Genomic DNA, 56467 nt, shown 5'->3' with positions numbered 1-56467 from the left:
ACCGACCGGGAAATCATGACTTCAGTCATCGCCGAGGAAACCCAAGGCAACGACGCTTCCTCAATCACTCTGTGGGACTTCAACGATTTCCACCCCTACAATTGCGAGGCCCTGCCACCCATCGACCAACCCCGCAAACCCACCTACTACTGGGCAGATGGCACGCACGCTCTTCCCACGCTTGGCTCGATCATGCTTTCGCGCATGATGGACTTGCCACCCGCCCATCCCGAAGACGCCACCTACGGCACCCCTCTCACAACAGAGAACCTCGACGACCGGGAACAGACGTTGCGCGATGGCTACCTGCGCTACCAAAAGGACCATCCGGAGGATTTTGCTTGGGTCGAAAATCACATGAATCTTTGGAAACCCAACTGAGGTGCTCACCATGAGTTTTTTCCGCGCCCGCCCTCCGAGCTGGAAGTTCATCGCGAGCTTCCTCCTGATCATTGGCATCGTCCTCACCCTCGCGCTGGGCACCAATTTGGTGGTCGATCCCTGGCGACTTTTGGCCACCCCCTTCCATTCGAAATCGCTCGATCCTTATCGCGACATTTCCTCACAGACTCGAACCGGAAAATGTGGATTTGTTCGTTCCGCTCCGCACATCGGAATCGCCCTCTTAGGTTCCTCTCGGGTCATGCTTGCCCTGGATCCTGAACTCCCGGATTGGGGACGCGACGACGTCTACAACCTCGGTGCGAGTGCGAGCTTCTTCTACGAAAATGAGGCCATGTTTCGGTACCTCGTTGCCCACCAGAATCCGGAAACGATCGTCCTCGGCATTGATCCCGGCGACCTCAGCAGCGATCTCGATAGCCGCCCAATGGGTGACTACTATGCCTCCCCTCTCGGCGATGCCAAAACCCGCATCGATCGCGAACTTCGATACCACATTGGTGTCTCCAGCCTGGAAGAATCCATCCAAACCCTGATTCGCGCCGCGCGCGATACCCCTCCGAAGTTCAGCCCCCGCGGCTTTCGTCTCAAAGACAAAAGCAAAGCCAAAGCGAAGACCCGATCGAGTCAGCGCGCCTTCCTCGCAGAAGCCTTTCGCACTCAGGCCGCATTCGGCTTTGTCACCAAAGATCGCATCGCCAATCCGATTCGCGAAGACAAAGGAAGACTGCTCCGGGGAATCATCGATACCTGCCACGAAAAGGATATTCGCCTCATTCTGCTTCTCCATCCCCAGCACGTTCTCCCCTACGCCGATCTTACCCCTCCGACCCAACCACCACTCAGTCTCGAGCGTGAAGGGATCGTTGAGATCGTCGCCTCGTCCGATGCCGCCCACCCCGACAAGCCGCCCACCGTGGTTTGGGACTTCCGTGATGCTCACCCGCTCAATTGCGACCCCATTCCTCCCGATGCGGAGTCCCGCATGCCCCATTGGGCAGACTTCGAACACTACTCCAGCTCCATGGGTCATCTGATGTTGGCCCGAATCTTCGACTGGAATCTCCCCATCCCCGAGGGCGAAAACTACGGCATTCGCCTAACATCCGAAAACCTTGCCTCTTGGACCCAGCACTGCGTCGATGGCTATACCCGCTACATCGAAGGCGCCGGGCATGATGACATCCTATGGAAAATCTCGGTGATCGAGAAAGCACGCAAACCGGACTGACCTCCCAGCGAGCGACCTCCTTCACCCTCCGTCCTTTCGGATCCTCATGAGTCACCCCATTCGCCGAGCCCCCGCCACCCGCTATGCGGTGGCATTGCTCACCTGCCTTTTGGGGATCTTGCTGCTCAGCTTGGCCATCAATCTGGTGGTCGATCCATTCCGCATCCTCGCCAGCCCCCTCCAATCTTCGAAGCTCGATGCCTATCGGGAAATCGAATCCCAGCTTCGCACGGGAAAATGTGGTTTGATTCGATCCGCGGAGCACATTGGCATCGCGCTCATCGGCTCCTCTCGGGTCATGACTGCGTGGGACCCCGACCTCCCGGATTGGCAACGCAATGATGTCTACAACCTCGCGGCCAGCGGTAGCTTCTTCTACGAGAACGTAGCCGTTTTCGACGAACTGCTCCGTCACCACCAACCTGAAGCCGTCTTCTTCGGAATCGACCCCGGAGATCTCACGAGCGATTTTGATACCCGTCGTCTGGCCGACTTTGCCAGTTCGCCGCTTGCTGATGGCGGCTTCGACCTTGAGCGCGAACTCCGATATGCCGTCGGCATTTCGACCCTCACCGAGTCCCTCCGAACTCTTCGACGCGCCTCACGCCACGAATCCCCTAAGTTCACGCCACGAGGCCTTCACCGCCTCGGCCCCGAATGGTTTTCGACGGACCAACGGCAACTTCTTGCGGCTCTCCTCAACCGCCGTCGACCTCAAGCTTTCCCGGAATCCCTCGAGTCGGGAGCCCGCCTGCTTCCTGACAAAGCGCGGCTCCTCCACCACCTCGTCGAAACCTCTCATCAACGTGGAATTCGCCTAATTCTTGTTCTTCACCCCAGCCATTTCCTCACCCGCCTGCCCCCATCCGGAGCCACCCCGATCACAGTCCCACGTGAAAACGAGGCCATTCTCCAACTCGTGCGGCATGCCGACGGCAAGTTTCCCCAACAACTCCCCACTCCGGTCTGGGACTTCCAAGGCCCCCTCGCTTGGAACTGCGATCCCATGCCCCTAGGCGCAGGGGAGCGTATGGAACATTGGCTCGACTTCGGCCACTACACCCCGGAAGTCGGTCGCACCATTCTCGCGCGCATCTCTGGATGGCCCATTCTCTCAGCCGAGGGCCAAAACTACGGCACCCCCTTGACCCTCGCATCCCTGCCTGTGTGGCGAGAAAACTACCTTCGCGATGCCCAGTCCTACCTCGACGGTCCTGGCGGAAGGGACCTCGCTTGGCGTCAGTCACTCCTTCACGCCGCTGCCCGGCACTGATTCTCCATGCTCTTCAACTCTTACACCTACCTGCTTTTTTTCCTGCCGCTGGTGCTTCTGGGTTTTCACCTGCTGCGCCGGGCGCCGTTCAGGGTCAGTGTCGCATTCCTCGTCGTCTCTAGCCTCATCTACTATGGTTGGTGGGACTGGAACAATCTCTGGATCATCGGGGGTTCATGCATCGCCAATTTCTTCGCTGGCCGAGCCATTTCCAGACGCCGTCCGAGCAAATCCGGTTTCGCCATCCTCACCGCGGGAGTCATCGCCAACTTGGGCATCCTTTCTTACTACAAGTACGCTGGGTTTTTCGCCAAAATGGCGACCTCATGGGCCCATGCTGACTTTGATATTCCCGCCATCATTTTGCCTCTCGGGATTTCGTTTTTCACCTTCCAGCAGGTCGCCTATCTCGTCGATGCGTGGCGCGGGGAAACCAAAGAATACCACTTTTGGGACTACCTCCTCTTTGTGACTTTCTTCCCCCAACTGATTGCCGGGCCCATCGTCCACCACAAGGAGATGCTCCCACAGTTCGTGCGCCACAAGGGAAAGGGCCTGAGCGCGAATGATCTTTCCATTGGTGCCGTCATCCTCGTCGTCGGACTCTTCAAAAAGGTCGTCATCGCCGACTACCTTGCCCGGACTTCAACTCCCTTATTTGATCTCGCAGCCTCGGGGGATCGCAGCCTCACCTGCGGGGAAGCTTGGGCCGCTACTTTGGCCTATGCCCTCCAGATCTACTTCGATTTCTCAGGCTACAGCGACATGGCCATCGGGTCGGCTCGACTCTTCGGAATCAAGCTTCCGGTCAACTTCCACTCCCCTTACAAGGCCGTTTCCGTCATCGATTTCTGGAGGCGCTGGCACATCACCCTTTCCCGCTTCTTGCGCGACTACCTCTACATTCCGCTAGGAGGGAATCGCCGCGGCCCCCTCCGGCGCTATGGCAATCTTCTCATGACCATGCTCTTGGGTGGACTGTGGCACGGAGCGGGATGGACCTTTCTTATCTGGGGTGGCCTGCACGGCCTCTACCTCTGCATCAACCATGGCTGGGTTGCCTTGAGGAAAAAATTCTCCCTCCCCGCCATCCCCAAGGTGCTGTCCATCCCCATCACCTTCCTCGCCGTGATCCTTGCCTGGATTCCCTTCCGCGCGGGCAACTACGAGCTCGTGGCAACAGGATCCATGCACGATGCGCTTGAGGCCACTCGCTCGATCCTGTCGTCAATGGCCGGGCTGCATGGCTTGGAGTTCTGGCCATCGGAATCGGGCATCGTCGCCAGTTCGACCCGTGCTTGGCGCCCGATTTGCCTAGGTCTCATCCTCGTTTGGTTTCTCCCCAACACCCAGCAGTTCATGCGTCGCTACTTCCCGGCTCTCGGACTCGCCCAACTTCCAGGAGGTGCCCTGGGCCCACGCAAACGCTGGCAATGGAGACCCACCACCGGCTGGCTTTTGTTCACTCTCGCCCTGCTCTATGCCGTGAGCCGCGAATTCGACAAACTGAGCGAGTTCATCTATTTCCAATTCTGATGGCATTCGCTCCCTTGGATCTTTGACATCCCGAACTCTCTTTGCCGTGGATTGCTCAATTGTCGCGCTCATCAAAGGCGGGCTGGGAAACCAGCTCTTTTCCTACGCTGCAGCGCGAGCCCTCGCTCTGCGCACCCAGCGGACACTATGGGTCGACCCGGAGTCCGGATTTCTGCGCGACGGATACAGTCGGCAGTTTCGCTTGGGGGAATTTCCGATCGAGTCGTCCCTCGCCCCAGCGTCACTTCGACTCGGGTCCAGTCGCTCTTTCCGCCACCGCAGCCGACGTCTCTTCGATCGCTTTTTCCCGGCCGACTCCCGCTCGTACTGGGTGGAAAGAAAATCGACGAGACCTTCCGACCTCCTGAACTTTTCCTCCTCTCGGAAAACGATTTTTCTCAACGGCTACTGGCAGGATGGAGATTACTTTCGCGACTTTGCCACCCCACTGCGCCGCGAACTCACTCCACCGCCCCTTGAGGTCGCCTCCGATCTCGCACTCGAACAAGAGTTCCTCGATCAACCCTCCGTATTCGTTCATATCCGACGGGTTCGATATTCGCCCCGTCTCGACTCCGACTACTACCAGAGGGCTCTTGTCGATGCCTCCCAACGTGTGTCCGGAGTTCGATTTGAAGTGTTTGGAGACGACTTAGCTTGGGCTCGAACTCATCTCGATTTCGGGGCCCTTCCGGTGCGATTTCACGATGGCGACGTGTCCAATGAACTTCGTGACTTCCGCCTCATGCAGGCCTGCCGCCACGCCATCGTGGCGAACAGCTCATTCAGTTGGTGGGCCGCATGGCTTCGAGACTCAGAAACCAAATGGGTTTGGACGCCTGAAAATCCCGGCTGGCCCGTCGTTCCAGAACCTCACTGGCTCAGGATTGCGAATCGACTCGACGCTTCATTGAGCGATTAGGCGGCTTTGCGGATCAAACCGACGAGCACCCCCTGAATGACCAATTCTCGCGCCGGGATCAGGTCCGGATAGTCAGGATTCTCTGCCTGAAGATAAGGTCGGCGGTCCTTCAAAACGTATCGCTTCAAGGTTGTTTCTCCATCGATCAACGCGGCCACAATGTCACCCTTTCTTGGTTCTCGGAACTCCAAGATCACCGTGTCGCCATCGCAGATGTGGGCGTTGATCATCGAATCTCCACGCACTTTTAGGGCAAAGGTCCGCGCCGATGGCCGAATCCCCAGCGAACTGATATCGATCGAAATGCACCCCTCGCTCTCCGCGGTGGTGTCCTGCGCCATGCCCGCCGCAATTTGCCCGTAAATGGGGATGTCCACGATCGGTTCACGATCGAGTTGCTGAGGCAATACCACCGCTCGCGCCTTATTGGGTAGGCGTTGGATCACCCCTTTGCGTTCGAGAGCCCGCAAATGACTCATCGCCGCTGTCTGACTGGCAAAGCCAAAGAAATGCTGGATCTCACGCGTCGACGGCATCAACCCGCACATGCGCTGATACTCCTGCAGATACTCGAAAATCTCTCGCTGGCGTGGGGTAAGTGGCTCCGACATGACATTGAGAACAGTGTTCGAAGGAACAAAACCCCCAATCACGGATTCCGGCAAGCAAGAAATCGAAGCCCCTCAACGCCGCACCGAAGGCTGCCTCCATAAAGCAGACGGGGGCACATCCGCGGGACGACACACCGCAATGCCGGCATGCTTCGAGGCCCCCATCAAGTAATCGGTGATCGGACGATCAATGATCGTCATCCGGCCTTTGTCACGATCGGAGGTGGCGTGGCAAAAGTAGGCTCTCCCCTTGATCTTCAAAATCAGACCCACATGCGAGGTGTACCCATACTTCCAATGGGTGGTGATCGCGCACACGTCGCCATCCGCAAGGTCCTTCTCGATGTTTCGCACCTTGTCTTTCGGCACATGCCACACTGGAAGTGTCGAAACCCGGGCTTCAACCTTCCCCATTTCGGGAACTAGCCGGGGATTGCTGCGCAAATATCGGTAACTTTTCCACTGCACGGTCATCTCCCGAATTTCCCGCTGCAAGCGCACCGCTCCCGGTAGATGAGGCGTGATGTTTTGGGCAAGCTTCCGGCTCTCGTTGTTGAAAAACACCTCCTCCAGGTGATGCATCCGACTCAAGTAACTCCCTGTGCACACTCCATTGCGATATCGCTCGACCTCAATCATGTGCAACATATCCTCGGGTCGATAAGGCCCGGGCTTGAAGCGCAGCATTCGGGCAAATGCCAACGCGTTCTCGTAGAACGTCCAGCAATCCATCCCTTCGAGATTCACGATGGGATTCTCAATGCGATCATCAGCCTCCAAAGTGAAGTTCACGTAGGGCGTGCCCACCATCTCGCGCGCCGCGAGCATCGTTCGCACACCGATCGGTCGGACCCGCCAATTCTCCGCCTCCGCCTTGGCCACCATCGCTCGAAACTTCTGCTGGCCCGTGAAGGTGGTGCGCAAGGGCAAGCGTTGCGGACAGGCCGCAGGCACCGCCGGGGCTCCAGCAAGCTCTTGAGCTGTCCCTTGCGGCGTCGCCCATCCAAGCAGCATGGCCATCATGATCCACCACCATCCACGATTCATGATGGCAGCTTATCCGAGAAGGCGGATTCTTGGAAAGCCACCAACCCGAGCGTTCCGCAGAATTTCGCCCGATTCGCGTATTGCGGCACCTCACGACCGGTCGGCAGACTGTCGCCGTGACCGATACCATTCCTTGCAGTCCCTTCCTGGAAACCGACGGAGTCATCTACTTCCCCCGCCTCTGCGACAAGATCCGCCGCATGGCTGCCGGCACCCTTGCCACCGACTACCATGCGAATCTCGGCTCCGGGATGGACCTCTGGACCTGCCAGTTTCTCGGGGTCGAATACGAGGACCTGAAAGCCTTCGTCCTCAACGGCAAAACCGATGAAGAAACGCTCTCATGGGCCCGTGAAAATGGCATCGAACGCCCACCCTACGAAGCCGCATGGTGGAGGAGCTACATGCTTCACCGCGGAAGCCGCGACGACCTTGCTGAGCGCTTGGCGACCCGCAAACAGGAATCCGGCTTCGCCCATCGGGACGACATTCGTAGCTTCATGGACTACATCGATGCAGACGAAGGTCGCCTTTGAGAACTTGGCCGCCCGACAAGGGCTTGAAATTCAGGCTTGTCAGCCCCGAGAGATCTCTGCTATCCCCCCGTGTGTCCGGCGTTCATCCTACGGGATGACGTCATCCCCCGTTTCTATCACCCTCTACCCCACCCACCCCCATGTTTGCCAAGTGTCCCGTCTTGGCTGCGATGCTCGGGCTTGCCGCCTCAGCTGGTGCGCAGTCGATCAATCTCAGTTACGACGATACCTTTCCGTTTGACCCGGAGACTTATCATCACACCAACAGCTGGGTCGTCGATCAGGTGGGTTTCAATACCACCTCCGGAACCATGACGGTGGTCCCCGTGGGCGGATACCGTACCACGGTGATCACTCCAGATGGCTCGAGCGTCTCGGTTTACGATTTTTGCTCTGAGCTTTATGTCGGCCTGAGCACGCCACCGGTTTACGACGTCTCGGTTGGCCTCGGGAGCCTTTCCACGGCCAAGCAGGATGCCCTTCAGGTGTTTCTCTCCAACGCCCTGCCCCTCTTCCTTTCCACTTCCACCGGCACGTATGCCGCGGCCATCCAGCTTGGCATTTGGGAAATCATTGAGGACGGCAATCCTTACCTCGGCCTCGACCCTACCTACACTCTCGATTCCTCTATCGCGGGCCAGAACCTGTCCGCCAACATTGCCGACACCGGCGTGGGCGATGCGACAGATGCCGTCAATCTCGCCAACAGCTGGTTGGCCAACGTCACCGATGGGACCTGGTCCGATGAAGGAGGCATGACCTACTTCTATGCCGATTCCGTCGACGGTCAGCAGGACCGGATCTGGGTCGCCTTGGGCACCGTGACCATTCCAGAGCCCTCGGTCGCCCTGCTTGGATTGGTCGGAACCTTCGGACTGGTTTTGCGCCGCCGCCGCTGATCGCCTTTGCGAACCTTTTTCGACGCCGCCGTCCTCACTGAGGTCGGCGGCGTTGTCATTTTGACGTCCGGGGATTGACCGGATTCCAACAAGCTTCATGCGTTTCTTTTCATGCGCTGGACGCCGCAAGCTGTCGTCCTATTCTGCTCGCATGTCCGAAAAGCCTTTCGTTTATCAGGATCCCTTTCCGCTGGGACCCGATACCACCGAATATCGACTCCTGACGAGCGAGCATGTTTCCGTTGCCGACTTCGACGGCAAATCGATCCTCAAAGTCACTCCCGAAGGCCTCACCCTCCTGGCCAACGAGGCATTCAAGGCCATCAATTTCACCCTCCGGCCGAGCCACCTGAAGCAAGTGGCCGCGATTCTCGAGGACCCCGAAGCTACCGATAACGACCGCATGGTCGCCCTGATGCTCCTGAAAAATGCCGAAATCGCCGCGAACGGCATCTTGCCCAATTGCCAGGATACGGGCACCGCCACGGTGATCGGCAAGAAAGGCCAACAGGTATGGACCGGTTGCGACGATGCGGAATGGATCTCCAAAGGCATTCATCAAACTTACACCGAAGAAAACCTCCGCTACTCCCAGACGGCGCCTCTCACCATGTATGAAGAGGTCAACACCCGCACCAACCTGCCTGCTCAAATCGACCTCTATGCCACCGAGGGTGAGGCTTATCGATTTCTCTTTGTCAGCAAGGGCGGCGGGTCCGCCAACAAAACCTTCCTCTACCAAGAGACCAAGGCCCTACTGAATCCCCAGCGCCTCAAAGAGTTTGCCATCGAAAAAATGCGCTCGCTAGGCACTGCCGCCTGCCCACCCTATCACCTCGCTTTGGTCATCGGTGGCACCTCGGCGGAGACCTGCCTTAAAACGGTCAAAATGGCATCCACTCGCTACTACGATAGCCTGCCGACAAGCGGAAACGAGCACGGGCGCGCCTTTCGAGATCTGGAACTGGAAAAGGAACTCCTCGCTGCCGCACGTGAAGTGGGAATCGGGGCTCAATTCGGAGGGAAGTACTTTGCTCTCGATGTGCGGGTTGTTCGCCTCCCTCGCCACGGCGCTTCTTGCCCAGTCGGCATCGGGGTCTCCTGCTCCGCCGATCGCCAGGCCAAAGCCAAAATCACCCGCGACGGGATTTTCCTCGAACAGCTCGAAACCAACCCCGGACAGTACATCCCGGAAAAATACCGCGACTGGAAGTTCAAGGGCGTCGAAATCGATCTCGATCAGGGCATGGAGAACACGCTTGCCACCCTCTCCAAATACCCGGTGACGACCGCAGTTTCCCTAACCGGTACGATCATCGTCGCGCGAGACATCGCCCACGCCAAAATCAAAGAGATCCTCGAGACCACGGGCGACCTTCCCGAATATCTCAAAAAATACCCTGTCTACTACGCTGGCCCCGCGAAAACCCCTGCCGGTTACGCTTCGGGTTCGTTTGGCCCGACCACAGCAGGGCGCATGGACGGATACGTCGACCTGTTTCAAAGCCACGGAGGATCCATGGTGATGCTTGCCAAAGGCAATCGATCCCAGCAAGTCACCGATGCCTGCCATCAACATGGCGGCTTCTATCTCGGCTCGGCCGGGGGGCCCGCCGCGTTGCTCGCCAAAGAACATATCAAATCCCAGGAAGTCGTCGAATTCCCCGAACTGGGCATGGAAGCCGTTTGGAAGATCACCGTGGAGAACTTCCCCGCCTTCATTCTGGTGGATGACAAGGGCAATGATTTCTTCAAGCAGATCAGCCAGTGCCCCGTCTGCTAGATGGCAGATCTCCCATGGATCTTCAGCGATCCATCCGCCCAACCCGATCAAGTTTCTCGTTTGGGGCTCGCCTCCGGCCCCCATCACCCCTCAGCTTAACCACGAAACGAAGATCCTATCCTCCTTTCGAATGAAAACCAAAATCCTCCTCTCCGCCTGTTTGCTTCTCGCGGCCACCTCAGCTCCCGGCGCGCTGGTGATCACCGAAGTCATGGCCAATTCCGGCTCCGAAACCGGTGCCACCAACGGTGACTGGTTCGAACTCACCAACACCGGATCCGTCGCCATCGATCTTACCGGCTACTATTGGGACGACGGTGGGTCCTCCGCCAATGACGGATCCTTGTTCCCCGGAATCGTGATCGGTGCTGGCGATTCCATTGTGATCGTCGATGAAAATGCCACCAATCTCTCCGCCTGGGTGACCGCCTGGGGCGGCAGCGTCGTGGCCTATTCTAGTGAAACCTTCGGAGGCCCGAATACCTTTTCGGGGCTCTCGGCGAACGGCGACCAGATTGAGATCTGGGATGCAGACCCGAATGCCGGCACCGCCAACCTTGTTGCCTCTGCCTATTTCGGCACTTCCACCACCGGATATTCCTTCATTTGGGATACCGAGGGGAACTCACTCGGCATCTCCGTCGCAGGAGAAAATGGTGCCTACACCGCCGCCAATGGTGATGTGGGCTCCGCCGGAACCGTGGTCCCGGAGCCTTCGATCGCCCTATTCGGCGGACTGGGCCTCCTTGGACTTTTCCTGCGCCGTCGCTGAAGCTCGGCAATCTTCCGGTCTCAGGGAAAGCCCCGGCCCATGCCGGGGCTTTTTCATTCTCCCCCACGCCTCTTCCCCACGGAGCCTCAACAGCTCAGACCACTGCCAAAAGTGGCCGATCTTTCCATTGAGGAGAGTACCCTAAGCGGGCCAGCACACGCCCTTCTTCTGGCCAGATCCACACCCGCTGCCCTGACGAGCCGATCAAAGCCACCAGCGATCCCGGCTGATGACGCGATAGGCATGCCCCATTCCAGAACGCTGCGGACTGAGGCTGGTCCAACTGATCTTCGACCTCGATTTCCCGACTCCCACGATTTCTCCAAAGCCCCCCTCCAAACATCGAATTCGCCGATGAAGGGCGAGTCCAAGCGCGGAAATGAGAGGCACTCAGCCCCGCCGCATCGCGGCCATTGAGCAACTCCACCAAGGTCCTCCCCAAACGCCCCAAACCAGTGACCGTCAACTCGGCTCCTGTCGATAGATAGATCTGCCCACTGCCATCCTTCTTCCAATCACCACCCGTGAGACCGATAGGGCGCATCACCGCCGACTGAAGAAACCTCTCCACCGTCGTCCCTCGTGCGGCGCATTTCCTTTTCAGCACCTCACCCAGGAGCTCCCAGCACGCGGGGCCATATCGAAACCCTTCCCCCGGAGCCTCACGCAAGGGCAATGCCATCGCCACGCTTCCCTTGTCTTGCGGATGCGCGCGGTAGAGCGCTGCCACCCCCTCATCCAAACCCGCTGTCATCTGCAAAAGCATCTGAATCCGGATCTCTTGCTTGCCTTCAACTCCCTGCCACTCCGTCAACGTTTCCGCCACTCGTTCATCAAGGGAAAGCCAACCCTGCTCCGCAGCTTTGACTCCGCCAAGCATCGCCAGCGTCTTGGTGATGCTCATCACCGGCCCCTGCTCGTGAGTGCGCCAGGCTTTCTTCAGAGTGCCCTCTTCCCAGGCTCCCCAGCCCCTGCAACCCGTCGCAGAAAGGATCTTCTCCGCCTCATCAAGCGTCCCGCGATCCCAGCTCCGCACGCCGCCACCGGAAAAGGGCAAACAACCGCCGACCCATCCACCTCCCGCCAATAACAACCAATGTCTCCGATTCACCTTCTCGTTCTCCGCCATCCCGGCTTTCCCTTCAAGTCCCTTGATCTCGGGAAAATCGCCCGTTGAAGATTGAAAATCCCGGCAATCCCCCCTACCCCCCTCACGTGCTCACGATTCACAACCTCTCCAAAACCCTCGGCGGCCGCACGCTTTTCCGCGAGGCCGATCTGACGATCAACTGGGGCGAACGTGTCGCCCTCGTCGGACCGAACGGCGCCGGAAAGTCCACCCTCTTCAAAATGATCCTCGGATCCGAGGAAATCGACAGCGGCACCGTGGAGCGCGACGAATACGCCATCACCGGCAGTCTCGCCCAGGAAGCGGGGGACCCCGGCGACGAAACGGTGCTGGAGATCGCCATGGGCGTCACTCCCGAGATGGTGGACGACCTCCGCACCATGCGCGAACACGAAAAGGCCGGCACCATCGACACCCCCGAATACGCCCACGCCCAGGATCAGTTCAATCTCCACAACGGCTACCAACTCGAACCCAAGGCGAAGAAAATTCTTTCGGGACTCGGCTACAAAGAAGCCGACTTCAACAAGCCTGCCCGCGAATACTCCGGCGGCTGGGTGATGCGTGCTTACCTCGCCCGATTGCTGGTCATGGAGCCCGACCTCCTGATGTTGGACGAGCCCACCAACCACCTCGACCTGCTTTCCCTCCTTTGGTTCCAGCGGTACCTTCAGAATTACCCCGGAGCCATCTTCATGATTTCCCACGACCGAGATTTCATGGATGCCATCGTCGAAACCGTCGTCGAGATCGACCCCGATGCCGCCGAACTCATCCACTACACCGGAAACTACTCCAGCTACCTCGAACAACGAGAAGCACGCTACGAACAAAAAGTTCAAGCCTACCGAAACCAGCAGAAGGAAATCGCTGGCCATCAGGAATTCATCGACCGCTTCCGCCAAGTCGGATCCAAGGCCTCTCAAGTCCAATCGCGAATCAAGTTTCTCGAGAAATTGGACAAAGTGGAAAAGCCCCGTGCACCACGGAAACCCTTCAAATTTCAGTTTCCTCAGCCTGCTCGCTCAAACCAAAAGGTCGTCGAACTCGACAAGATCGACTTCTCCTATGGCAACGACAAGACCATCTATCAGGGCCTCGATTTGACCATCGAACGTGGCGACAAGATCGTTCTCGTCGGTCCCAACGGCGCGGGCAAATCCACCCTTCTCAAACTCCTCGCCGGGCAACTCGAAATCACCGGTGGCAAACGCGAAGTCGGCTACCTGACAAAGATGGGATACTACTCTCAGCACCGTTCGGAAACGCTCAACGAGGACAATACCGTCCTCGAGGAGGTCCTCGGCTCCTGCCCCACCCTGCGTGAAGAAGATGCCCGCGCCATTCTGGGATCCTTCCTCTTCCGCAGAGCCGATGTCGAGAAACGCTGCGGCGTGCTCTCAGGAGGGGAAAAATCCCGTCTCAACCTGGTGAAATTCCTCGTCGATCCGCCCAACCTCCTGCTGATGGACGAACCGACCACCCACCTCGACATTCTTTCCATCGACTCGCTGGTCAATGCCTTGAAGACCTATGAGGGCACTCTCGTCTTCATCTCCCACGACGTGCACTTCATCCGCCACCTCGCGGAGACCACTCTGCACATCGCCCGCAGCGAGGACGACACCCACAGCGTCATGACCCGCTACACCGGAGGCTACGACTACTTCCTCGAGAAGTCCGGCCTCAATGATGATCGCGGCGCCGTGACAGCCTAACCGAGGACCCTTCATGGGAGGAACCCGCCTCCCAACTTTTTTCGGAGGCTAGAGTTCTCCCAAGAAACTAACAGGAATCGTTTCACACCTGAGAAAATGGAGGGCGAATGCAAGACGCCCATGAGCCGTGCGAATGCAGGAAGCAGCAGGTGCTCGACATTCAGGCATGAGGGGTGCTTTAAGTAAGGGAGACGCCGACCCACGGCGATCAACCCAACCTATCAACCCAAATGAAGCACCTGATCCCAAGCGTACTCGCGTTGGCCCTCCCCTCGGTTCACGCCGCCGTCAGTACGATCGCGGTCACGGGATGGAGTGAGGACATTGTCCTCAACGATCCATCCCCGTATAGCACCGCTGTCACCTCCACCATGGACAATGGTCTCGGCTCGTTCGAGAACTGGACGTGGATTGAAGAAGGCAACTACCTCGGCACCTCCGGCTCGAGCGAGTTCTTCGAAGGTCTCACCTCCGGCACCATCGCCAGCATGACGGGCAATGGAACCTTCGAGTTCCAAAGTTTCTCTGGCTCCAATGCTCTGCTTCTGACGAGCGCCGGTCCGTCCGGCCCGCTGCTCACTGGCACGCTGACGCTGTCCACACCTGCCAGCTACTCCTCGATCGCCCTGTTCGGGTCCACTTCGGGTGGCGCGACTTCCGCCACCGTGACTTTGACCTTCTCCGATTCTTCCACCTCGGAATACACGATCGCTTCAGGAACCGGCATCGGAACCGATTGGTTCAACACCAATGCGGACCGCGCGGTGGTGGTCGGAGGCCGTGCGGCGAACAAAAGCGAGGAAGGCTACACCGTGCTGTTCCGCGGCACCAGCGACTCGATTGCCATCAACGAGTCACTGCTGACTCTTACCGCCACGGACCAGGCAAAAGTCCTTGAGTCTGTCACCATCACCAACACGGGGGGCGGAAAGCTCGCCGTCATGGCCATCAGTGGTGAAGCCGTGCCTGAACCTTCGGCCGCTATCCTGTTCGGCGCCTTGGGTGCCTTCGGTTTGGTTCGCCGTCGTCGAATCTAATCAAATCGGATTCGCTCATGCTTTGGAGCCGACCGGGACACCGGTCGGCTCTATTTTCTTCAGGGAGAAGTCTCCACAGGCGCCCCTGCAGCGCCCATCTTCCGGCGAGCGGCCAAATCGTAAGACGCTGCCAAGGACTTCTGCAGCACCGGCACCATTTCTTTCTCGCGATCACGCACGGTGATCAGAATTTGCCCGTCCACCACTTTGACGGTGGTGGCCTCCCGAAGCTTGGCCCTTGCAGCATCTCGATCGAGATCCCATTTGGCAGGCAACGATAGCTCCTCCATCACAGGATCGACCACCTCCGCCAAATCGAGGTTTTCATCCATCTTTTTCGCCAGTTCGGCGAGCTTGTCGTCGCTCAGAGGCTCCGGCGCCTGCCAGACCATCCGTCCCTCCCATTGCATCCATTTTCGGGCCTGCCACTTTTGATAAACCTTATAGCCTCCAAAGGCGGCGCAGAGCGTCAAAACGCCCAAAACTCCCAACCAAATCCACACGCCCGCATTGCGATTCATAGCATCGGAACTACGCCGATCCGGCTACGAATCCAAGTGAGAAACCCGTTCACTCTCGTGACCTAACGACGCTGCCGCGAATTTTCCCTTTCCGCTGAAGCTCTGCGATGGACAGTTTTGATCCACATGGATTTCCCAGCGACTGCAGCCACTTCCGAAACCCTCCCTAACGGGCTCACTCTTATCCTCGATCCTTCCCCGGTTGCACCCGTCGTTTCTGCCCAAGTTTGGGTGGAAACCGGTTCCATCCATGAAGGCCCCCTCCTTGGCTCCGGCCTCTCGCACTTCCTCGAACACATGGTCTTCAAGGGAGGGGGACGCTTCGGACCTTCCGAGTTGGCCGAAACCGTTCAGGCAGGAGGCGGTCACTGGAATGCCTACACCACCTTCGATCGCACCGTTTACTACATCGATGGCCCCGCCTTGGGACTTCGATCGTTCCTCGAGGTCCTCGCCGCCATGGTTTTTCACCCCCATCTCCCCGAATCGGAGTTCGAGAAGGAAAAAGACGTGATCCGCCGCGAAATCGACATGGGGCTCGACGATCCTGATGATCGCGGCCATCGCCTGCTCTTTGACACCGCATTCATCCGCGATGCTCGCCGCCAACCCGTGATTGGCCACCGCGAACTCTTCGACCAAATCACCTACGACGATCTCCGCCGCTACCACGCCACCCGCTACACCCCCAACCGGGCCTGTCTGTGCTTATCGGGCGATTTCGATCCCGCAGAAGTGAGGGAAACCATCCTTTCCCTATTTGGCGACCTTCCCCGCGGAATGGAACATGAGCCCACTCTCCCCAGTGAGCCCCACCTACTCTCCCCCCGTGTCGGTCGCGCCACCTTCGCCGTGCCTGCGAGTCGACTCACCTTGGCCTGGCAAACCCCTCCTGCGGGCCATCCCGATCAACCTGCCTTGGATCTTGCCGCGGCGATCCTTGGCCGCGGCCGCTCCGCCCGTCTCTATCGCGCCCTCCGCGAAGAGCGCCCTCTGGCCCTGGAGATCAGTGCCTGGTGCTGGACGCCCGTGGGTTCACCCGGACTGTTCGCCGTCTCCGCGGAGGTCCTCCCTGAACATCGCGATGAATTGCTCGCTGCCCTGCGACAGTTGATCGCCGCCTTTCCGTCGACAGCTCTCGATCACGATCTCGAAAAGGCTCGTCGCCAAATCGCCAGCACCCAGATCAAGACCCTTACCACCGTATCGGGACGCGCCACCGACCTCGCCTCCAATTGGCACGAAGCTCGTGATCTCGACCACACGCGTCACTACCTTCAACAGCTCGATCGGGTCACCGCTGCCGATATTCGCCGTGCTCTTGGCAACTTGCTGACCACACCAGAGATCCTGACGTTTCTCGATCCTATCGACGCTCCGGAATCCACCGCCACCGCACGAATGGCAGTCGAAGCCCCATCGCCGGAGTCCTTCTCTCTCCCCAATGGAACCCAAGTCTCCCTCCTCGCCGATGCTCGCATTCCCCTGATTTCCCTTCAGGCCGTCATTCGCGCCGGAGCGCCCGCCGAATCGTCAGCAACGGCTGGCATCAATCGGCTTCTCGCAGCCGCGCTGCCTCACGGAACCCTCAGGCACGATGCCGCCGAGCTGGCGCTCACTCTGGAATCCCTGGGAGCTTCGTTCGGAGCCTCCGCCGGGAACAACTCCATCATCGCGCAGCTCTCAGGATTGTCCGGAGATCTTGAAACCCTGCTGCCCTTGTTTGGTGAAATTCTCTGCTCCCCCGCTCTGCCATCAGATGCCATCGAGCGAGAACGAGCATCCCAGCTCGCCACCCTCCAAGAGACCCAAGAAGACCCCCTTTCCCTCGCATTCCGCAACCTGCGCCCATTGCTCTTTGGAGAAAGTGGATACGGGCTCGCCTCTCTCGGCACCGAGACCTCTCTCGCGCACCTCGATCGCCTCGCCCTGGCTGCCCACCATTCTCTGCACTTCCGAGGTCCAAACCTTACTTTGGCACTTGCTGGAGACTTCGACCTGTCACGAGCCCGCGAACTGATCACGGCCGCCTTTGCAGGCTTGGAAGGCGGGGATCCTTGGCTCCCTGCCGCTTCCAAGCTTCCCGAATCAGGAGAGCGACTCCAACACCTCGCCAAAAAACAAGCTGTCCTCACCCTCGGCTATCGAGGTTGCGCAGCGCTCGACGAGGATCGTCATGCCCTGCGTTTCCTCCAAGAGTGGTGCAGCGACATGGCGGGCCCCCTCTTCATGCGCATTCGCGAAGATCTCGGCCTGGCCTACCAGGTTGGCGCGACCCAATTCCACGGTTTCGATACCGGCCTCTTTGCTTTCTACCTCGCCACCGACCCCAGCCAACTCGAACTCGCCCGCACCGAGTTGCTCAAAGAAATCTCCCAACTCGCCACCCAGGGCATTCCCGAGGAAGCCTTCGAACGGGTGCGGGCCACAGTCCTATCGGCCACGGCACTCGACCAACAATCTCCGGCCTCGATCGCCCGCCACGCAGCGATCGACACGCTCTTTGGGCTCCCTGCCACTCACCACCGTGAGTTGACCGGGATCTATCAGGCCCTCACGCCGGATGAGGTACGCTCGGCAGCCTCCCGACTGCTGGCCCTCCCACCCTGCGTCAGTATCGTGATGCCCGAATAATGCTTGGTATCGACCTCGGCCCACTCCCCATCTCGTGCTAGATTGGAGGTGCCATGATCCGTCGACTTGCATTGCTTCCGCTGCTCCTGGCATCCCTCACCGCCGCGCCGAGGGAAAAGCCCGCACAGTTGGAATGGGACGCATTGAAGCTTCCTTCGGACCTCCCCGAGGCCCCCAGGAAGCTCGTCGCAGATGCCCTGACCACCGCTCGAGATCTCCAGCTCTCCGCTTATATTTTCGGCAGCGCCGATCCCGACCAGGGGGGCTTCGATTGTTCCGGCTCCATGGTCTATCTTCTCCACCGCGCTGGACTCGAACCGCCTCGCAGTTCGTCCGCCCAGTTCGATTGGATCGAAGCATCCGGCAATCTTGTGCATGTCCCCCCTGGCGCGCGCGATCTCACCCACCCCGCCTTCAACCTTCTTCAACCCGGCGATCTGATTTTCTGGTCGGGCACCTATCAACCCACCGATGGCCGCACCAATGGCGTCACGCACGTTCAGATGTTTCTCGGTTGGGAAAAAGATGGACGTCCTGTGATGATCGGATCGACCGATGGTCGCAGCTACCGAGGCGTCCCTCGTTGCGGATTCGGAGTTTATGATCTGAGAGTCCCGCGCGCCGACTCGAAGTCTCGCCTCGTTGGATACGGCACCCCTCCGGGCCTGCTGCCTTGAATCCTCCCTTCTTCTCGAATAGACCGAAGTCCTGAACTCTTTTCATCGACTCCTTCCCCTCGGCCTTCTGGCGGCTTCCTGCGTGGCTCCGATTGCCCGTCGCGAAGTTCCGCCGCCCGTTCCACCCTCCATCGTCACCTCCGCCGACCATCTCGAAGCGGCTCGCGCCACTCATGGAGAGGACGATCTCACCGACCTCCTTCAGAATCTTCAAATCGCATGGCGAGCGGTCGCCGCCGGCCAATCCGAGGCCATTCCAGAATACAATTACCTCACCGCGCGTTTGGTGGGCCACCTCAACGAAGCCCAGCTCCATCCGTGGCAGGCCACCTGGCACTCCAAGGGCACCGCTTTTTCTCTCGCCGGAGCCTCCGATTGCGCGTTTCACACCGATGGTTACGACCTGCTCCCTACGGATGCGGTCGAATTCACCGGCAAATACTCCACCCGCCCCGATCTCCAACCCGGCATCGGAGCCCCCTTCATCAGTTCGATCAAAAACCCGCCTCCCTCCACCGGGCCACTCCCTCCGGATATTCGCGCCAAGACGCTCACGGCCGTGGTCCGTTTCGACAAAGATCACGCCGAACTCACCTTCCTCGATCCCTACGACCACCCCACCGTCACCATCGGCAATCACACCTACCCCCTGGCAGCCGACTACCTTTCCAATACTTGCTTCACGCTCAGCCAAACCCGAATCGACAAATTCGGGCTGATTCGCCTTATCCGCCCGGATCGATTCTCCGACACCGCTCAGATTCACCCCATCCAACCCTACGATCCAGAACGGGTCCCCATACTCTTCGTTCATGGTCTTCAGGATACTCCGGCCACCTTTGCGCCGATGTACTACAACCTGATGGCCGACCCAGAGATCCGGAAACACTACCAATTCTGGACCTTCAGTTACCCCAGCGGCTATCCGTATCCTTGGTCGGCCGCCCTGCTGCGGCGGGAGCTCGATCGCATGCAACGGGAATGCCCCGGCCATCAAGAGATCGTGATCATCGGGCATAGCATGGGGGGACTGATTTCGCGCCTCATGGTCACCGATGCCGGCGATCAAATCTGGCGCAACTATTTCGGCGCCCCGCCTGCCCAGTCTCGAGTTCGGGGAGAAAGCCGACGTATTCTGGAAGAATCCCTGATCTTCCAGGCCCGCAGCGACATTTCCCGCGCCATCTTCATCAATGCACCCCACCGCGGCTCCGATCTCGCCACCAACTGGATCGGCCGCATCGGCTCTCGGCTCGTCAAGTTGCCCACCTTCCTCGCCGACGTCCGCGATGCCACCCTGAGTGTTGTCACCGCCGATTCTTCGGGCCTGGTTCTCGATCGCGTCCCCAACAGCATCGACACCCTTTCTCCTCGCAGCCCCTTCATTCGCGCTGTCGATCCCCTCCCCATCGCCACCGGAATCCCCTACCATTCGATCATCGGTGACCGAGGCTTCGGCAACACGCCTCGTTCCAGCGACGGAGTCGTCGCTTACTGGAGTTCTCACCTGGATGGCGCCACCAGCGAAAGAATCGTTCCCTCTTGGCACAGCGGGCATCAATCCCCAGAAGGCATCGACGAAGTGCGCCAAATTCTCCGCCGGCACATCGGCCTGGCCCCTGCGCCCTTCAGTTACATCCCTCCCAATCCCACTCCCTCCTCGATCGAGTTCCACCAGGGCCCTCCGGGGCGGCGTTGATGCGGGACGAAGACACTCAACACTTGGCACGAGTCGTCCCGCCCACTAGACCACCCGTCCCGTGTCTGAAATCTCCACTCACTTCGTCACCTTCCGGGAGGACGGACCGCTGAGCCTGCGCGAAGGCGGCGAGGTGCCCGAAATCACCCTCGCCTACGAATCCTGGGGCGAGTTGAACGCCGATGGCTCCAATGCCATCCTCCTTTTCCACGCCCTCTCCGGCAGCCATCACGCCGCAGGCCACAACCCTGCGATCCCCGGAATCGGTCATCGCTGGCAGCCAGAAATGCACGACGGTTGGTGGGAAGGCATCATCGGCCCCGGCAAAGCGCTCGACACCGACAAATTCTTCATCATCTGCGCCAATTACCTGGGCGGCTGCTATGGTTCCACAGGCCCCGCGAGCATCGATCCCCGCACGGGCAAGCCCTACGGATCGACTTTTCCTCACCTCACGGCAGCCGATCAGGTCGAATATCAGGCAAAGCTGCTCGACCACCTTGGCATCGGCCAACTCCATGCCGTCGTCGGCCCCTCCGTCGGCGGACTTTTGGCTCTGACTTTTGCCACTCGGTTCCCTGAACGCTGCCCACGCGTGGTCTCCATTGCCGCCGGCTACAAGACCACCGTTCTCAATCGGCTGATCCTCTTCGAGCAGATCCTCGCCATCGAGAACGACCCGTTTTTCAACGGCGGTGACTACTATGACAACGGCGAGCCCTCCTACGGCCTCGCCCTGGCCCGGATGATCTCCCATAAGACCTTCGTCCACCTCGATACCTTCGAGCGCCGTGCACGCCGCGATGTGGTCCATGACACCGCATCGCTCTCCTGGTACCGTGTCCGCGATCAATTCCAGAGCTACATGCTCCACCAAGGAAAGAAGTTCGTGAAACGTTTCGACGCCAATACCTACCTGCGCATCATCGATCTCTGGTCGAAATTCGATGGCGCACGCGAAGGCGACGCCGAAACTCCCGAAGACCTGTTTTCTCGCTGCCAGGAACATGGCCAAAAATGGTTGGTCTTCTCCATCGACTCGGACTTCTGCTTTTACCCGGAAGAACAGGCGGAACTCGTCCACCACCTTCAGGACTCCGGCACGGAAGCGATGTACATCACCGTCCATTCCGACAAAGGCCACGACTCTTTCCTGCTCGAGCCGGACCTCTACACTCCGCACATTTCCTGGCTCCTCAGCCAGTAGATGCCCGTCCGCCAATCGCGGGCCCATTTTCTTCCAAAAATCGGCCCAAAAAAAAGGCCCCGCTCGCTCCTAGGGGAGCCCGGGGCCATGAGAATCATTGGGTGGGATCCAGGAGGCGCCGGCAGGAACACCACGCCTCCCCGGGGGACCTCCTTACATTTCCAGCAGCAAGCGCGTCGGATTCTCGATGCACTCCTTGATCCGAATCAGGAAAGTCACGGCTTCCTTGCCATCCACCAGACGGTGATCGTAGCTCATCGCCAGATACATCATCGGACGGATTTCCACTTTCCCCGCAACCGCAACCGGCCGCTGTTGAATGGTATGCATTCCGAGAATGCCGCTCTGGGGAGGATTCAGAATCGGAGTGCTCAACAGCGATCCATAGGTGCCACCGTTGGAAATCGTGAACACCCCGCCTTGGAGGTCTTCAATCTGGATTTTGCCGTCACGAGCCTTCATCGCATAATCGATGATCTCCGACTCGATTTCCGCGAAGCTTTTCTTGTCGCAGTCACGCAACACCGGCACCACCAGCCCCTTTTCGGTCCCGATGGCCACGCCAATGTCGTAGAAGTGGTTTTCGATGATATCGGTACCATCGATCATCCCATTCACGGCAGGAACATCCTTGAGCGCCTGAACCACCGCTTTCACGAAAAAGGACATGAAGCCCAGCTTCACGCCATATTTCGACACGAAGGTATCCTGCACATCCTTGCGGAGCTTCATGACAGCGGACATATCCGCCTCATTGAAGGTCGTTAGGATCGCCGCAGTTTGCTGGGCGTTGACCAGGTGCGTCGCAATCTTGCGCCGCAACATGCTCATCTTCTTGCGGGTCGTGCGACCGTCCGAGGTGGCCTTCGTATCCGGCTTCTCGGCAGCACTCACCGGCAACGAGATCTTGGGAGCCGCAGCAGGCTTAGCCGCTGTCGCTGAAGAAGTCGGCTTCGCCACTGGCTCCTCCACCTTTTTCTCAGCAGCGGGCGCAGGAGCAGGCGTCGCGCCCGTCGTGATTTGGGCAATCTCAGTGCCAATCGAAACCTCCTCACCCTGGGCGACCAAAATCGTCAGCGTGCCAGCCACATCAGCTTCCAACTCACTCGAAACCTTGTCGGTTTCCAAAGTCACCAGCACCTCTCCTTTCGCAACCACATCGCCATTGCGCTTATGCCAAGTCGCCACATTGGCCGAAGCGATCGATTCTCCCGCAGCAGGCACCTTCACCGAAACCACGCGTCCTGCGTCGTTGGATTCTGTGCTGTCGCTCGTGCCTGTAGGAGGGGACTCCGCGACCTCTTGCGCACTGGCCGCGGTTTCTTCGATCTTGGCAATTACCGTGCCGATCGCCACTTCCTCCCCTTCACCGACCAGGATTTGAATCGTCCCGGAAGCCTCTGCCGTGAGCTCGTTGGAAACCTTGTCGGTCTCCAGAGTCACCAGCACATCTCCCGCACGAACCGGGTCTCCATCCTTAAAACGCCAGTTGGCGACATTCGCCGAGGTGATCGACTCACCTGCGGCTGGAACTTTCACTTCGATAGCCATGGAATCAGAGGAAGTTAGGAAAAATCAAACCGTGAAGGCCTTTTCAATGAGCGCTTTCTGTTCGCGGTAGTGCATTGCCTTCGAACCCGCCGCCGGGCTCGATGCGCGACCCCGGCCCGCATACCGGACTCGGTGCCCAAGGGCCTTTTCCAATCGTGGGAAAATGTAGGACCAAGCGCCCATGTTGAGAGGCTCTTCCTGAGCCCACACAAATTGGGAAGCTTTCGGATACTGGCTCACCAAAGCCGCCACCATTTCCTCGTGGAAGGGATACAGCTGCTCAATCCGTAGGATTGCCGCATCGCCCACTTCCTGCTCCTCGCGGTAAGCAGCAAGGTCGTAGTAAAGCTTGCCGGTGCAGAACACGATCCGCGTCACAGCCGATGGATCCGTGAAATTCTTCGGATCAGGAAGCACCTCTTGGAAACAAGAACCTTCCAGGAAATCCTCGACCTTTGAAACCGCTTCCGGACGCGTCAACAAGCTCTTTGGAGTCATCAGCACCATCGGCTTGCGGAACTCCCGCTTCTTCTGTCGACGCAGCGCGTGGAAGTATTGAGCAGGCGTGGTGAAGTTGCCGACGATCATGTTCTTCGCTGCGCAAAGTTGCAGGAAGCGTTCCAAACGAGCACTCGAGTGCTCCGGCCCCATCCCTTCATAGCCGTGCGGCAGCAGCAAAACGATGTCACTCGGAGTCTGCCACTTCGATTCCGCCGACGCGATGAACTGATCGATGATCACCTGGGCACCATTCGAGAAGTCACCGAACTGCGCTTCCCACATCGTCAACATGTTAGGAGCCCCCAGCGAGTAGCCGTAGTCGAAGCCCAAAACGGCGAACTCCGAAAGCAGGGAATTGTAGACGCAGAATTTCGCCTGATCGCCCGCCAGATGCTGGAGCGGAATGTAGCGCTCCCGAGTCTCCGAATCGTAAAACACCGCATGCCGCTGGGAGAACGTGCCGCGGCGGCAATCTTGACCTGAAAGCCGAACCGGATTGCCCTCCATCAAGAGCGATCCGAATGCCAGAGATTCAGCGAAGGCCCAGTCCACAGGACCGCCATTTTCGAGGGCTTCTATGCGACGAGGAATGAAGCGCTTGGCCAAGGTCGGATGAAGATGAAAACCGTCAGGCACCGTGGTCAGCACGCGCCCGACATGGTCGATCATCTCCTTCACCACTCCGGTCGGTACCGGCGCGTGATGATAGCTCACCTGCTCCACCGCAGTGGACCCGGAGAAGACGGTTTTGTCGCCCTTCGCCTCGTGCTCGCGCATCTTCTCATAGCCCTCATCGAGACGCTGCTGGATGGCCGATTCGATCGCGTCGGTCTGCGCAGTCGTCAGAACCCCGCCCTCAATCAGGCGCTTTTTGTAGATCTGACCTACCGTCTCGCGGGACTGGATCTGGCGGTAAATATGCGGCTGGGTGAACGCGGCTTGGTCCGTCTCGTTGTGCCCCTGGCGCCGGTAGCAATACATGTCGATCACCACGTCGCGACCGAACTTCTGGCGGAACTCAAGTGCAAATCGCGCCGCCCAATAGAGCTCCATCGGCTCCTCACCGTTCACGTGAAGAATGGGCGCCTCGATCATTTTCGCCACATCAGTCGCATACGACGACGAACGGGCATCTGCCGGCATCGTGGTGAAGCCGATCTGGTTGTTGACGATCAGGTGGATCGTCCCGCCAGTTCGGTACCCTGGCAGCTGGGAAAGGTTCAGCACCTCCGCCACCGAGCCTTGCCCTGCAAAAGCAGCATCTCCGTGCAAAAGAATCGGCAACACTCGCTTGCGATCGGTCTTCACGCCGTCATCACCAATCAAGCGCTGGCGGGCGCGGGCCTTGCCCTCCACCACCGGGTTCACCGCTTCCAAGTGACTCGGATTCGCGGCCAAGCTCACACGCACCTCCCCATCAGGAAGTTTGCGAACGCTTTCGTAGCCGAGGTGATACTTCACGTCGCCATCTCCAGCCACCAAGTCGGGCACGTAATTCGGTGTGAACTCGTAAAGAATCGTCGGTAGCGACTTCGCCACGAAATTCGCCAACACATTGAGACGGCCGCGGTGAGCCATTCCCATCTCGATCTCCAGCACACCGGAAGTCGGGCAAGCTTGGAGGATCGTGTTCAAGACCACCATGGACCCTTCTCCACCCTCCAGCGAGAAACGCTTCTCCCCGAGGAACTTCTTGCCGAGGAAATTTTCGAATGCCTCCGACTCCAACAAAGACTTGAGGGCCTCCGCTTGGCGATCGGCTGGATCGGCTTCGCGCATCACCCGCGCTTCGATCTTCTCCCGCACCCAGTGGCGAACCACCGTGTTGTGGATGTGCATGAACTCGAAGCCGATGGTGCCCGAGTAAGTCGCTTCCAGAGCCTCCACCATATCGCGCAGCTTCATCGCCGAGCCATTGCGGAAGAAGGGATTCGAAGCTTCACGCTCCATATCTGCTGCAGAAAACCCGAATTGCTCCGGTGTCAGCCGCGGATTTCTCTCCGCAGCGCCTAGCGGATTGATGTCTGCCTGCGTGTGTCCCAGGGTCCGGTAATTGTAGACGAGGCTGACGACCTTGCCGTAAAATCCGAGATCCCCGGACCCTCCAGCTGCAGGTGTCGCCGCGGCAGGCGCGGACTCCCCGCGGCCTTTCGGCTGGGCGACACCCAGTTCGAAACCTTCGAAGAAGGCCGCCCAGTTCGGTTCAACCGACTGGGGGTCTTCGCTCCACTGGGAATACATCTCTTCGAGAAGGGCCAGATTCTGGCGGGCGGAAACCGACGAATTCATGAGCAACGGATGCGACATGCGCGGCCAAAGGGGTTCCGGCATTTCCAGCTTGGCCCCCGCCGCGCAGCGCTTAGGTAAGGGGCTGTCCGGGCACCGTCAATCGAACACCACCCTCATGCCACGGATTTTGCAGCATTTGCAGTCATTGCCGCGTTTCTTATCATGATCGAAGTCCGAGACCTCACCAAGCGCTTCGCCCGGCACACCGCCGTGAACGAACTCAGCTTTTCCGTCGGAAAGGGCGAAATCGTCGGTTTCCTCGGCCCCAATGGTGCCGGAAAGACGACCACCATGCGGATGCTCACCGGCTACCTCCCTCCCACCTCCGGCAGCATCCAGATCGGCGGCTGCGATGTGTTCCGTGATTCCATCCATGCCCGCAGAAAAATCGGCTACATGCCCGAAAACGTCCCGCTCTACGACGACATGCGGGTTCGCGAGTATCTCAAATTCCGAGCCCGCCTGAAAGGCCTCAGCCCGCGCGAAACACGCCAGCGGGTCAATGAAGTGATCGAAACCTGCGGGCTTGAATCCGTCCGCCGCAAAATGATCCGCGTGCTGTCCAAAGGCTATCGCCAACGCGTTGGCCTCGCCGATGCCTTGGTCCACGACCCCGACCTGTTGATCCTCGACGAGCCCACCAATGGACTCGACCCGAACCAAATCCGGCAGATCCGCGAACTCATCAAACGCCTCGGCGAAAACCACACCATCCTTCTTTCCACCCACATCCTCAGCGAGGTGGAAATGACCTGCAGCCGCGTAATCATCATCGATGGGGGGAAAATCCGTGCCCAGGACACCCCCAAGGCACTCGTCGAAAACATGCGGGCAGCCGGCAAAGTCCAAGCAGAAATCCTCGGCGATGCCGCCGTGATCGCCGACGCCATCGCCCAACTTGATCACGTCAAACGTGTCCAACCCACCGCCCTCGAAGATGGATGGGCGGCGCTTGAAGTCCTGGTCGATTCCGGCACCGACGCCCGCGAACGCATCCACGAACTCGCCGTGCGGAAATCTTGGCCTGTTCGAAGCCTGTTCCGCAGAGAATCCACCTTGGAGGACGTATTCGTTGAACTCACGCGCCGCGACTGACTCCCCTCAAGCTCGCGCCGTATAGATGCTGGCAACGCCGCAGGTCAGAGGCACCGCCTCGGCCTCGGCATATCCACTCTCCTCGATCAATCGGCACATCACCTCGCCGCTGGGAAACTCCTCGATCGAGCCGCCCAAATACTCGTAGGCATCCTTCTGCCGCGTGAGCCATCCCGCCAACTTCGGGAGGATTCGGTGCAGATACCAGCGGTAGGGCCCTCGCATGGGGCCCTCCGGCAGCGAGAAATCCAGCACCAACAGGTGCCCACCCGGTCGCAAGACTCGGCGCATTTCCCGGAGCGCGGCTCTGTAGTCCGCCATATTCCTCAGCCCGAAAGCCACGGTCACGACATCGAAACGGCCATCCTCGAATGGAAGATTCAGAGCATCGGCCACCAAAGTCTTCGCCAATCCCCGCTCCTTGGCGTGGACCAACATCTCGGCACAAAAGTCCGTTGCGATGATGTCGATGTCCGGGCACGCATCTTGGATCTCCAACGCCAAGTCGCCGGTTCCGCTGGCCACATCCAGCAAATCCTCGGGCCGCCAGCGCCTCACCATCCGCGCGACCTTGCGTCTCCAAAGGATATCCGTCCCCATGCTAAGCACATGGTTCGTCGTCACATAGCGGTCCGCGATTCGCGCGAACGCTTCGCGCACATATCCGGGATCTTGAATGGTTCCGTTCGCCATTTCAGGGAAGCAAATCGGTATAGGTTCCAGGGTCACTACCGGGGATCTCGATCGCCCCACAGGCCTTTTCGTAAAACTCACGAGGCCCCACCCCACCGATCACCGCATAGGCATACCCCAACTCTTTCAGCCCGCCCAGAGCTTTGAATAAAAGAGCTTTCCCCACCCCTGTGCCCCGTGCCGATTCCACCACTCCCGTCGGACCAAAGAATCCACGGCAGGTCGTTTCGTAGCAGGCAAATCCCACCACCTTGCGATCCTTCGTCGCGATGAAGCACGTGATGGGTTGGCGACTCATCGCGACCTCCACTTCGCTGACCCACTTCGGCGAAAAGTGCTCCCCGACAAACTCCCGCACGGTGTGACATTCGAACGCTCGTGCCCGCCGCAGGGTGATGCCCTGAGCCTCCATCCGCGCCTCCCCATCTCCACCCGAGGGGAGATCATAGAGCCGCACCAACATGTCGATCATGCCCCCCTCCCTACCCGCGCCCTGCACCCGCCGAAAGTCCAATTTATCGACCGCGACAATCCTACCCGACAATCTGACGCATTTGCGTCATTTTGCTCCAATGAAATCCTTCCATCCGATTCCACCCACATCCATCGATCCACCTCTCAACCAATGACTTACATGAATCCCTCACCGTTCGGCATCCAAGCTGCGAAATGGGGATCATTCCAAACCAATCCATCATGATTCTCGCACCCCATCTCATGAACTCTCGCAACTGGCTCCAAGACTTCGGTCAGTTCGTCGACCAATCCATTCGCCATTTTGAAGCTCCAGGGCAGCCCTTCCGCCTCTACGAACATGACAGCGGTTGGACCCTTGAATTTGACCTCCCCGGTGTGGGGAAAGACGCGATTCACCTCGAAGTCCGCGATCGAGCACTTCTCCTCCAGATCGACGACCAGCCCTCCCGCTCTCTGCCCTTGGGCAGGTCCGTGGATGCATCGGCCATCTCAGCCCAAATGAAAGACGGAGTCCTCCAAGTTCGCCTCCCCCGAGCTGAAACTTCTGCCGACACCCGCCGCATCGAAATTCTCTAACCTCTCGATTCCATTCCTACCCAACTTCCAAAACTTATGAACACCTGCTGCAACGAAACGACGGCTGTGAAATCGACCCCAACGGCTGCCCCCACCGAAACGTCCTTCTCCCCACCGCACTGGCGCGCCTTCCGTGAAGAAAGCGGAGTGAACCTCGAAGTGGTCCTTCCAGGCGTCAAACGGGACGATTTGAAGCTAGAAGTTCAAGCGTCTCACCTCGTGCTTGAGGCAACCCGAGCTCCCGAAGCCCCCTTGGGCAAGCTCATCCACGGATCGTCGGCGCCAACCGGCTACCGGCTCAAACTTCGAATCAGTGAGTCTCTCGACGCGCACCGCCTCACGGCCAAACTCGCCGACGGCATTCTTCGCCTCCAACTGCCACTGGTCGAAACCGCGCAGCCCAAGCGCATCGAAGTCGAATGATTCTTTTTCAGGGGGAGTAGGCACCCGGCCCGTCAGTCGAGGCTGAACGGCCGGGACCAGGGCCACCGGTAGCTTCTACCGGTGGCCTTCTTTCTTCTCAGAAGATTTGATCTCGTCTTCGCTCGAAGGTTGATGCTTCCCCCACTTTGGTGAAGATTCCCTCCATGCAGGTCGTCACCGATCAGATCCGCAGTTTCATTCAGTACATTGCGGTTCAATTCATCCAACATCCGGAAAAAGCCCAACTCAAGGTGGCCGAACTGGGCCCCCAGAAGCTGCGCTTTAAGCTGGTGCTTGAGAAATCCGATGTCGCCCTGCTCATTGGCCGCAACGGATTCAGTGCTTCGGCCATTCGTGCGGTGATGAAAGCAGCCGCCGAACGAGCCAGTGTTCAAGCGACTCTCCAAATTCACTCCCACGAAGAAGAGGAAGAAATGCTCGCCCGAGAATCCCAGCACTGAGGCCCTTCATGACCCCTTTCATTCTCGGCATTGCGTCGACCACCCTGAACAACGAAGAGATCTCGCTCTTCACCGACCTCCAACCGGCTGGCTACATCCTTTTCTCTCGGAATCTCGAGAGCCCTGTTCAGGCCCGCGAGCTGACCGATCATCTTCGTTCCCTTCATCCCGATCCGCCTCTGATCGCGATCGATCAAGAAGGGGGCCATGTCACTCGCACCGCAGCGTTCGCACCGGCACCGCCGTCTGCGGCAGAGTTCGCTGCCTTTGAATCTCCGGAACGTCCGGCTGCCATCGCCAATGCGGCAGCCCATACCGCCGATTTGCTCCGCTTGATGGGCATCAATTGGAACTTCGCACCCGTTCTCGACCTCGATCATCACCCCGAGGCCAACAACTCGCTCAGCTCCCGGTGTTGGGGCCGTGACCCCCAACGAGTCATCGACCACGCCGGACAATGGAATCGGTGGCTAAGAAAACGGGGTCTGAAGTCCTGCGCCAAACATTTCCCCGCTTGCGGTCGGGCCACCAGTGACCCTCACTTCGATCTTCCGCGATCCGAAGCCACCATCGAGGACTTCTTGAAGGAGGACGTCCTTCCCTACACCGCCCTCATGCCCGAGCTCGACTCGATTATGCTCGCGCACGTGTTGTTTCCCCGAGTGGATCCCGAACTCCCGTCTTCCCTGTCTCCCACCCTGATCCAAGGGTTCCTCCGCGGTCAGCTGGGCTTCGATCACCACCTCGTCCTCACTGACGACTTGGACATGGGAGCCATCGCCGACCGTTTTCCGGACAATACCGATGTCACTGCCGCTCTTGAAGCGGGCAATGACTTGGCCCTCATCTGCCATCGCATCGGCCGCGTCCGTGATGCAGCAGCGCGAGTCGCCCAGCTTTCGCCGGACCTTCTCGCCGAATCGGAAAAGCGACTGCATCGCTTCCGCAAAGGCCTTACCTCACCTCTCACTTGGAAGGACGAAGCCTGGGAAAAGACCTGCTCTGCCCTCGCCGACATCCGCGCTCAGGTCCCGACCCTCACGGACCTGAAAGGCGAATCCCCCGTCACCACCTACTAGTCTCACCCCATCCGCAGACCGGCCCACACCCCAAAAGGTGCAGGCCGGTAAAAATCTCGGATAGAGGAGACTCGCCTCAGACCTTCATCACATCGGCCTCCTTGGCGGTCACCAGCTCCTCCACTTTCTTGACGTGGCTATCGGTCAGCTTCTGCACCTCTGCCTCGTGATCCTTCTGGCCATCCTCAGTCAGAGAATTGTCAGCCTTCATTTTTTTGGCAGCATCCATGCCATCCTTCCGGATGCCTCGAATGCGCACCTTGGCTTCCTCTCCCAGCTGTTTGACCAATTTCACCATCTCGCGGCGGCGCTCTTCTGAAAGCTCAGGAATCGGCACGCGAATCGAGCGTTCCGCCGCCGCCGGATTCAATCCCAGCTTCGACTCGCGAATCGCACGTTCGATCTCTGGAGTGGTGGAAGGATCGAAGGGCGAAACATTCAGCATTCGCGGCTCCGGTGAACTGATCACCGCCAGCTGCTTCAGCTTCATGTTGCTGCCGTAGCTACGCACAAAAACATCGAGGTTTTCGATCAGTGCTGGGGAAGCCTTCCCGGTGCGCACCGTTGCAAATTCATGCGCCAGATGCTCCAGCGCATTGTGCATTGCCTCTTCCGTCTCGAGCAAAGATTCCTCCGGGTCCATGGCGGTGAAAATGGGGGGCTCTTCCCGGCGGGTCAACCCGCATCCACGACCGTGCCGATGTCTTCGCCCACCAAGGCCCGGCGGACATTGCCGACAGGGGCCAAATCAAACACCACGATCGGAATGTGATTGTCCATGCAAAGACTGAATGCCGTCGCGTCCATCACCTTCAGCTGTTTGCTGAGGCACTCTTTGTAGGAAACCCGATCGTAGCGCTTGGCGTCCGGATTCTTCTTCGGATCCGAATCATAAACGCCGTCGACCATGGTTGCCTTCAGCACCACATCCGCGCTCATTTCGCTGGCTCGCAAGGCGGCCGTCGTATCCGTCGAAAAGAATGGGCTCCCGGTTCCAGCGGCGAAGATCACCACCCGGCCTTCGCTCAAGTGACGATCCGCCTTCCGCCGAATGAACGTCTCTGCAACGTTCTTCATTTCGATCGCGGATTGGACCACACAGGTCACTCCCTTATCCTCCAGAGCCCCTTGCAGAGCGAGCGCGTTCATCACGGTCGCAAGCATGCCCACGTAATCCGCGGTCGCCCGGTCCATGCCGCGGGCGCTGGCAGCAGCACCTCGCCAAAAGTTTCCACCTCCGACCACGATTCCCAGTTCCAGATTCCCAGAACTCACCGCCTCCTTCACCTCCGTCGCCATCCGGTCGACAATTTCCGGAGAAATATTATCGGTGCTTCCCCGTTCACGGAGGGCTTCACCACTTAACTTCAGGACGACACGACGACGGGATTCGGTGGTTGAGGAGCTCATGCAGGCGCTGGCCGCATCCAAACAGCTGCTAGGAGCGAATGAAAGGGCAAATCCCCCTCCCGACCCCGCGGCATTCAGCCAAATCACTCATCCATCCTTCCCCACTCCTTGATCGACCTGACATTGCCTCACATCCCGCCGGGTCATACTTTTCGCTCTTTCGGTCTGCGGACGCCCTCGCATTTCCTCGGGGCCGTGGGCTTCTACCCTCATGCCCCTTTCAACACATACTCCGTTCCTAGCTCCTTCAGAGATTCGGTTTCCAAAGTGGTCCCGTCAATCGAGAGAAACACCCGAAGCTCCTCCGCTTGGGGACGCTGATATTCCTCCAAGGTGCGCCTAACCGCCAACAATCCCAACCTCACCAACTGCCGTGCGGTGAGATCCACCTCGTCCGGAATGCTCAACTTCGACAAATCCATGATGACATGCAGGCCATCCTCCTTGACCCATGCGGAAAGGCTCACCCGGCAAATCACCAGGAGGTTGACCTCTTCGATCACATACTCCGGATCATTGGTGGGGAAACGATGAGGAGTCGCTACCGCCTCCACCATGGTTTCGGGAAATGCCCCACTCAAAGCCATCGGTCGCGCCATCACCGTGGCCTGAAGGGCTTCCTCGGATTCATCCAGCAGATCATCGACATCCGTGGCCCGCAAACTCAATGGCTCGTAGACAGGAACCACGGTGAGTGTCGTGGCATGAATCCAACCGGCAAAAGCCAGCCATAGTATCGGCACTTTCATGACAAAATCCTGCCACGCAGGAACTCGGGGATCAATGAAGTCGTTCGGGGGGATGTCCACGAAAGCCCCGCCACCAATCCGCCGCTGACATCGATCGGGAGCCTTCCGCCTGAACTTCGCCCAACTGCAATGCCCCCTCTCCGCACGTGACCACGGGCCCCTCCGAGTTCTCGAAAAGTTGTCCAGGTTCACCCCTTTCTTCGCAACTCTCGCTCGCGGACACGATCTTGAGGCGCTTTCCACCAGGCAATTCGCACCAACATCCTGGCCACGGATGATAAGCCCGAATTCGGCGCTGCAATCGCTCAGCCGAATTCCGCCAATCCAACCTCCCGTCTTCACGATCCAATTTGGGAACGTGGCTGGCTTCCCCCAATTCCTCTTGGGGCGTCCGCGGCGCAGTCCCTTCCAACAACCCAGGCAATCCATCGGCAAGCACCTCTCGAGCCACTTCTGCCAAGCGATCGTGGAGGGTCCCACCGGTATCCGTGGAAGAGATCGGAATGGAGTGAGAGAGGATCACATCTCCGGCATCGAGAGCCTTCACCACATGCATCAAGGTGATTCCGGTTTCCGCATCGCCAGCGTCCAACGCCGCCTGAATGCACGCAGCTCCCCGATACTTGGGCAGGAGCGAGGCATGGAGGTTGACGCACCCGAGCGGTGGCAAGTCGATCAACCGCTGCGGCAGAATCTGCCCATAGGCCATCACCACGACCAAATCGGGCGCGATTTGGGCAAGTTCGTCGAGAAATCGAACATCCCTCACCTTCTCCGGCTGCAAGACCGGAACTTCCGCCTGCATAGCGAGCCCTTTGAGCTCGGAGGGCTTGAGCTCACGGCGCCGCCCTGCTGGCCGATCCGGTTGCGTGACGAGAGCCACCGGTGGTGTCGCCGAATCGAGCAACCAACGAAAAGCAGGCAGGGCAATTTCCCCCGTGCCCATGAAAACAATGCGCGGCTTCTTCATTCAAACACCGAGTCGAGTGAATGTCTTGTAGAACGGAAGATGGATGATGGTCGAAAGTATCGCAGCCACCACTTCCACCGGTTGCCGGGTCGCATCGATTTCCGTCACCAATCCCGGCCCATAGTGATCCAAAATCGGCTTCGTCTCCGCCTCATAGGTCGAAATGCGATTCTGGATGACGGACTCCGAAGCATCGTCCAAACGATTGTCTTTGAGGGCCCGTTTGCGCATCCGCCGCGCCAATTCAGCTCGGTTGGGACACGACAAATGGAACACCTGGTGCACCTCCAGAAAATCGTCGATCATTCGAGCTTGAGCGACATTTCGTGGAATGCCGTCGAGCACCAGGAAATCGATATCAGGCTTATAAACGTGGCTCTCCGCCCAATTGTCGACCTGCGCTTTCCACAATTGGATCGTCAATTCATCGGGAACCAGTTCTCCCCGGCTCGAATAGGCCACGAACTTCTGACCCAATTCCGTACGAGTATCGAGCGAACGAAAAATATCACCACAGGCGCAGTGGAAGAAACGGGGAATCGATCCGAGGATCTTCCCCTGGGTTCCTTTTCCAGAGCCTGGAGCACCCAAGAAGAGAAAGGCAGGACGGCGTTCGACAAAAGTGGCGGTCATGAAGAACCGCCAACCTAGAAACCCCGCCGGATGCGGGCAAGCGTTGATCAATCCCTCGAAAGGATGAGGAAAAGCGGCAAGGGCACGATCATTGCAAAGTCCGCCATCGTGCGCAGCGCCGCCAAAGAAAAACGCCGCCGACTGCGGTTGATCGCCAAAAGCAACGAACAACTGATCAGGATCGCATAGAAAAAAGGTCGCGCTCGGTAGGAGCCCCCATCCAGCCCACCGGAAAAAAGATTCGGATTATCGAGATAGGCAAACACCACCGAACTCGCCGCCACCACCGTCAGCAAGATCGTCAGAAAACCCTCCATCGCCGCTTTTTCATCCGGATCCACCGACAACCGGGAGCGCTCCCAAAGATGGATGGCCGTGATGTTCACCGCACACAACACACTGAACCCGATCATCTCACGCGACACCAACAGCGAGAACACCTCTTGGGACGGCACATAGATGTGCGCCATCATCGCCGTTCCGTAACCAAAGGCAGCGCCCGCGACGAAATTCCGGAAGAAGGGAATCTCCCTGCTGCCACTGGAATTCACCACCAAAACGAAAAACACCACCACCAGTCCCAATCCCGGAGTCAGGTAATTGAAACCCAACATCCCATAGGGCGAAAAAATCGCCCCGGTGACCTCGTGAACCAACAACCAAAGCTCAAGAGCCAACGCCACCAAAAGCCCGAGTTTGAACTTATTGCGGTGCCGCGCGTGAAACTCATGCTGACGCCCCAGCAAGGGATCGTCCGCCATGGAAAGACGCCCATCCAACAATCGATCCACCACATACACCATCCACACCGCCAGCCCCAAAACCGCATACGATGGCCAAGGCAGGAAATTCACCTGCCAGGCACTCGCAAACATGTACAACCATGCCAGCGCCACCAAAGGCGCGTCGAGACTCAAAAGGCTTGGCCATAACCACCACGGGGTGCGCACGTTCGACATCAGACCCCGCCACCTTCGCGCCTCCTTGCAGGATGGCAAGCCCGAGCTCATGACCCCGAATCAGGTTTGCAGGAAATTTGTTGCCGCGCTTGTCTGAAGTCCGTGCCGCTCTCCTCAAAGATCCGTCATCTCGATTTCACCGCTATCGACTTCGAATCCGCCGGCTCTGCCCGCGGAAAAACGGACGCCCCGGTCCAAGTTGGCTTGGCGTGTTGGTCCATGGAAACCGGGCACCACTCCCCCTACCATTCCTATTTGCGCACCGATCGTCCGATCACCTGGTCAGCCCGAAAAGTGCATGGAATTCGCGACGAAGACCTCCTCGGAGCCCCTTCTCTCCAGGAACTTTGGCCCACCCTGCGCGCCGCCCTCCATGGGGCCATTGTCGTGGCTCACGGCATGGGAACCGAGAAACGCTTTCTCCGAGCCTTTCCGGGACACTCCTTCGGACCCTGGATCGATACCCTCCTCCTCACCCGAGCCGCTTTCCCGGAGCTTCCATCCCACGCCTTGTCCGATCTGTGCGAAACTCTCGGACTCTCGGAAACCGTCTCCCGCTTTCAACCGGATCGCCAGTGGCACGACGCCTTGTTTGACGCCACCGCATCATTGGTCCTGCTCGAACACCTCCTGACCCGTCATGAACTGGCCGATCGCGACCTCGAAATCCTCCTTCACCCCAATCTGACTCGTTGGTCCGCGCACCGCAGGTCGTGATTTTCCCTCGCCTGCCCCACCCGGCTTTTGCTGTCTTCCCGGCATGCCGACCACCCATGTTCCACTTCCCGGCCGTGAGTATGACATCCTCGTTGAACCGGGCATCTTGTCCTCCTGTGGAACTCTAATCCAAGGCCTTGGTCTGCGCTCCCGGTGTGCGTTGATCACGGATGAGAAGGTGGCCGCCTTTCATGCCGACACCACCCACGACTCTCTCGAATCCGCCGGATTTCAGGTCAGTCGCCACGTCATCCCCTCCGGTGAAGCCTCCAAATCCTTTGCGTGCTTCGCCCAGCTTTGTGAAGAAATGGCAGCCGCTGGGCATGATCGGGCTTCGTTCATCGTCGCCCTTGGAGGCGGAGTGGTGGGAGACCTCGCAGGATTCGTCGCCGCTTCCTACTTCCGCGGAATTCCCTTCATCCAGATCCCCACCACCATCGTCGCCCAAGTCGATTCATCGGTCGGGGGGAAGACCGGCATCAATTTGAAACAGGGCAAAAACCTCGTCGGGGCATTTCACCAACCGGTTCGAGTCCTCATCGACCCTCACACGCTCCGTACCTTGCCGGGTCGAGAATTCCGCGAAGGCTTTGCCGAAGTCATCAAACATGCAGCCATTCGAGATGCTGCCATGCTCGACGAATTGGCGGACATCGACCCTCACTCGCCGGACGTTCCCACCGATCTCATCGCACGCAATGTCGCGATCAAAGCTGCCATCGTCATCGAGGACGAAAAAGAAACCACCGGGACACGAGCCCTCCTCAACTTCGGACATACGATCGGCCACGGCATCGAAGCGGCCGTTCCCTACGGCGAAATGCTTCATGGTGAAGCCATTTCTCTCGGCATTCGCGCGGCGCTATTCCTTAGCGAGAAGCACGCGCAACTTGCCCCCCAAGTTTCCCGCAAGATTCTGGCCTTATTGGAACGCTTCCAACTTCCCCTTACCTTACCCGAGTCGATTTCCACCGCCACCGTCATGGAAAAGCTCTCCAAGGACAAAAAGTTCGACACCGGTCGCATTCGGTTTGTCCTCCTTCGCCGTGCCGGCGATGCCTTCGTGTCCGATCAAATCACGCCGACCGATCTCGAAGAAGCGATTGAAGTCCTCCGTGGCAGTGGTTCCTGACCCCTCTGTTCTCATTAAAAAAGCTCGAAGGCCGCTGGCCTTCGAGCTCGGAAAGTCTGAGAGTCGTAAGACCGTCTTACATCGACGGGACCGTGACCAAACGCGAATAGTGATACACGTTCCGGGCGTAATCGTCGGAATTGAGGCCTCGGTTCCCACCCGTTTTCAAGCGCACGAGAGCAGCATCGGAGAGCACCGAGATGCTGATTTCGACACCAGTAAGCCGGCCTGATTGAATCTCCTCCGTGGTGTAACCCGAGGTCGACAAGTTGGTCTCAATGCCCGTGCCATCGAGGCGGAAGTTTGAAGAAGTGGAACCCGGTGAAAGCGTCAACCTTACGGTATCATAACCCAAGTCCACGCCCGCTCCCTGCTGCCCGCGGGGAATCTCTACGAGAAACGTCACCGTGAACTGGTGCACATTCTCGCAAACGAAGTTTTGCTGCTGGTCGACGTCTGAATCGAACGCGGAAAAGGCCGACTGCAAATCTTCCTCTCCGAGAAGTTGCTCGAACGTCTCGTCGGGATTCACCAACTTCCGAAAAAGAACGTAGGTCGCCGCCTCTTGATCTTGTGAGCCGTTGATTGGGTCCTCAAAGCGCAGACGGTAGGAAACACAGGATACGTCTCCACCTTTGTCCATGGTGGCATCACCAATCTGACCCGCATAGCGATCGGTAGCTGCCGTCATGAACGTCAGCTCAGCAGCACTGCCGCTGCTGCCACCGCCCTGGGTCACCTTGGGCATCCCGGAAACAGATTCCACGCCTGCATACAGCCACTCGGCGTTCGAACCGCGGCGAGCGACCAAAGATTCGAAATCTTTGGCCATGGTATCGAGCATCACCTTCGCTTGGCGAGCCGCACGAATCTCCGAGCGACTCCGAGTCCAGGTGTCGGTAGCGACGCCCGTGATGGTCACCAACACAGTGACGATGACAGCCGTGATGCCCATCGCCACCATCAATTCGATGAGGGTGAAGCCACCGCGGCGGAGGGGTTTGGGTAGGTTTTTCATGGCGTTTAGTGCCTTAGAGGAATCAGCGGCGAACCGCGAGGTTCCGCACGAAGATCGGGTTGGTGAGGTTGTCCACGTTCAAGCGGGAGCTAATGTACTCATACGAGTTGTTGGGCACCGCATAGAACTCGGCAGAAAAGGCAATCACCGCCTCAGGATAGGACTCGACGCCCGAACCCGAAGAAGCATCGCCGTCGTCAGGAGTGGGGTCGACAATGTCTCCGGCCTCTCCCTTGACCCAACTCTCTCCATTGAAAACAAGCTGAGTCAGCTTCGCGGTGAAAACACGACCTTCAATTGCCCGCAATTCCTCCTCCATTTCCGGATCCCCACGGCGGCGAACCACAGGCTGGACAATGAAGTCTTCTCCTGCGGTGCCATTCTGATCGGTATAGGGCTCCATGGTGCCATCATCGCGGATCGATTCCGGATTGCCCTTGTATTGGTAGATCAAGAGAGGCTCTTCCGTGCTTTCCTTGATCCAGTTGTAGGCCTTCTCAAATCCCGTCGTGTAGCTGTCACCACTTCCCGTGCGCAAGGTCACCAGTTCTTTCTCCAAAGCGTAGGCAAGGCGATCCGCATCCTGCACGCTCACCGCACGCCGGATTCCCTGAGCTGCAGGGCCAAAAACGGCAAGGAAGGCGGTCAAAAGCACGGCGAGCACACCAATGGCGATCACCGTTTCCATCAGGGTAAAGCCCCTGCCGGAGGCTCGATATCCAAGGTTCTTCATAGGTTTATTCAGAAAGTGGTCGGGTCGCGATCGGACAGGATTTGAGAAGCATCCCGGAACATGGAAGTGGCACCATTGCGCCAAACGACAAAGCCACCGAAATCACGCCGGCCTTCGGAAGTCGTGCGGGGATCGGGCTGACCGGCAGGACGAGCGCCATGACCCACCACAAAACTTGGGCTCTGGTAGTCACCGGTAGAGCTCAAGCCCGTCGTGCAAATGCCCTCGGAGTTGAATTCGTAGTAGATGTAACGGCCGTTGAAAAGAGGCGACACTCCCGAGAGCGTCATTTCATCCAACTGAGCCCCCCCCGACTGAAAGGCCTTCTTACTGAATTCCTTACTAAAAAACACACCGTCCGGAAAGGTGAACCCACGACTTGAGAGTTCCCAATTTCCCTCCATGGGCTCGCCGTCATCATCGAGCTTCTGAAAGGCCACCAAAATCTTCCGCAGGTAAGTCTCCGAACGGACATTGTTGATGTCGACCAGAACGCGCGAGGTCGTGCCCTTGCCAATCGCGATCGAACGGGCTTCCTCAAAGATCGCTTCCGACGTGGCGACTGCAGTCGTCACGCCCTTACCTCCAGCGCCTTTCAACGCTGAAGCTCCTAAAGTCAGCAAGATGCTGATGATCAAAACGACCACAAGCAACTCGACCAGAGTGAAACCGCTGGTACGGGTGGTTTTTTTTGGGAACATGGGGCTTTATTTGAAAGGAACCTGCCGTTTATCCTTGCGGATGGCAAGGCGGAATGTGGTTACATCGAGAATACACAGCTCTCACCTTGGGTAGCGCCCTTGGTGAGGACCATTCATCCACGCCCAGGCGGAACGCACCATGTCGCGGACATCTTTATGCTGAGCTTCCCAACCTAGGGTGTCACGGGCGTAACTCGGATCGGCCAAGAGCTGAGGCGGGTCGCCTTCGCGGCGCGGTCCATACTGCACCGGCACCTCTTTGCCCGTCACTTCCTCGACCGCGTCAATGATTTGACGGACCGATACCCCCACTCCCGTGCCGAGATTGCAGCGCACCGAATCCCCACCTCCTGCGAGGAAATCGAGCGCTTTGGCGTGCGCACCAGCAAGGTCGTTGACGTGAATGTAGTCACGGATGCAGGTACCATCGGGCGTCGGGTAGTCCGTCCCAAACACATCGAGGTGGGAAATCTCGCCCGTCACAGCCATGAGGACCCGCGGAATCAAGTGCGTTTCGGGGTCGTGGTCTTCGCCGATCAAGCCATCTTCCGCAGCGCCACTGGCATTGAAATAACGCAGGCAGGCACTTTTAAGTCCCCAGGCACTGTCGCAGTCGCGCAACACCCACTCCAGCATCAGCTTGCTACGACCATAAGGATTGATGGGATCTTGCGGATTGGACTCCACAATCGGAATCGACGCCGGCACTCCGTAGGTCGCGCAGGTCGATGAAAAAACGAAGTTTTTGCAGCCAAATTCCTGCATCACTTCGAGCAAAGTAAGCGGCTCAGCCGTGTTGTTGCGGTAATACTTGAGGGGATTGGTGACCGACTCACCCACATACGCATACGCAGCAAAGTGGACGACCGCAGAAAACTGGTGTTGAGTGAAGAGGTCCTTCAACAATTCCCGGTCACCCACAGCTCCCTGAACGAATTCGACGCCTTCGCTCACAATCGCTTCCCGGTGACCAAAAACCAAATTATCCAGCACCACCACGCGCCGGCCTTGTTCCGCAAGAAGTCTCACCGTATGGGAGCCAATGTAACCTGCCCCCCCTGTAACCAAAATGGGTGAATCTGAATTCATTTCGAGCCCCGAGAAAACGGGACCCACGCCGGGGTGTCAACGTCGACGAGCCCCTTGAATAAAATCCAACACCGAATCGTTTCATTGCCATGATCCCCACCATCCGCCACTTTGCCCTTCTGGCCCTGGCCGCAGCTGGTCTCAGCTCCTGCGTTTATGACAGTTACGGCACCGCCTACGGCTCCAGCTATGGCTCGCCAAGCTACGGAGGCACGACCTTTGTCTACACCAGCAGCAGCCGCTGGCTCTACGACCCGAGTGTCCGCTGCTACTACGACGTCCAGCGCAGCCTCTACTACGACCCCTTCCTCTACGGTTACTACCCGTCGGGCTACTGCCCGCGGCCGATCTACCACGCCCCCCATCCGTATGGCTGGAATGGCCGTGGCACCTGCCCCGTCCCCAACAACGTGCGCTACACCCAGCTCCACAACTACGACAACCGCCTGCCTCAACTCCGCGCGAGGAACTATTCTTGGGCGAACCAGGCTCAGATTCGACAGGACGCCTCGGTGGCCAATTGGCAACGCCAACAAGCCCAACGCGCCGCCAATTGGAAACGCCAGCAGAATCAACCCAATAACCGGGCCAATCAGCAACCAAACAACGGCAACCGCCAGCCCAATTGGGTGAACCAGAGCCCCTCCAGAGGCCAAAGCCAACCGTCAAACGGATGGCCGCAACGAGCTCAATCCCCGCAAAGGGCCCAAGTTCCGCAGCGGCAGCAGGCCCCTTCTTCGTGGCAACAGCAGGCTCAACGGCAAGCACAACGCCAGGCCCAACCTGCCCAGCAACGTCAACAACGCCAGGCCCAACCGACCCCTAGCGCGCCGCAACGCCAACAAATGACCCGACCCACTCCGAATTCCCAAAATGCGAACCGGCAGCGCCAGCAACAGGGTCAATCATCATTGGAGAATCCACACAAAAAGCGCGCCACGGGACCTTGGTAATCCGAAGCCAAAAGGGCTCGCCAGATCCGATCAAAGCTCCCAGCCGCCCTCGCGTCTCGCGCGGGCGGCTTTCAGTTTCCGGAGATTGGCCCGAGGTCTGAGGATCCACCTCCCCATGGCCCACCCTGCCAGCGCTCCACCCAAGTGACAAAAATGAGCAATCTGGAAGACCTGGCTCGACCACAAGGGATGAGACGAACCGATGCGCGACAACGAGAGGACGCCAAGGATCGCGGAAGCCAACAAAAATCCTTTGCCCAGATTTCCCGCCGACACCCGGATCCACCTCATTTGCATCTCCGGCGCGAGTGTCGTCATCAGCAGCATCATCGCTGACACTCCTCCCGAAATCCCCACCAACAGAGCCTCTGGGGAAGTCGCCAAATGAGCCCATCCACCAACGATGACTCCAGCGAACAAGGATCCAAGTGCCCAGCGTCCGCCCAACATCCGCACCAAGTGGGGGGTCACCGCATACAAGCCCGCAAGATTAGTCAACAGGTGAAACCATCCTCCATGGAGCAGAGCATAGGTAAGCAATGGTAGCCCCCATTCGCCGAGCGCACTTTCCCGACTGAGACCCCAACGCTCATAAACCCAAGGCACCCTCTCAGGCCCACCCAACAGACTCAACACCGCCTGAATCCCCAGCAACACGCAGGATCCGACAACCACCTGAAGCCGGCCGTCCTGGAAAAAACGCAAGAAGCCGGCATGAATCTTCATTCCGGCTCCGATCTAAGTTCACTTTCTAAGCAGGCGCGATCCTAAATCAATCGATCTCGCGGGAACGCGGCTCGCGTCGCACCGGACCTTTGGCACCTGCGCTCGTCACGAAGGGTCCCCCTTCCAATGGAGCCTTATCACTGAACGCCACATCCGGCATTTCGCTGGGCCGACCGGCCAAGGGGAAATCCTTGCGCAAGGGATGGAACGGATAGCCTTCCCACATGAGAATTCGCCGCAAATCAGGGTGATCGGTGAAGCGAATGCCCATCATGTCGTACACCTCGCGTTCGTGCCATTCAGCACCTGCCCACAAGGCCACTACCGACGGGACCTCCTCTTCTTCAGCCACCTTGGCGCGCACCCTCAGGTGCTTCGAGTCATCGACCGGCGCCAATTCGTAAACCATCTCAAAACGCGGATGCTCACCGAAATGATCAAGGCTCGCAACGTCGAGCAGCATCTCGTAGCCCGCTTCCTTGCGGCAAAAAGCCATGACTTCCGCGAGCACGCCAAGCTTCACCTCGATCGTATGCTCGCCACGAAAATCCACCACCGCTACCACTCCATCGGCCCAACGGCCACGGATGACCTCCATGTCTTCAATCGCCGTGCTCATGTCCGCTCAGGATGCGATGTCTTCCAAAAGTTCCTTCTTCTGCTCAGCGAGAGCATGGCTCTGATCGATCTTCTCCTGAAGCTTCATCAGCCCCTGAATCAAGGCCTCAGGACGAGGCGGGCAACCCGAAATGTAAACGTCCACCGGAATCAGGCGATCGATTCCCTGAAGGGTCGCGTAGCTCCGATACATGCCACCACTGGATGCACAGGCCCCCATCGCAATGCACCATTTCGGCTCAGGCATCTGATCCCAAATCCGCTTCACTGCCAAAGCCATCTTGTAGGTGACGGTGCCGGAAACGATCATCACGTCTGCCTGCCGAGGAGAAAAGCGCATCACTTCCATCCCAAAACGAGAAAGGTCGAAACGGGAACATGCCGACGCCATCATCTCGATCGCACAGCACGCCAAGCCCATCGGCATGGGCCACAACGAGTTCTTTCGCATCCAGTTGATGGCAGCGTCGACTCGGGTCACGATGATGTTGCCCTCGATCTTCGAGTCGTAGGCCACTTGGGCGGATTGAGAGGATTCAGAAACCATGGCAGGCAGGCGGACCATGCCGCGCGTCGGGCCGACCCTCAAGCGGTTTGTGAAAGTTTTCACAAGCCGTCCCTACTGCACTCCGCACTTTCCTTTCCTCCCCCCCCCACCTATTTCCACCGCGCCATGAATCGCATCGACGCCACTTTTGCCCAACTCCGCGCCGAAAACAGCAAGGCCTTCGTCGCCTACGTCTGCGCTGGCGACCCCCAATTTGACACATCGCTCGAAGTCATCTGCGCCCTTGCCGAAGCCGGCGCAGACATCATTGAGCTCGGGGTCCCCTTTTCCGATCCACTGGCCGATGGCATCGTGAACCAGATGGCCGCCGACCGGGCCCTGAAAGCAGGGATGACGACCTCGCGGGTTCTTGATTTGATCCGCGCCTTTCGCCAATCCCACGAGACTCCGATCGTTCTCTTCACCTATCTCAATCCGGTTTTCACTTACGGGTATGAAAAATTCCATGCCGACGCCGCGGCCGCCGGCGCGGATGGCATTCTGCTTCTCGACTTGCCGCCCGATGAAGCCCGCCAGAACACGGATCTTGCCCGCGGTGAGGGTCTGAAGCACATCCGCCTGATTGCTCCCACGACACCCGATGCCCGCGTTCCTCTTCTCGCCGAAGGCTCCGAGGGGTTCATCTATGCCCTTTCCCGCACGGGGGTGACCGGCGGCCATGTGGCCCCGTCGGAACAGATCGCCGATCAGGTCGCCCGCATCGTCCAGCACACCGAGACGCCGGTATGCGTTGGATTCGGAATCACCACCCCCGAGCAAGCCGCCATGGTTGCCAAAGCAGGTTCCGGTGTGATTGTGGGCTCCGCCATCGTGAAGCAAATCGAACTCCATCCCGAGCGCGCGGCTGCCGCCGTCCGCGAGTTTGTCATTCCCTTGATTGAAGCCACCCACGGTACTTGATCTCACTTTCCCATTTCTGCTCTTTGCACCCAACCCGGCACACCGATGCTACTCCACTTCTACAAAATGAACGGCGCCGGCAACGACTTCGTCGTTGTCGACAATCGTGACTTGGCTCTCCAATTGACCGGGGAACAAATTGCGCTTCTCTGCGATCGTCACCGCGGCATTGGAGCCGACGGACTGCTCGCCGTGGAACCCGCCGAGCAAGGTGCCGACTTCAAGTTCCGCTATTACAATGCGGATGGTGGCGAAGCGGAAATGTGCGGAAATGGCGCCCGCTGCTTTGGCCGCTTTACCTCCGCGCTGATGGAAATCGAGCCGGATCGGGTGACTTTTGAAACCATCGCAGGCATCCTCGCTGCAGAAATCGTCGATGATCACATCCGCATCGCCATGTCAGATCCCAAGGATCTCCAGATGGAAACAGGAGCCCAGCTCCCTGGATGGGAAAGCCCACTGAGCTTCATCAACACGGGCGTCCCCCACGTCGTTGCCTTTGTCGACGACCTCGCAGGGACCGATGTCTTCGCTCTCGGTCGCGCCATCCGCCACCATGACGCCTTTTCTCCTGCAGGGACCAATGCCAATTTCGCCACGGTTCTGGCCCCCGGCCACATCGCGATCCGGACCTATGAGCGAGGAGTCGAAGATGAAACTTTGGCCTGCGGAACCGGCATGGTCGCCTGTGCCCTGATCCACCATCTTCGCTCTGGCGATCCCTCGCCCATCAGGGTCGACGTCAAAGGAGGCGATACTCTCGAGATCGGCTTTGAAGCCGTGGGGGATGGCTCCTTCAAGGAGGTGACGCTGACAGGCCCTGCGGATTTCATTTTCGAAGGCGACATCGAAATCTGACCCCCCCTGCATTTTTTTCCATGACCTGTCGTTCAAGGTTGGACGAACGGGTTCCCCCGTACACCCTCCCTCCCCATGAGCTTCCGAGGCACTTACACCGCTCTCATCACTCCCTTCCGTGACGGCCAGGTTGATCGCCCAGCCTTCAAAGCCCTCGTCGACCGCCAGATCGAGGCCGGAATCGATGGCATCGTGCCCGTCGGCACCACGGGGGAATCGCCCACGCTCGATATGGATGAGCACATCGAGGTGATCCAGCTCGCCGTCGAATACTCTGCTGGGCGCTGCGAAGTCGTCGCCGGCACGGGCGCCAACGCCACTGCCGAGGCGATCGAACTGACCGAAGCGGCCGCGAAAGTGGGCGCGACGGGCACGCTTCAGGTCTGTCCTTACTACAACAAGCCGTCTGCCGAGGGCCTTTATCAACACTACAAGGCCGTGGCCTCCGCCACTGACCTCCCGGTCATGCTTTACAGCGTCCCAGGTCGATCAGGGATCCCGATCCCGGTAGAGGTCGCTGCCCGATTGGCCGCGGATTGCCCAACCGTGGTGTCGATCAAGGAAGCCGGTGGCGACGTCGAGCGCATCAACCAACTGGTCCAAGCCCTTCCAGAAGGATTCAGCATTCTTTCAGGCGACGACCCATTAACCTTGCCGTTCATGTCGTGTGGCGCGATCGGCTTGATTTCGGTCGCCTCGAATTTGATTCCCGACGTCATGGTCCGGCTCGTTCGCGCCTGCCTGAGCGGCGATTTCAGCGAAGCCTTGGCTTTACAGAAGCAGTGGTATCCCCTGTTCCGCGGATTGATGTCCCTCGACACCAACCCGGTTCCCATCAAGGAAGCGGTTGCGCTCCAGGGCCACTGCGGAAGGGATTTCCGTCTTCCTTTGGTGGGACTTGATGACACCAAGCTCGCTCAATTGCGCAGCCTCCTCGAAGCTCACGAACTCCTCTGATGACCATGAATCGTATTCTCGTCACCGGAAAATCGGGCCGCATGGGGCAGGCCATCATCGCCGCCACCGATGCCCATCCGGACACCAAGTTGGTGGCCACGCATGACAACGGAGAAAACCTGCTGGAGGCGATCGCTCAGGCTGACACCGTCATCGATTTCACCATTCATTCCTTTACGGAAGAGGTGGTTCAGGCAGCCCTGAAACATGGCACCCGTCTCGTCATCGGGACTACCGGCCACAGCGACGAAGAGCGGGCCATCATCGCCCAAGCAGCCGAGACGCTGCCAATCGTTTTCGCCCCGAACTATTCGGTCGGTGTGAACACCTTGTTTTGGCTGACGCGGCATGCAGCACGCATCCTGACTCAGGATCGCTTCGACATCGAAGTCGTGGAAATGCATCACCGCCACAAAATTGACGCTCCTTCTGGAACCGCTCGCCGCTTGTTGGAAATCCTCAATGAGGAGACCGGCACTTCGTATCAGGACGACGTGAAGCACGGTCGCTTCGGCATCACCGGAGCTCGCCCTTCCCGGGAAATCGGCATGCACACCCTCCGCGGTGGCGACGTGGTGGGCGACCACACGGTTCTGTTCGCAGCGGACGGCGAGCGCGTCGAACTCACTCACAAAGCATCCTCCCGCATGACCTTCGCCGCAGGTGCCGTACGCGCTGCCGTGTGGCTCGCCGAGCAACCGGCTGGCCTCTATGACATGCAGGATGTGCTCGGCTTGAAATAAGGACCGCGGGCCCTTCGCCCGCACCACCACCATGTCTCGACCCGCTGGCATCGCTCTGGGCTCCAATCTCGGCGAGCGCCTCGTCCACCTCCAGGCGGCACGCGATTTCCTCCGGGAAATCGCCATCGGCCCACGATTTCTCCAGGCATCGGTCTATCAGACCGCCCCGGTCGCATGCCCCGATGACGCCCCGGATTTTCTGAACACCGTGGTCGATTTCGACTTCGCGGGCAGCCCCGAAGAGCTGCTGGGCGCAGCCCTCGCCCTGGAATCACGCCTCGGCCGCATCCGCGGAACCGAGCGCCACGCACCGCGCACCCTCGATGTCGATCTGCTTTATTTGGGAGATCACCAAATCGCCTCACCCCAGCTTGACCTACCTCACCCACGACTGACCCAGCGACGCTTTGTCCTCGAGCCCCTCGCCGAGATTCGCTCGGAATGGCGGTTACCCGGAGATCTCATGACGATCGGTCAGCATCTCGCGCGCCTTAAGTCTTCTGAACCGCCTCTCCAAAAGGTCCATCCGATCTGGTGACCTGATTGGATTCATCCATCCTATCCTTCGAGATTCTTCCCCGTGAACGGAACCGAAAAAGCCCAAGCCCTCCGCCACCGAAAAGGCGGCCGCCGCATCACCGCCCTCACCGCCTACGACTACCCGACGGCACGATTGCTCGATGAAGCCGGCATCGACATGCTGCTCGTTGGGGACTCATTGGGGATGGTCGTCCTTGGTTTTCCGGACACCACACACGTGACTTTCGATCACATGCTGCATCACACGGCAGCCGTGGCTCGAGCCCAACCGAAAGGCCTCTTGGTCGCGGATCTCCCCATCGGCACCTACCCGGATCCGGAGACCACTCTCGCCCATGCTCGACGCCTGATTGAGGCTGGCGCTGATGCAGTCAAATTGGAAGGGGGCATCCGCCAGGCGGAAAAGGTAGCGGCCCTCACCGCCGCAGGGATCCCCGTGTGTGGCCACCTCGGCATGCTTCCTCAGCGAGTTCTCGAAGAAGGCGGCTACAAGAAGAAAGGCCGAACGCCCGAACAAATCGAATGGCTTCAGGAAGGTGCTCGCGCCCTCGTCGAAGCCGGTGTTTTCGCCATCGTCTTCGAAAGTGTGGTTCCAGAAGTCGCTGCCGAACTCACCGCCACTTTACCTGTCCCGACCATTGGCATTGGTTGCGGAGAAACCACCTGCGACGGGGAAGTGGCCGTCGTGAGCGACTTGGTGGGCTCCTTCCCTTGGTTCGTTCCACCCTTTGCTCGACCGGAGGCGGATATTTCCTCATCGATTCGGGAGGCCGCCCGGGCCTATCAACATCGGGTTCAAGGGCCATGATCTCTCCGGAGAAACAAGCCGCCCTTGAGGAACGCATGGCCAAGCTCGGCGTCGTCGAAGCCGAGCTTGTCGAAAAATTCATCCTCGGCTCCGGAGCTGGCGGCCAAAAAATCAACAAGACCCACTCGTGCGTCTACCTGAAGCACGAGCCCACAGGGCTGGAAATCAAATGCCAGGCATCCCGATCCCGGGAACTCAATCGATTCCTCGCCCGCAAAGAGCTTTGCGACGCGCTCGACGAAATCCGGTTGGGCCGCGCTTCCAAACGTCGCCAAGAGGCCGAAAAAATCCGTCGTCAAAAGCGCCGCCGATCCCGCCGCTCCAAGCAACGTTCCATCCAGGACAAACGGATTCTATCGCAGAAAAAGAATCTCCGTCGGTCTCCCGGGCGCGACGATTGACTCTCTTCCCTCTCGCCACGTCCGTCGATGATCTTCCGCTTCTCCCTCTACGGCTTCCTTAAAAACCTTCGCTTCTTCGAGGCCTTTCTGATCCTCGCCCTTCGCGAACGCGGCTTTGACTTCCTCGCCATCGGCACCCTGATTTCCATCCGCGAAATCACGACCCATATCCTTGAGATCCCCTCAGGGGCCGCGGCCGATGCCTGGGGCCGCAAACTTTGCATGGTCGGAAGCATGAGCGCCTACGTCGCCTGCTTCCTCCTCCTCGGGGCAGCACAAAGCTTCGCCCCCATGGCCATCGCAATGGTGCTCTACGGACTCGGTGACGCCTTCCGCTCCGGGACCCACAAAGCCATGATTTACACCTGGCTCCGCAGTCAGGGGCGGGAAAAGGAGAAGACTGCGGTCTATGGATATACCCGCTCGTGGTCCAAAATGGGCTCGGCGATTTCAGCTCTGATTGCCGCAGCCCTCGTCACCTGGTCCGGAAACTATGCCTCTGTTTTCTATTGGAGCGCCCTTCCCTCGTTCCTGAATGTCGTCAACCTCGCCAGCTACCCCAAGGCTCTCGACGGCGGTTGCCATGGCCTCAAAAAGGGGCTCTTCGCCGCCACCTGGCAAACCCTCGTGGATTCGTTTCGCGAATTCAAAAACCTCGGTCCACTTCGGCGGCTCGTCGGCGAATCGGTCGCCATAGAAGGCAGCTATGAAGTCGTCAAAGACTACCTTCAACCCGTCCTGCAAACCGCTGCCCTCACCCTTCCCGTGATGGCGGCCACCCCCGCCGTTCACCGAACTGCCTGGGTCACCGGAATCACCTATGCAGTCGTGTTTGCAGCAGGAAGCGCCGCATCCCGCCGCGCCCACCGCTGGGAAAGCACTTGTGGGGGCAATGAACCCGCCACTCGCCACCTCCTTCTCCTCAGCGGCATCGTTCTCGCACTCGTTCCCGTCACCCTCATCGCTCACCTCCCTTGGCTGGCTGCTGGCGGCTTTGTCGCCCTCGGCTTGATGCAAAATCTTTGGCGACCCATTCACGTGGGTCGCTTCGACGAAAACTCTTCCGAGGGGATCGGAGCGACCGTGCTCAGTGTCGAAGCCCAAGCCAAATCGGTGGCAGCTGCCGTTTGGGCGCCCTTGCTCGGAGCCTGCATCGATGCCTCCACCGCGAACAGCGAACCCCTTTCCCCCCAAGCGCTTTGGCCGATTGGCCTTCCCGCCCTTCCCCTGCTGATCGCTTGGCTGTGCCGACGCCCTGCCAAAATGGCACCCGCATGACACATCGCTGCGAGGAAAATGCCCAAGACGAATTCCTCTCTGGCCGTTGCTGCCCCGAAATGCCGCTCAGGCATGCTCGTGTGGACCTCCACCGTCCCGGAATTCTCCCATGAAACCGTCACTCCGCCTTCCCGCCCATCGTCCCTATCCCGGCTTCCTCCGACTCCACCTCATGGGGCTCGCTGGACTCGCCACTCTCTTCACTCTGCCCGCAGCCCACGCCGCCCCCTCGACGGCGGACAACCGCCTCGATCCGCTCACCGTCGAGGCGGACAAGAAGGACGATGATTATTCGGTTCAAACCGCACGCACCGCCACCCGGACCGATGTCCCAATTCAGGAAACGCCCCTCTCCATTCAGGTCGTTCCAAAAGAAATCATCGAGGACCAGAACGCAACCCGTCTCAAGGACGTCTATCGCAACGTCAGCGGCGTCGCCCCGGTCAAAACCGAAGGCCGTGGCATTCAATTCGAGGATGCCTACGTGCGCGGCTTTTCCCAGAGGCTCTCCATTGATGGGGTTCAGCTCTACACCATGCCCACCCTGAACCTTGCCGGGATCGAACGGGTGGAAGTTCTGAAAGGCCCCTCATCCGCCCTTTACGGTGCCATGGAGCCCGGTGGCATGGTCAATGCCCTCGCCAAAACGGCCGAGTTCAACAGTCGCTCCTCCCTCTACGGAGAAGTCGGGAGCTTCGATTCTTACCGCGCCGGGGTCGACCTCGGTTGGACCGCCAATGATGACATCGCGCTGCGCTTCATTGGCGACTACCACGACAGCGACACCTTCCGCGACTTCCTCGACTATCGCTCCATTCTCGTCGCCCCGAGCCTCACCTGGAAAATCTCTGACGACACGCGCCTGACCACATGGATGTGGTATCAAAACCTCGACCGTCCCGTCGATAACGGGGTGGCGTTTTCACCCATGGGCTATCCGGTCGGCCCCATCACCCGGAACCTCACCGGCTCCCGCCACCACAACCAAGAAATCGAAGACTCGGTCTTCAGTGCGCAAATCGACCACGAAGTCAACGAGAGCTTCTCCGTGCGTGCTCGTGCATTGGTCCACCATTTCCGTGGAGAGAACGACGCCTTCCGCTGGTCGCCGGGTGCCGGAAATAACGTCAATGCCTACCTCGACGCCTCCATTTTCGGAAACTGGGAATACGACTTCATCGCCGATGCCCTGTGGAAATTCGAACTCGGCCCCACCTCCCATCAAGTGCTCGCAGGCTTTGAGTTCGATCGCACCGACTACACTTACCAGCGACTGACATCCTCTCGATTTCCGGTCTCCATCTTCCAACCGATCGAGCCTGCTGGCCCGCTCGTACTGACTCCCGGAAACTTCCGCCAGAACGTCGTTACCGAAACCTGGTCCGGATACCTGCAGGATCAGATCGATGCCATGGACGACCGTTTGCACATCCTCGTCGGCGGTCGAGTCGACTGGGTCGACCAATATTCACGTCCCTTCTCAACCGGCATCGAATCCTGGCAGGAAGACACCGGGCTCACGGGCCGCGGTGGCGTCGTCTATGATCTGACTCCCTGCCTATCCGTCTTTGGCAATGCCAGCCGGTCCTTCAATCCCAACAACGCGGGTTCCAACATCGGCATTGGTGGCGAAACCATCGATCCCACGACCGGCATCCAATATGAGGTCGGCACGAAATACTCGGCTTTCGAAGATCGCCTCTCGATGACAGCAGCCGTCTATCAAATCACCAAGGACAACGTTCCCGTTTCCGATCCCTACAATCCCGGGTTCGTCGTCAATGGCGGCGAACTTCGAAGCAGTGGATTCGAGTTCGACGTGCTCGGCAAGATCACTCCCAACCTGCAACTGATCGGCAGCTACGCTTACACCGACACGGAAGTCCTGAATTCCACGTCTCTCCCCGTCGGAGCCCGCTTTGCCAACATTCCCCTGCATTCCGGGAGCCTGTGGCTGAAATACGATTTCACCTCCGGCCCCCTTCAAGGTTTTGGCATGGGAGCTGGGGTGTTCGCCGCGAGCGCCAAGTCTGGAGACAACAATGGATCCTTTGACCTACCAGGATACGCCCGCATCGACCTTGCTGCTTGGTACCGCACCGAACTGGCGCATGGGCAGGACCTCAAATTTCAGGTCAACGTCATGAATGCGCTGGATCGAACCTACTACGAGTCCTCTACCAGCACGGCATCCGTCCAACCGGGAACCCCTCTAGCAGCCACGGCTCGATGCACCCTGACGTTCTAAACGGCATCACCGCCGACTTCGAGACCGCCCGCAAACTCAAGGCCGTCTTTCGCGAAGGCTGGAGCCATCCCGAGCGAGTCGCCGGATGGGTCAAAGGAGGATTGCATGCCGAATTTCACGACGAAGCCTGCCGTCAGGCGTGGAAGGACGCCCTCTCCGAAGCCGTCCAACTCGCCCCCAGCGACCGAGCCCTCGATCTGGGCACCGGCCCTGGCACCATCGCGTCCATGTGGGCAGAGCTGGGCTTTCGCACCACAGGCATCGATTTTTCCCCCGGAATGCTCGAGGCAGGCCATAAGCTGGCAACCAGCCGAGGCCTCAACCTCGAGTTCATCGAAGGCGATGCGGAAGATCCCCCCGTCGGAGATCAAAGCTTTGGCGTCATCTCGACCCGCTTCGTCCTCTACACGCTGCCCCACCCCGGCTACGCCGTCCGGCGGTGGGTGCAGCTCCTCGAACCCGGTGGCAAACTTCTACTCATTGGTCACGAACGCCCCGACAACTCGCCCCCACCGACACCAACGACAACCGCCTTGCAAGCTCCTCCGAAACGAGGCTGGCAGGTCGACGACCACTACCGATCCGCACTCGATCAACTTCCCTTCATGGACCACAAACCCACCGACTTGCAGGTGGTCATGGAAGCCGCGGGTCTGAGTGAAATTCGGCGCCTGCCAATCGCCGGGCTTGAGAGTGCTCGCGAACAACTTCGCCAGCGCGATGCGGAGGTCGCCGTCGGAACGTCCCATCCTTACATCGTCGTCGGCAGAAAATGAACTGCCGACCATGAACTACCGCGTCGTCGCCCTCGTCGTTTTTGTCGCCAGTGCGGTCACCACAGGAATCTTCGTCCTGTGGCGAGGGGGGGAGGATGCCAGTCCCTTGGTGACCTTAGCCCCATCGCCCGCCGAGGCCTACACCGTCCATCTCTCGCCCGCCGGCGACGTCCATTTTGCGAAAACTCCCGAGCGGGTCGTCACCATGGATGCCAACTACAACGACATGCTGATCGCCCTGCAGGAAGCAGGGAAAATCGTGGCAACCGGCTATCGAGACAACTTCCACAACACCTTCTATCCTCAGCTTGGCGGCATTCAGCCCGGTTTTTCCGCGACCACCATTCCGGTCCTATCCTCCGCAGGGGGAGGCCAGTTCGACAAAGAACGGCTCTATGCCCTGCACGCCGATGTTCACCACATCGACCCGCTCCAACTCGCTTCCATGCGTGGATGGAGCCCCGCGGATGTCGAGGAAATCGCCCGCAACGTCGGTCCATTTTTCGCGAACCGCTACAGCCGCGAAAATAGCCATCCGGGCGATTCCCCCTACACCTACTACTCCCTCTGGGAACTCTCGGAGAAAGTCGCCGAAGTCTATCGAAAGCCTGAAGTCATCCACGCGCTCCAAGCCATCGGAGATCGCATGGTCGCCAACATTCAAGCCCAGCTTCCCCCGCTTCCGGATCGACCACGTGTCGGCCTTGTCTTCTATTCGAATGGCAAGTTCGTCCCCTACAGCCTCACTCACGAAGGTTTCGGACAGGTCCAATACCGCGACCTTGGAGCCCAGGATGCCTTCGCCTCGATTTCCGATCGTACCTATGGTGCTTCCGGTGGTGGCCCTAGTGGTTCCCCCCTCGACTCTGAAGGGCTCCTTGCGCTTGATCCCGACATTTTGATCATGCCTTTCGCGCTCTATCCCGGAAACGCGAGAGAGAACTATTCCCAACTGCTCCAACTCGCCGACGATCCCCTCTTGGGCCGTCTCACCGCCTTTGAAACTCACCGGATTTACCCCGGCGGAACCCCGCTTCAAGGCCCTCTCGATTACCTCTTCCAGCTCGAAATGGCAGCCAAGCAAATCTATCCGGAAATCTTCGGAACCTTTCGAGAAGACCTGAACTTCCCGGCCAACGAATGCCTTTTCAATCGCGCGGAGGTTGTCGAAGCGTTACGGATCTCGCCCCGGGAAAATGACTGAACGCCGCGGAAGCCCACGCAGAAACCTCATCGGACTCGCGATCGGATCAAGCCTCTTGATTCTGCTTGCCGGGCTGGCACAGCTCGCCATGGGATCGTACGAGATGACCCGTAGCTCAGCGGCCGCCGCCCTTTCCGACCCGGCTGTGTGGGCACAACCCAACACGCTCGCTCGTCTGGTCCTTGGCGATGCACTCGCCAATGCATTTCATTTCGGGGCTGCCGCCCCCTTATCCACCGAAACCCTCATCGTTTGGAACGTCCGGCTTCCTCGGCTTCTCGCCGCCCTCTTCGTCGGCATCAATCTCAGCCTCGCGGGAACCATCCTCCAGGCCGTCACCCGCAACGAAATGGCCAGCCCTTACCTCTTGGGCATGAGTTCCGGCGCTGGCCTCGCCGTCATTCTCGTTTTGGTCCTTTTTCCCGCATTCTCTCCTGCCATCCCTGCCATCGCCATGCTCGGCGGTGGAGCCGCGTTCTTGCTGGTCTATGCAATCGCCTGGAATCGTGGCACGAGCCCCGTCCGGTTGGTGCTCGCCGGAGTCGTCATCGCCTCCATCGCAGGCTCGTTGCAGACAGCTCTGTTCTTCATGGCCAAGGATCTCACCGTCATCCAAAACGCCATGGCATGGACCACCGGATCGCTCACCGGAACCGGCTGGGTTCAGGTTCGCCAGATCGCCCCCTGGACTCTGGTCAGCCTCGTTCTCGGCCTCTCCGCGACTCGCCAACTCGATGTTCTGCATCTCGGAGAAGCCACCGCGCTCTCTCTGGGAATGCGGGTCGAACGCGTGCGCTTTCTGCTGGCCGCGATTGCCGTGATCGCTACGGGAGCAGCCGTAGCAGTCGCAGGTCTCATCGGCTTTGTTGGGTTGATCGTCCCCCACATCGTCCGCAGTCTTGTCGGCAGCTCCCACCGCCGCCTTCTCTTGGGCTGTGCCATCGCGGGCCCAGCATTACTCCTTACGGCGGATGCCGTGGCTCGCCTCTTGTTAAGTCCGGTGCAATTGCCGGTCGGCATCGTCACCGGCTGCCTTGGCGGAATTTTCTTTCTCTTCCTCATGCGGCGGCGCCGCCACTTCGGAAAGCCATGAATCCTACCACTTCCCTTGGACTCACCGCCATGGATCTCCGGGTTCGCTACTCCTCCCGGCAGCCCGAGATCCTTCGCCAAGTCTCCCTGGCCATTCCCGACGGATGCATCACCGTCCTCATCGGACCCAATGGATCGGGGAAAAGTACACTGCTCAAAACTCTCGCCCGCCAACTCACTCCGGAATCCGGTGAGGTTCTGCTCGGAGACCAATCCATTCACCGGCTAGCTCCCGGCGATTTCGCCCGAACCCTCGGCATCCTTTTTCAAGAACATCGCCCTCCCGGCGAAATCACAGTCGAAGAACTTGCTCTCCACGGAAGGTATCCCCATAGCCGCTTTCTTCACGGACCGACTTCCGATGACTTTGCCGCGGTCGAGAAAGCTCTCAACCTGACGGACCTTGCCGCCCTGCGACACCGTCCTGTGGCTGAGCTGAGTGGCGGGCAAAGACAGTTGGCCTGGATCGCCATGGCTCTCACGCAAGAAACCCGGTTCCTGTTTCTCGATGAACCCACCACCTTCCTCGATCTCGCCCATCAGTTTGACCTGATGGAATTGGTCGTCCGGATGAAACAGGAAATGAGCAAAACCCTAGTCCTGGTTCTTCACGATCTCCATCTTGCCGCTCGCTACGCGGATCATCTCGTGATGCTCCACCAGGGCAAGATCGCCTGCCAAGGCCCTCCAAGTCAGGTCCTGACGTCCGATCATCTGCGCCAGGTCTTCGAGATCGAGGCGACGATCACCCAGACCCAGACCGGCCACATCCACTGCTTCGCCGAACGCCGGGCAGCCCCGCCCCCGCCCCCCACTAGTGCATCGTCCGAAAAGTAGCAGGCATATCAGGTGATGCCAGCGTCTTGGGCGAGCTTGGTTAGTTGGATGATCCGGCTGAGCTTCTTCG

General features: G+C 59.0%; 57 protein-coding genes (1 of these 57 cut by a window edge). 36 read left to right on the top strand and 21 right to left on the bottom strand.

Going from position 1 to position 56467, the window contains the following annotated elements; all coding sequences use genetic code 11:
- The 5 genes in view from HNR46_RS13965 to HNR46_RS13945 are tightly spaced (at most 46 nt apart) and all read left to right on the top strand, a layout consistent with a single transcriptional unit that may run on beyond the window.
- A protein-coding gene (locus tag HNR46_RS13965; RefSeq protein ID WP_184019838.1) for a hypothetical protein crosses the window boundary here: on the top strand, positions 1 to 381 show its end. The gene continues 855 nt to the left of window position 1, outside the view; the window shows 381 of its 1236 coding nt (coding positions 856–1236); the start codon falls outside the window, past its left edge; its stop codon occupies positions 379 to 381.
- Positions 382 to 391: 10 nt separating this feature from the next.
- Positions 392 to 1633, top strand: coding sequence for a hypothetical protein (locus HNR46_RS13960; protein ID WP_184019836.1), 1242 nt, complete (start codon positions 392 to 394; stop codon positions 1631 to 1633).
- 46 nt (positions 1634 to 1679) lie between these two features.
- Positions 1680 to 2906, top strand: coding sequence for a hypothetical protein (locus tag HNR46_RS13955; protein ID WP_184019834.1), 1227 nt, complete (start codon positions 1680 to 1682; stop codon positions 2904 to 2906).
- Between the two features lie 6 nt (positions 2907 to 2912).
- Positions 2913 to 4442: an MBOAT family O-acyltransferase gene (locus HNR46_RS13950; RefSeq protein WP_184019832.1), complete on the top strand. Its 1530-nt coding sequence runs from the start codon at positions 2913 to 2915 to the stop codon at positions 4440 to 4442.
- A gap of 46 nt (positions 4443 to 4488) precedes the next feature.
- Complete coding sequence (locus HNR46_RS13945) at positions 4489 to 5364, top strand: alpha-1,2-fucosyltransferase (RefSeq protein ID WP_184019830.1); 876 nt, start codon at positions 4489 to 4491, stop codon at positions 5362 to 5364.
- Here HNR46_RS13945 and lexA read toward each other — a convergent pair.
- Positions 5361 to 5975 carry a transcriptional repressor LexA gene (gene lexA / locus HNR46_RS13940; protein WP_184019828.1) on the bottom strand — a complete coding sequence of 205 codons (615 nt, stop codon included), beginning with the start codon at positions 5973 to 5975 and terminating at the stop codon, positions 5361 to 5363. The genes HNR46_RS13945 and lexA overlap by 4 nt on opposite strands.
- Before the next feature lie 72 nt (positions 5976 to 6047).
- Positions 6048 to 7022 carry an N-acetylmuramoyl-L-alanine amidase-like domain-containing protein gene (locus tag HNR46_RS13935; RefSeq protein WP_184019826.1) on the bottom strand — a complete coding sequence of 325 codons (975 nt, stop codon included), beginning with the start codon at positions 7020 to 7022 and terminating at the stop codon, positions 6048 to 6050.
- Positions 7023 to 7138: 116 nt separating this feature from the next.
- Here HNR46_RS13935 and HNR46_RS13930 point away from each other — a divergent pair, with 116 nt between their 5' ends.
- From HNR46_RS13930 to HNR46_RS13915, 4 genes are all read left to right on the top strand, one after another.
- Positions 7139 to 7558, top strand: a complete 420-nt coding sequence (locus tag HNR46_RS13930) for a DUF5069 domain-containing protein (RefSeq protein ID WP_184019824.1) — start codon at positions 7139 to 7141, stop codon at positions 7556 to 7558.
- A 140-nt stretch (positions 7559 to 7698) separates the two neighbouring features.
- The gene (locus HNR46_RS13925) at positions 7699 to 8457 is read left to right on the top strand and encodes a hypothetical protein (RefSeq protein ID WP_184019822.1); all 759 of its coding nucleotides are present in this window, start codon (positions 7699 to 7701) and stop codon (positions 8455 to 8457) included.
- A gap of 151 nt (positions 8458 to 8608) precedes the next feature.
- Positions 8609 to 10240 (top strand): fumarate hydratase, encoded by a 1632-nt coding sequence (locus tag HNR46_RS13920; protein ID WP_184019820.1) that lies wholly within the window; start codon positions 8609 to 8611, stop codon positions 10238 to 10240.
- Between the two features lie 130 nt (positions 10241 to 10370).
- Positions 10371 to 11012, top strand: a complete 642-nt coding sequence (locus tag HNR46_RS13915; RefSeq protein WP_184019818.1) for a lamin tail domain-containing protein — start codon at positions 10371 to 10373, stop codon at positions 11010 to 11012.
- Between the two features lie 94 nt (positions 11013 to 11106).
- Here the strand turns inward: HNR46_RS13915 and HNR46_RS13910 are convergent, their stop codons facing one another.
- Entirely contained in the window at positions 11107 to 12141 is a 1035-nt protein-coding gene (locus HNR46_RS13910) for a serine hydrolase domain-containing protein (protein WP_184019816.1), read from the bottom strand.
- 86 nt (positions 12142 to 12227) lie between these two features.
- Here HNR46_RS13910 and HNR46_RS13905 point away from each other — a divergent pair, with 86 nt between their 5' ends.
- The gene (locus tag HNR46_RS13905; RefSeq protein ID WP_184019814.1) at positions 12228 to 13859 is read left to right on the top strand and encodes an ATP-binding cassette domain-containing protein; all 1632 of its coding nucleotides are present in this window, start codon (positions 12228 to 12230) and stop codon (positions 13857 to 13859) included.
- A 230-nt stretch (positions 13860 to 14089) separates the two neighbouring features.
- Positions 14090 to 14896 carry a PEP-CTERM sorting domain-containing protein gene (locus HNR46_RS13900; RefSeq protein ID WP_184019812.1) on the top strand — a complete coding sequence of 269 codons (807 nt, stop codon included), beginning with the start codon at positions 14090 to 14092 and terminating at the stop codon, positions 14894 to 14896.
- A gap of 59 nt (positions 14897 to 14955) precedes the next feature.
- Here the strand turns inward: HNR46_RS13900 and HNR46_RS13895 are convergent, their stop codons facing one another.
- Positions 14956 to 15417 (bottom strand): hypothetical protein, encoded by a 462-nt coding sequence (locus HNR46_RS13895; RefSeq protein WP_184019810.1) that lies wholly within the window; start codon positions 15415 to 15417, stop codon positions 14956 to 14958.
- 126 nt (positions 15418 to 15543) lie between these two features.
- Here HNR46_RS13895 and HNR46_RS13890 point away from each other — a divergent pair, with 126 nt between their 5' ends.
- The 4 genes from HNR46_RS13890 to metX all read left to right on the top strand — a co-directional run bounded on the left by HNR46_RS13890 (position 15544) and on the right by metX (position 21634).
- A complete protein-coding gene (locus HNR46_RS13890) occupies positions 15544 to 18051 on the top strand; it encodes a M16 family metallopeptidase (RefSeq protein ID WP_184019808.1) in 2508 nt (835 codons plus the stop codon).
- Positions 18052 to 18104: 53 nt separating this feature from the next.
- Complete coding sequence (locus HNR46_RS13885; protein WP_184019806.1) at positions 18105 to 18728, top strand: C40 family peptidase; 624 nt, start codon at positions 18105 to 18107, stop codon at positions 18726 to 18728.
- A gap of 82 nt (positions 18729 to 18810) precedes the next feature.
- Positions 18811 to 20427 (top strand): alpha/beta fold hydrolase, encoded by a 1617-nt coding sequence (locus tag HNR46_RS21220; protein ID WP_184019804.1) that lies wholly within the window; start codon positions 18811 to 18813, stop codon positions 20425 to 20427.
- A gap of 61 nt (positions 20428 to 20488) precedes the next feature.
- Positions 20489 to 21634: a homoserine O-acetyltransferase MetX gene (metX, locus tag HNR46_RS13875; RefSeq protein WP_343076044.1), complete on the top strand. Its 1146-nt coding sequence runs from the start codon at positions 20489 to 20491 to the stop codon at positions 21632 to 21634.
- A gap of 153 nt (positions 21635 to 21787) precedes the next feature.
- Here the strand turns inward: metX and sucB are convergent, their stop codons facing one another.
- Both sucB and HNR46_RS13865 read right to left on the bottom strand, forming a co-directional pair.
- A complete protein-coding gene (gene sucB, locus HNR46_RS13870; RefSeq protein ID WP_184019802.1) occupies positions 21788 to 23185 on the bottom strand; it encodes a dihydrolipoyllysine-residue succinyltransferase in 1398 nt (465 codons plus the stop codon).
- Between the two features lie 24 nt (positions 23186 to 23209).
- Positions 23210 to 25975, bottom strand: coding sequence for a 2-oxoglutarate dehydrogenase E1 component (locus HNR46_RS13865; protein ID WP_184019800.1), 2766 nt, complete (start codon positions 25973 to 25975; stop codon positions 23210 to 23212).
- A 162-nt stretch (positions 25976 to 26137) separates the two neighbouring features.
- Between HNR46_RS13865 and HNR46_RS13860 the strand changes: the two genes are divergently transcribed.
- Entirely contained in the window at positions 26138 to 27070 is a 933-nt protein-coding gene (locus HNR46_RS13860) for an ABC transporter ATP-binding protein (RefSeq protein WP_184019799.1), read from the top strand.
- A 6-nt stretch (positions 27071 to 27076) separates the two neighbouring features.
- On the opposite strand, the gene HNR46_RS13855 is transcribed toward HNR46_RS13860, so the two are convergent.
- Together HNR46_RS13855 and HNR46_RS13850 are read right to left on the bottom strand one after the other, a co-directional pair.
- On the bottom strand, positions 27077 to 27763 hold the full coding sequence (locus tag HNR46_RS13855; protein WP_184019797.1) for a ubiquinone/menaquinone biosynthesis methyltransferase: 687 nt from the start codon (positions 27761 to 27763) through the stop codon (positions 27077 to 27079).
- Position 27764: 1 nt separating this feature from the next.
- Positions 27765 to 28235, bottom strand: a complete 471-nt coding sequence (locus HNR46_RS13850; protein ID WP_184019795.1) for a GNAT family N-acetyltransferase — start codon at positions 28233 to 28235, stop codon at positions 27765 to 27767.
- A gap of 224 nt (positions 28236 to 28459) precedes the next feature.
- On the opposite strand from HNR46_RS13850, the gene HNR46_RS13845 reads away from it, so the two are divergent.
- The 4 genes from HNR46_RS13845 to nagZ all read left to right on the top strand — a co-directional run bounded on the left by HNR46_RS13845 (position 28460) and on the right by nagZ (position 30779).
- Positions 28460 to 28816: an Hsp20/alpha crystallin family protein gene (locus tag HNR46_RS13845; protein WP_184019793.1), complete on the top strand. Its 357-nt coding sequence runs from the start codon at positions 28460 to 28462 to the stop codon at positions 28814 to 28816.
- A 36-nt stretch (positions 28817 to 28852) separates the two neighbouring features.
- The gene (locus HNR46_RS13840; protein ID WP_184019791.1) at positions 28853 to 29239 is read left to right on the top strand and encodes an Hsp20/alpha crystallin family protein; all 387 of its coding nucleotides are present in this window, start codon (positions 28853 to 28855) and stop codon (positions 29237 to 29239) included.
- A gap of 149 nt (positions 29240 to 29388) precedes the next feature.
- Entirely contained in the window at positions 29389 to 29700 is a 312-nt protein-coding gene (locus HNR46_RS13835) for a KH domain-containing protein (RefSeq protein ID WP_343076043.1), read from the top strand.
- A gap of 8 nt (positions 29701 to 29708) precedes the next feature.
- The gene (nagZ, locus tag HNR46_RS13830) at positions 29709 to 30779 is read left to right on the top strand and encodes a beta-N-acetylhexosaminidase (RefSeq protein ID WP_184019790.1); all 1071 of its coding nucleotides are present in this window, start codon (positions 29709 to 29711) and stop codon (positions 30777 to 30779) included.
- A 76-nt stretch (positions 30780 to 30855) separates the two neighbouring features.
- Here the strand turns inward: nagZ and frr are convergent, their stop codons facing one another.
- The 6 genes from frr to HNR46_RS13800 all read right to left on the bottom strand — a co-directional run bounded on the left by frr (position 30856) and on the right by HNR46_RS13800 (position 35551).
- Positions 30856 to 31422: a ribosome recycling factor gene (frr, locus tag HNR46_RS13825; RefSeq protein ID WP_184019789.1), complete on the bottom strand. Its 567-nt coding sequence runs from the start codon at positions 31420 to 31422 to the stop codon at positions 30856 to 30858.
- A 32-nt stretch (positions 31423 to 31454) separates the two neighbouring features.
- Entirely contained in the window at positions 31455 to 32189 is a 735-nt protein-coding gene (pyrH, locus tag HNR46_RS13820; protein WP_184019788.1) for a UMP kinase, read from the bottom strand.
- A 209-nt stretch (positions 32190 to 32398) separates the two neighbouring features.
- Complete coding sequence (locus HNR46_RS13815) at positions 32399 to 32938, bottom strand: hypothetical protein (RefSeq protein ID WP_184019787.1); 540 nt, start codon at positions 32936 to 32938, stop codon at positions 32399 to 32401.
- A 31-nt stretch (positions 32939 to 32969) separates the two neighbouring features.
- Entirely contained in the window at positions 32970 to 33908 is a 939-nt protein-coding gene (gene fmt, locus HNR46_RS13810) for a methionyl-tRNA formyltransferase (RefSeq protein WP_184019786.1), read from the bottom strand.
- Positions 33909 to 34541, bottom strand: coding sequence for an adenylate kinase family protein (locus tag HNR46_RS13805; protein WP_184019785.1), 633 nt, complete (start codon positions 34539 to 34541; stop codon positions 33909 to 33911).
- A 47-nt stretch (positions 34542 to 34588) separates the two neighbouring features.
- The gene (locus tag HNR46_RS13800; RefSeq protein ID WP_184019784.1) at positions 34589 to 35551 is read right to left on the bottom strand and encodes a hypothetical protein; all 963 of its coding nucleotides are present in this window, start codon (positions 35549 to 35551) and stop codon (positions 34589 to 34591) included.
- 51 nt (positions 35552 to 35602) lie between these two features.
- Here HNR46_RS13800 and HNR46_RS13795 point away from each other — a divergent pair, with 51 nt between their 5' ends.
- Positions 35603 to 36217, top strand: a complete 615-nt coding sequence (locus HNR46_RS13795; RefSeq protein ID WP_343076042.1) for a 3'-5' exonuclease — start codon at positions 35603 to 35605, stop codon at positions 36215 to 36217.
- A gap of 43 nt (positions 36218 to 36260) precedes the next feature.
- Complete coding sequence (gene aroB, locus HNR46_RS13790; RefSeq protein WP_184019783.1) at positions 36261 to 37349, top strand: 3-dehydroquinate synthase; 1089 nt, start codon at positions 36261 to 36263, stop codon at positions 37347 to 37349.
- 76 nt (positions 37350 to 37425) lie between these two features.
- Here aroB and HNR46_RS13785 read toward each other — a convergent pair whose 3' ends face one another.
- The 4 genes from HNR46_RS13785 to galE form a co-directional block, all read right to left on the bottom strand.
- Complete coding sequence (locus tag HNR46_RS13785) at positions 37426 to 38367, bottom strand: PulJ/GspJ family protein (RefSeq protein WP_184019781.1); 942 nt, start codon at positions 38365 to 38367, stop codon at positions 37426 to 37428.
- A gap of 22 nt (positions 38368 to 38389) precedes the next feature.
- Positions 38390 to 39100 carry a type IV pilus modification PilV family protein gene (locus tag HNR46_RS13780; RefSeq protein WP_184019779.1) on the bottom strand — a complete coding sequence of 237 codons (711 nt, stop codon included), beginning with the start codon at positions 39098 to 39100 and terminating at the stop codon, positions 38390 to 38392.
- Between the two features lie 8 nt (positions 39101 to 39108).
- Positions 39109 to 39801: a prepilin-type N-terminal cleavage/methylation domain-containing protein gene (locus HNR46_RS13775; protein WP_184019777.1), complete on the bottom strand. Its 693-nt coding sequence runs from the start codon at positions 39799 to 39801 to the stop codon at positions 39109 to 39111.
- 81 nt (positions 39802 to 39882) lie between these two features.
- The gene (galE, locus tag HNR46_RS13770) at positions 39883 to 40890 is read right to left on the bottom strand and encodes a UDP-glucose 4-epimerase GalE (protein ID WP_184019775.1); all 1008 of its coding nucleotides are present in this window, start codon (positions 40888 to 40890) and stop codon (positions 39883 to 39885) included.
- An 89-nt stretch (positions 40891 to 40979) separates the two neighbouring features.
- On the opposite strand from galE, the gene HNR46_RS13765 reads away from it, so the two are divergent.
- Positions 40980 to 41843, top strand: a complete 864-nt coding sequence (locus tag HNR46_RS13765; RefSeq protein ID WP_184019773.1) for a hypothetical protein — start codon at positions 40980 to 40982, stop codon at positions 41841 to 41843.
- 30 nt (positions 41844 to 41873) lie between these two features.
- Here the strand turns inward: HNR46_RS13765 and HNR46_RS13760 are convergent, their stop codons facing one another.
- Genes HNR46_RS13760 through nuoB form a run of 3 tightly spaced genes read right to left on the bottom strand, consistent with a single transcriptional unit; the run spans position 41874 to position 43752 of the window.
- Positions 41874 to 42569 (bottom strand): rhomboid family intramembrane serine protease, encoded by a 696-nt coding sequence (locus HNR46_RS13760; protein WP_184019771.1) that lies wholly within the window; start codon positions 42567 to 42569, stop codon positions 41874 to 41876.
- Between the two features lie 46 nt (positions 42570 to 42615).
- Entirely contained in the window at positions 42616 to 43188 is a 573-nt protein-coding gene (locus HNR46_RS13755) for an NADH-quinone oxidoreductase subunit C (protein ID WP_184019769.1), read from the bottom strand.
- Positions 43189 to 43194: 6 nt separating this feature from the next.
- Complete coding sequence (nuoB, locus tag HNR46_RS13750) at positions 43195 to 43752, bottom strand: NADH-quinone oxidoreductase subunit NuoB (RefSeq protein WP_343076041.1); 558 nt, start codon at positions 43750 to 43752, stop codon at positions 43195 to 43197.
- Positions 43753 to 43860: 108 nt separating this feature from the next.
- Here nuoB and trpA point away from each other — a divergent pair, with 108 nt between their 5' ends.
- The 13 genes from trpA to HNR46_RS13685 all read left to right on the top strand — a co-directional run bounded on the left by trpA (position 43861) and on the right by HNR46_RS13685 (position 56397).
- The gene (gene trpA, locus HNR46_RS13745; protein ID WP_184019767.1) at positions 43861 to 44655 is read left to right on the top strand and encodes a tryptophan synthase subunit alpha; all 795 of its coding nucleotides are present in this window, start codon (positions 43861 to 43863) and stop codon (positions 44653 to 44655) included.
- Positions 44656 to 44700: 45 nt separating this feature from the next.
- Entirely contained in the window at positions 44701 to 45513 is an 813-nt protein-coding gene (dapF, locus tag HNR46_RS13740; protein WP_184019765.1) for a diaminopimelate epimerase, read from the top strand.
- 75 nt (positions 45514 to 45588) lie between these two features.
- Positions 45589 to 46470, top strand: a complete 882-nt coding sequence (gene dapA / locus HNR46_RS13735) for a 4-hydroxy-tetrahydrodipicolinate synthase (protein WP_184019763.1) — start codon at positions 45589 to 45591, stop codon at positions 46468 to 46470.
- Between the two features lie 5 nt (positions 46471 to 46475).
- Positions 46476 to 47213 carry a 4-hydroxy-tetrahydrodipicolinate reductase gene (gene dapB / locus HNR46_RS13730; RefSeq protein ID WP_184019761.1) on the top strand — a complete coding sequence of 246 codons (738 nt, stop codon included), beginning with the start codon at positions 46476 to 46478 and terminating at the stop codon, positions 47211 to 47213.
- Between the two features lie 31 nt (positions 47214 to 47244).
- Positions 47245 to 47751 (top strand): 2-amino-4-hydroxy-6-hydroxymethyldihydropteridine diphosphokinase, encoded by a 507-nt coding sequence (folK, locus tag HNR46_RS13725; RefSeq protein ID WP_184019759.1) that lies wholly within the window; start codon positions 47245 to 47247, stop codon positions 47749 to 47751.
- Positions 47752 to 47793: 42 nt separating this feature from the next.
- Complete coding sequence (gene panB / locus HNR46_RS13720; protein WP_184019757.1) at positions 47794 to 48561, top strand: 3-methyl-2-oxobutanoate hydroxymethyltransferase; 768 nt, start codon at positions 47794 to 47796, stop codon at positions 48559 to 48561.
- Positions 48558 to 48962, top strand: coding sequence for a peptide chain release factor family protein (locus HNR46_RS13715; protein WP_184019755.1), 405 nt, complete (start codon positions 48558 to 48560; stop codon positions 48960 to 48962). Before panB ends, HNR46_RS13715 begins: the two co-directional genes overlap by 4 nt.
- Positions 48963 to 48989: 27 nt before the next feature.
- A complete protein-coding gene (locus tag HNR46_RS13710; RefSeq protein WP_184019753.1) occupies positions 48990 to 50240 on the top strand; it encodes an MFS transporter in 1251 nt (416 codons plus the stop codon).
- Positions 50241 to 50349: 109 nt separating this feature from the next.
- The gene (locus HNR46_RS13705) at positions 50350 to 52488 is read left to right on the top strand and encodes a TonB-dependent siderophore receptor (RefSeq protein WP_184019751.1); all 2139 of its coding nucleotides are present in this window, start codon (positions 50350 to 50352) and stop codon (positions 52486 to 52488) included.
- Positions 52470 to 53264 carry a class I SAM-dependent methyltransferase gene (locus HNR46_RS13700; RefSeq protein ID WP_184019749.1) on the top strand — a complete coding sequence of 265 codons (795 nt, stop codon included), beginning with the start codon at positions 52470 to 52472 and terminating at the stop codon, positions 53262 to 53264. Before HNR46_RS13705 ends, HNR46_RS13700 begins: the two co-directional genes overlap by 19 nt.
- A gap of 10 nt (positions 53265 to 53274) precedes the next feature.
- Positions 53275 to 54468, top strand: coding sequence for an ABC transporter substrate-binding protein (locus HNR46_RS13695; protein WP_184019747.1), 1194 nt, complete (start codon positions 53275 to 53277; stop codon positions 54466 to 54468).
- Positions 54461 to 55561 carry a FecCD family ABC transporter permease gene (locus HNR46_RS13690; RefSeq protein ID WP_184019745.1) on the top strand — a complete coding sequence of 367 codons (1101 nt, stop codon included), beginning with the start codon at positions 54461 to 54463 and terminating at the stop codon, positions 55559 to 55561. The genes HNR46_RS13695 and HNR46_RS13690 overlap by 8 nt, the downstream gene beginning before the upstream one ends.
- Entirely contained in the window at positions 55558 to 56397 is an 840-nt protein-coding gene (locus HNR46_RS13685) for an ABC transporter ATP-binding protein (protein WP_184019743.1), read from the top strand. Before HNR46_RS13690 ends, HNR46_RS13685 begins: the two co-directional genes overlap by 4 nt.
- Positions 56398 to 56467: the final 70 nt, after the last annotated feature.

Source organism: Haloferula luteola (assembly GCF_014201715.1).
Classification (GTDB): domain Bacteria; phylum Verrucomicrobiota; class Verrucomicrobiia; order Verrucomicrobiales; family Akkermansiaceae; genus Haloferula; species Haloferula luteola.
Note: the sequence above shows the minus strand (reverse complement) of the source record. Positions and strands in the feature narration are given on the sequence as shown.

What these genes read in the sequence shown, in the direction of transcription:
- HNR46_RS13960 (WP_184019836.1), top strand. Translation starts at nt 392, where the DNA reads ATGAGTTTTTTCCGCGCCCGCCCTCCGAGCTGGAAGTTCATCGCGAGC.
- HNR46_RS13955 (WP_184019834.1), top strand. Translation starts at nt 1,680, where the DNA reads ATGAGTCACCCCATTCGCCGAGCCCCCGCCACCCGCTATGCGGTGGCA.
- HNR46_RS13950 (WP_184019832.1), top strand. Translation starts at nt 2,913, where the DNA reads ATGCTCTTCAACTCTTACACCTACCTGCTTTTTTTCCTGCCGCTGGTG.
- lexA (WP_184019828.1), bottom strand. Translation starts at nt 5,975, where the DNA reads ATGTCGGAGCCACTTACCCCACGCCAGCGAGAGATTTTCGAGTATCTG.
- HNR46_RS13935 (WP_184019826.1), bottom strand. Translation starts at nt 7,022, where the DNA reads ATGAATCGTGGATGGTGGTGGATCATGATGGCCATGCTGCTTGGATGG.
- HNR46_RS13925 (WP_184019822.1), top strand. Translation starts at nt 7,699, where the DNA reads ATGTTTGCCAAGTGTCCCGTCTTGGCTGCGATGCTCGGGCTTGCCGCC.
- HNR46_RS13920 (WP_184019820.1), top strand. Translation starts at nt 8,609, where the DNA reads ATGTCCGAAAAGCCTTTCGTTTATCAGGATCCCTTTCCGCTGGGACCC.
- HNR46_RS13915 (WP_184019818.1), top strand. Translation starts at nt 10,371, where the DNA reads ATGAAAACCAAAATCCTCCTCTCCGCCTGTTTGCTTCTCGCGGCCACC.
- HNR46_RS13910 (WP_184019816.1), bottom strand. Translation starts at nt 12,141, where the DNA reads ATGGCGGAGAACGAGAAGGTGAATCGGAGACATTGGTTGTTATTGGCG.
- HNR46_RS13900 (WP_184019812.1), top strand. Translation starts at nt 14,090, where the DNA reads ATGAAGCACCTGATCCCAAGCGTACTCGCGTTGGCCCTCCCCTCGGTT.
- HNR46_RS13895 (WP_184019810.1), bottom strand. Translation starts at nt 15,417, where the DNA reads ATGAATCGCAATGCGGGCGTGTGGATTTGGTTGGGAGTTTTGGGCGTT.
- HNR46_RS13890 (WP_184019808.1), top strand. Translation starts at nt 15,544, where the DNA reads ATGGATTTCCCAGCGACTGCAGCCACTTCCGAAACCCTCCCTAACGGG.
- HNR46_RS13885 (WP_184019806.1), top strand. Translation starts at nt 18,105, where the DNA reads ATGATCCGTCGACTTGCATTGCTTCCGCTGCTCCTGGCATCCCTCACC.
- sucB (WP_184019802.1), bottom strand. Translation starts at nt 23,185, where the DNA reads ATGGCTATCGAAGTGAAAGTTCCAGCCGCAGGTGAGTCGATCACCTCG.
- HNR46_RS13865 (WP_184019800.1), bottom strand. Translation starts at nt 25,975, where the DNA reads ATGAATTCGTCGGTTTCCGCCCGCCAGAATCTGGCCCTTCTCGAAGAG.
- HNR46_RS13860 (WP_184019799.1), top strand. Translation starts at nt 26,138, where the DNA reads ATGATCGAAGTCCGAGACCTCACCAAGCGCTTCGCCCGGCACACCGCC.
- HNR46_RS13855 (WP_184019797.1), bottom strand. Translation starts at nt 27,763, where the DNA reads ATGGCGAACGGAACCATTCAAGATCCCGGATATGTGCGCGAAGCGTTC.
- HNR46_RS13850 (WP_184019795.1), bottom strand. Translation starts at nt 28,235, where the DNA reads ATGATCGACATGTTGGTGCGGCTCTATGATCTCCCCTCGGGTGGAGAT.
- HNR46_RS13845 (WP_184019793.1), top strand. Translation starts at nt 28,460, where the DNA reads ATGATTCTCGCACCCCATCTCATGAACTCTCGCAACTGGCTCCAAGAC.
- HNR46_RS13840 (WP_184019791.1), top strand. Translation starts at nt 28,853, where the DNA reads ATGAACACCTGCTGCAACGAAACGACGGCTGTGAAATCGACCCCAACG.
- nagZ (WP_184019790.1), top strand. Translation starts at nt 29,709, where the DNA reads ATGACCCCTTTCATTCTCGGCATTGCGTCGACCACCCTGAACAACGAA.
- frr (WP_184019789.1), bottom strand. Translation starts at nt 31,422, where the DNA reads ATGGACCCGGAGGAATCTTTGCTCGAGACGGAAGAGGCAATGCACAAT.
- pyrH (WP_184019788.1), bottom strand. Translation starts at nt 32,189, where the DNA reads ATGAGCTCCTCAACCACCGAATCCCGTCGTCGTGTCGTCCTGAAGTTA.
- HNR46_RS13815 (WP_184019787.1), bottom strand. Translation starts at nt 32,938, where the DNA reads ATGAAAGTGCCGATACTATGGCTGGCTTTTGCCGGTTGGATTCATGCC.
- fmt (WP_184019786.1), bottom strand. Translation starts at nt 33,908, where the DNA reads ATGAAGAAGCCGCGCATTGTTTTCATGGGCACGGGGGAAATTGCCCTG.
- HNR46_RS13805 (WP_184019785.1), bottom strand. Translation starts at nt 34,541, where the DNA reads ATGACCGCCACTTTTGTCGAACGCCGTCCTGCCTTTCTCTTCTTGGGT.
- HNR46_RS13800 (WP_184019784.1), bottom strand. Translation starts at nt 35,551, where the DNA reads ATGAGCTCGGGCTTGCCATCCTGCAAGGAGGCGCGAAGGTGGCGGGGT.
- aroB (WP_184019783.1), top strand. Translation starts at nt 36,261, where the DNA reads ATGCCGACCACCCATGTTCCACTTCCCGGCCGTGAGTATGACATCCTC.
- HNR46_RS13785 (WP_184019781.1), bottom strand. Translation starts at nt 38,367, where the DNA reads ATGAAAAACCTACCCAAACCCCTCCGCCGCGGTGGCTTCACCCTCATC.
- HNR46_RS13780 (WP_184019779.1), bottom strand. Translation starts at nt 39,100, where the DNA reads ATGAAGAACCTTGGATATCGAGCCTCCGGCAGGGGCTTTACCCTGATG.
- HNR46_RS13775 (WP_184019777.1), bottom strand. Translation starts at nt 39,801, where the DNA reads ATGTTCCCAAAAAAAACCACCCGTACCAGCGGTTTCACTCTGGTCGAG.
- galE (WP_184019775.1), bottom strand. Translation starts at nt 40,890, where the DNA reads ATGAATTCAGATTCACCCATTTTGGTTACAGGGGGGGCAGGTTACATT.
- HNR46_RS13765 (WP_184019773.1), top strand. Translation starts at nt 40,980, where the DNA reads ATGATCCCCACCATCCGCCACTTTGCCCTTCTGGCCCTGGCCGCAGCT.
- HNR46_RS13760 (WP_184019771.1), bottom strand. Translation starts at nt 42,569, where the DNA reads ATGAAGATTCATGCCGGCTTCTTGCGTTTTTTCCAGGACGGCCGGCTT.
- HNR46_RS13755 (WP_184019769.1), bottom strand. Translation starts at nt 43,188, where the DNA reads ATGAGCACGGCGATTGAAGACATGGAGGTCATCCGTGGCCGTTGGGCC.
- nuoB (WP_343076041.1), bottom strand. Translation starts at nt 43,752, where the DNA reads ATGGTCCGCCTGCCTGCCATGGTTTCTGAATCCTCTCAATCCGCCCAA.
- trpA (WP_184019767.1), top strand. Translation starts at nt 43,861, where the DNA reads ATGAATCGCATCGACGCCACTTTTGCCCAACTCCGCGCCGAAAACAGC.
- dapF (WP_184019765.1), top strand. Translation starts at nt 44,701, where the DNA reads ATGCTACTCCACTTCTACAAAATGAACGGCGCCGGCAACGACTTCGTC.
- dapA (WP_184019763.1), top strand. Translation starts at nt 45,589, where the DNA reads ATGAGCTTCCGAGGCACTTACACCGCTCTCATCACTCCCTTCCGTGAC.
- dapB (WP_184019761.1), top strand. Translation starts at nt 46,476, where the DNA reads ATGAATCGTATTCTCGTCACCGGAAAATCGGGCCGCATGGGGCAGGCC.
- folK (WP_184019759.1), top strand. Translation starts at nt 47,245, where the DNA reads ATGTCTCGACCCGCTGGCATCGCTCTGGGCTCCAATCTCGGCGAGCGC.
- HNR46_RS13715 (WP_184019755.1), top strand. Translation starts at nt 48,558, where the DNA reads ATGATCTCTCCGGAGAAACAAGCCGCCCTTGAGGAACGCATGGCCAAG.
- HNR46_RS13710 (WP_184019753.1), top strand. Translation starts at nt 48,990, where the DNA reads ATGATCTTCCGCTTCTCCCTCTACGGCTTCCTTAAAAACCTTCGCTTC.
- HNR46_RS13705 (WP_184019751.1), top strand. Translation starts at nt 50,350, where the DNA reads ATGAAACCGTCACTCCGCCTTCCCGCCCATCGTCCCTATCCCGGCTTC.
- HNR46_RS13700 (WP_184019749.1), top strand. Translation starts at nt 52,470, where the DNA reads ATGCACCCTGACGTTCTAAACGGCATCACCGCCGACTTCGAGACCGCC.
- HNR46_RS13695 (WP_184019747.1), top strand. Translation starts at nt 53,275, where the DNA reads ATGAACTACCGCGTCGTCGCCCTCGTCGTTTTTGTCGCCAGTGCGGTC.
- HNR46_RS13690 (WP_184019745.1), top strand. Translation starts at nt 54,461, where the DNA reads ATGACTGAACGCCGCGGAAGCCCACGCAGAAACCTCATCGGACTCGCG.
- HNR46_RS13685 (WP_184019743.1), top strand. Translation starts at nt 55,558, where the DNA reads ATGAATCCTACCACTTCCCTTGGACTCACCGCCATGGATCTCCGGGTT.